55 protein-coding genes (2 of these 55 cut by a window edge) are annotated in these 56513 nt (G+C 62.7%); 29 read left to right on the plus strand and 26 right to left on the minus strand.

The features are described from left to right. Positions 1–63: the 3' portion of a GAF domain-containing protein gene (locus ASB58_RS19945; protein ID WP_147336845.1), read on the plus strand. Its footprint begins 876 nt before the window's first position; the window shows 63 of its 939 coding nt (coding positions 877–939); its start codon lies off the left edge, out of view; it ends in the stop codon at positions 61–63. A 311-nt stretch (positions 64–374) separates the two neighbouring features. Here ASB58_RS19945 and ASB58_RS15105 read toward each other — a convergent pair whose 3' ends face one another. Both ASB58_RS15105 and ASB58_RS15110 read right to left on the minus strand, forming a co-directional pair. Further along, entirely contained in the window at positions 375–1199 is an 825-nt protein-coding gene (locus tag ASB58_RS15105; protein WP_235827314.1) for an HNH endonuclease, read from the minus strand. A gap of 266 nt (positions 1200–1465) precedes the next feature. Beyond that, complete coding sequence (locus ASB58_RS15110) at positions 1466–2245, minus strand: DUF4062 domain-containing protein (RefSeq protein ID WP_202974643.1); 780 nt, start codon at positions 2243–2245, stop codon at positions 1466–1468. A 521-nt stretch (positions 2246–2766) separates the two neighbouring features. Here ASB58_RS15110 and ASB58_RS15115 point away from each other — a divergent pair. The 5 genes from ASB58_RS15115 to arsJ are packed head-to-tail and all read left to right on the plus strand — an operon-like array spanning position 2767 to position 7171. Next, on the plus strand, positions 2767–3138 hold the full coding sequence (locus ASB58_RS15115; protein WP_118131451.1) for a metalloregulator ArsR/SmtB family transcription factor: 372 nt from the start codon (positions 2767–2769) through the stop codon (positions 3136–3138). 21 nt (positions 3139–3159) lie between these two features. After that, positions 3160–3876 (plus strand): arsenical resistance protein ArsH, encoded by a 717-nt coding sequence (gene arsH, locus ASB58_RS15120; RefSeq protein ID WP_118131452.1) that lies wholly within the window; start codon positions 3160–3162, stop codon positions 3874–3876. A 9-nt stretch (positions 3877–3885) separates the two neighbouring features. Beyond that, positions 3886–4908, plus strand: a complete 1023-nt coding sequence (arsB, locus tag ASB58_RS15125) for an ACR3 family arsenite efflux transporter (RefSeq protein WP_118131453.1) — start codon at positions 3886–3888, stop codon at positions 4906–4908. 22 nt (positions 4909–4930) lie between these two features. Then, positions 4931–5935: an ArsJ-associated glyceraldehyde-3-phosphate dehydrogenase gene (locus tag ASB58_RS15130; RefSeq protein ID WP_118131454.1), complete on the plus strand. Its 1005-nt coding sequence runs from the start codon at positions 4931–4933 to the stop codon at positions 5933–5935. 12 nt (positions 5936–5947) lie between these two features. Beyond that, complete coding sequence (arsJ, locus tag ASB58_RS15135) at positions 5948–7171, plus strand: organoarsenical effux MFS transporter ArsJ (RefSeq protein ID WP_118131455.1); 1224 nt, start codon at positions 5948–5950, stop codon at positions 7169–7171. A gap of 1 nt (position 7172) precedes the next feature. Here the strand turns inward: arsJ and ASB58_RS15140 are convergent, their stop codons facing one another. The 3 genes from ASB58_RS15140 to ASB58_RS15150 form a co-directional block, all read right to left on the minus strand. Continuing rightward, positions 7173–7580, minus strand: a complete 408-nt coding sequence (locus ASB58_RS15140; protein WP_118131456.1) for a PaaI family thioesterase — start codon at positions 7578–7580, stop codon at positions 7173–7175. A 26-nt stretch (positions 7581–7606) separates the two neighbouring features. Continuing rightward, entirely contained in the window at positions 7607–8422 is an 816-nt protein-coding gene (gene thiM / locus ASB58_RS15145; RefSeq protein WP_118131457.1) for a hydroxyethylthiazole kinase, read from the minus strand. A 65-nt stretch (positions 8423–8487) separates the two neighbouring features. After that, positions 8488–9375: a LysR family transcriptional regulator gene (locus ASB58_RS15150; RefSeq protein ID WP_118131458.1), complete on the minus strand. Its 888-nt coding sequence runs from the start codon at positions 9373–9375 to the stop codon at positions 8488–8490. A 292-nt stretch (positions 9376–9667) separates the two neighbouring features. Here ASB58_RS15150 and ASB58_RS15155 point away from each other — a divergent pair, with 292 nt between their 5' ends. The 9 genes from ASB58_RS15155 to atzD are packed head-to-tail and all read left to right on the plus strand — an operon-like array spanning position 9668 to position 17636. After that, complete coding sequence (locus tag ASB58_RS15155; protein WP_118131459.1) at positions 9668–10465, plus strand: cysteine hydrolase family protein; 798 nt, start codon at positions 9668–9670, stop codon at positions 10463–10465. Between the two features lie 2 nt (positions 10466–10467). Beyond that, on the plus strand, positions 10468–11511 hold the full coding sequence (locus tag ASB58_RS15160; protein ID WP_235827315.1) for an ABC transporter substrate-binding protein: 1044 nt from the start codon (positions 10468–10470) through the stop codon (positions 11509–11511). 16 nt (positions 11512–11527) lie between these two features. Beyond that, positions 11528–12319, plus strand: coding sequence for an SDR family NAD(P)-dependent oxidoreductase (locus tag ASB58_RS15165; protein WP_118131461.1), 792 nt, complete (start codon positions 11528–11530; stop codon positions 12317–12319). Positions 12320–12328: 9 nt separating this feature from the next. Beyond that, positions 12329–13777: an allantoinase AllB gene (gene allB, locus ASB58_RS15170; protein WP_118131462.1), complete on the plus strand. Its 1449-nt coding sequence runs from the start codon at positions 12329–12331 to the stop codon at positions 13775–13777. A 59-nt stretch (positions 13778–13836) separates the two neighbouring features. After that, positions 13837–14706, plus strand: coding sequence for an ABC transporter ATP-binding protein (locus tag ASB58_RS15175; protein ID WP_118131463.1), 870 nt, complete (start codon positions 13837–13839; stop codon positions 14704–14706). Continuing rightward, on the plus strand, positions 14703–15485 hold the full coding sequence (locus ASB58_RS15180; protein WP_118131464.1) for an ABC transporter permease: 783 nt from the start codon (positions 14703–14705) through the stop codon (positions 15483–15485). The genes ASB58_RS15175 and ASB58_RS15180 overlap by 4 nt, the downstream gene beginning before the upstream one ends. Beyond that, positions 15482–16081, plus strand: a complete 600-nt coding sequence (locus tag ASB58_RS15185) for an LOG family protein (protein WP_118131465.1) — start codon at positions 15482–15484, stop codon at positions 16079–16081. Before ASB58_RS15180 ends, ASB58_RS15185 begins: the two co-directional genes overlap by 4 nt. Positions 16082–16095: 14 nt before the next feature. Next, positions 16096–16521, plus strand: a complete 426-nt coding sequence (locus ASB58_RS15190) for a DUF3830 family protein (RefSeq protein ID WP_118131466.1) — start codon at positions 16096–16098, stop codon at positions 16519–16521. A gap of 23 nt (positions 16522–16544) precedes the next feature. After that, positions 16545–17636, plus strand: a complete 1092-nt coding sequence (atzD, locus tag ASB58_RS15195; RefSeq protein ID WP_118131467.1) for a cyanuric acid amidohydrolase — start codon at positions 16545–16547, stop codon at positions 17634–17636. 62 nt (positions 17637–17698) lie between these two features. Here the strand turns inward: atzD and ASB58_RS15200 are convergent, their stop codons facing one another. The 9 genes from ASB58_RS15200 to ASB58_RS15240 are packed head-to-tail and all read right to left on the minus strand — an operon-like array spanning position 17699 to position 25839. Next, entirely contained in the window at positions 17699–18385 is a 687-nt protein-coding gene (locus ASB58_RS15200; RefSeq protein WP_118131468.1) for a GntR family transcriptional regulator, read from the minus strand. Positions 18386–18391: 6 nt separating this feature from the next. Next, complete coding sequence (hpxZ, locus tag ASB58_RS15205; RefSeq protein ID WP_118131469.1) at positions 18392–18784, minus strand: oxalurate catabolism protein HpxZ; 393 nt, start codon at positions 18782–18784, stop codon at positions 18392–18394. Further along, positions 18777–19451, minus strand: a complete 675-nt coding sequence (locus ASB58_RS15210; RefSeq protein ID WP_118131470.1) for a cysteine hydrolase family protein — start codon at positions 19449–19451, stop codon at positions 18777–18779. The genes hpxZ and ASB58_RS15210 overlap by 8 nt, the downstream gene beginning before the upstream one ends. Continuing rightward, the gene (locus ASB58_RS15215; RefSeq protein ID WP_118131471.1) at positions 19448–20989 is read right to left on the minus strand and encodes an ABC transporter ATP-binding protein; all 1542 of its coding nucleotides are present in this window, start codon (positions 20987–20989) and stop codon (positions 19448–19450) included. Before ASB58_RS15215 ends, ASB58_RS15210 begins: the two co-directional genes overlap by 4 nt. A 2-nt stretch (positions 20990–20991) precedes the next feature. Further along, positions 20992–21681, minus strand: a complete 690-nt coding sequence (biuH, locus tag ASB58_RS15220) for a biuret amidohydrolase (protein ID WP_118131472.1) — start codon at positions 21679–21681, stop codon at positions 20992–20994. A gap of 3 nt (positions 21682–21684) precedes the next feature. After that, the gene (locus ASB58_RS15225) at positions 21685–22692 is read right to left on the minus strand and encodes a formamidase (RefSeq protein ID WP_118131473.1); all 1008 of its coding nucleotides are present in this window, start codon (positions 22690–22692) and stop codon (positions 21685–21687) included. Positions 22693–22701: 9 nt separating this feature from the next. After that, on the minus strand, positions 22702–23622 hold the full coding sequence (locus tag ASB58_RS15230) for an ABC transporter permease (protein WP_118131474.1): 921 nt from the start codon (positions 23620–23622) through the stop codon (positions 22702–22704). Beyond that, complete coding sequence (locus ASB58_RS15235) at positions 23615–24721, minus strand: ABC transporter permease (protein WP_118131475.1); 1107 nt, start codon at positions 24719–24721, stop codon at positions 23615–23617. Before ASB58_RS15235 ends, ASB58_RS15230 begins: the two co-directional genes overlap by 8 nt. A gap of 8 nt (positions 24722–24729) precedes the next feature. Next, positions 24730–25839, minus strand: coding sequence for a BMP family ABC transporter substrate-binding protein (locus ASB58_RS15240; RefSeq protein ID WP_118131546.1), 1110 nt, complete (start codon positions 25837–25839; stop codon positions 24730–24732). 377 nt (positions 25840–26216) lie between these two features. On the opposite strand from ASB58_RS15240, the gene ASB58_RS15245 reads away from it, so the two are divergent. From ASB58_RS15245 to ASB58_RS15260, 4 genes are all read left to right on the plus strand, one after another. Beyond that, positions 26217–27914: a two-component system response regulator gene (locus tag ASB58_RS15245; RefSeq protein ID WP_118131476.1), complete on the plus strand. Its 1698-nt coding sequence runs from the start codon at positions 26217–26219 to the stop codon at positions 27912–27914. A 162-nt stretch (positions 27915–28076) separates the two neighbouring features. Continuing rightward, complete coding sequence (locus ASB58_RS15250) at positions 28077–32165, plus strand: PAS domain-containing hybrid sensor histidine kinase/response regulator (RefSeq protein ID WP_235827316.1); 4089 nt, start codon at positions 28077–28079, stop codon at positions 32163–32165. Between the two features lie 138 nt (positions 32166–32303). Then, positions 32304–32792, plus strand: a complete 489-nt coding sequence (locus tag ASB58_RS15255; RefSeq protein ID WP_096005520.1) for a DUF3015 domain-containing protein — start codon at positions 32304–32306, stop codon at positions 32790–32792. Positions 32793–32861: 69 nt separating this feature from the next. Further along, complete coding sequence (locus tag ASB58_RS15260; RefSeq protein ID WP_118131478.1) at positions 32862–34721, plus strand: Lnb N-terminal periplasmic domain-containing protein; 1860 nt, start codon at positions 32862–32864, stop codon at positions 34719–34721. A 27-nt stretch (positions 34722–34748) separates the two neighbouring features. Here the strand turns inward: ASB58_RS15260 and ASB58_RS15265 are convergent, their stop codons facing one another. Next, entirely contained in the window at positions 34749–35183 is a 435-nt protein-coding gene (locus ASB58_RS15265; RefSeq protein WP_096005625.1) for a nuclear transport factor 2 family protein, read from the minus strand. 35 nt (positions 35184–35218) lie between these two features. Next, positions 35219–36874 (minus strand): AMP-binding protein, encoded by a 1656-nt coding sequence (locus ASB58_RS15270; protein ID WP_118131479.1) that lies wholly within the window; start codon positions 36872–36874, stop codon positions 35219–35221. Between the two features lie 197 nt (positions 36875–37071). Between ASB58_RS15270 and ASB58_RS15275 the strand changes: the two genes are divergently transcribed. Further along, positions 37072–37701, plus strand: coding sequence for a TetR/AcrR family transcriptional regulator (locus tag ASB58_RS15275; RefSeq protein ID WP_118131480.1), 630 nt, complete (start codon positions 37072–37074; stop codon positions 37699–37701). Between the two features lie 19 nt (positions 37702–37720). Here the strand turns inward: ASB58_RS15275 and ASB58_RS15280 are convergent, their stop codons facing one another. Then, positions 37721–38683, minus strand: coding sequence for a cytochrome-c peroxidase (locus ASB58_RS15280; protein ID WP_235827320.1), 963 nt, complete (start codon positions 38681–38683; stop codon positions 37721–37723). 208 nt (positions 38684–38891) lie between these two features. Here ASB58_RS15280 and ASB58_RS15285 point away from each other — a divergent pair, with 208 nt between their 5' ends. Genes ASB58_RS15285 through ASB58_RS15300 form a run of 4 tightly spaced genes read left to right on the plus strand, consistent with a single transcriptional unit; the run spans position 38892 to position 41968 of the window. Further along, positions 38892–39428: an iron transporter gene (locus tag ASB58_RS15285; RefSeq protein WP_118131481.1), complete on the plus strand. Its 537-nt coding sequence runs from the start codon at positions 38892–38894 to the stop codon at positions 39426–39428. 2 nt (positions 39429–39430) lie between these two features. Continuing rightward, complete coding sequence (locus ASB58_RS15290; protein ID WP_096005525.1) at positions 39431–39775, plus strand: cupredoxin domain-containing protein; 345 nt, start codon at positions 39431–39433, stop codon at positions 39773–39775. Position 39776: 1 nt separating this feature from the next. Next, entirely contained in the window at positions 39777–40607 is an 831-nt protein-coding gene (locus tag ASB58_RS15295; RefSeq protein WP_118131482.1) for an FTR1 family iron permease, read from the plus strand. Further along, positions 40604–41968 (plus strand): 4Fe-4S binding protein, encoded by a 1365-nt coding sequence (locus ASB58_RS15300; RefSeq protein ID WP_118131483.1) that lies wholly within the window; start codon positions 40604–40606, stop codon positions 41966–41968. Before ASB58_RS15295 ends, ASB58_RS15300 begins: the two co-directional genes overlap by 4 nt. Before the next feature lie 379 nt (positions 41969–42347). Here the strand turns inward: ASB58_RS15300 and ASB58_RS15305 are convergent, their stop codons facing one another. The 3 genes from ASB58_RS15305 to ASB58_RS15315 are packed head-to-tail and all read right to left on the minus strand — an operon-like array spanning position 42348 to position 45319. After that, the gene (locus tag ASB58_RS15305; protein ID WP_118131484.1) at positions 42348–43067 is read right to left on the minus strand and encodes an anaerobic ribonucleoside-triphosphate reductase activating protein; all 720 of its coding nucleotides are present in this window, start codon (positions 43065–43067) and stop codon (positions 42348–42350) included. A gap of 48 nt (positions 43068–43115) precedes the next feature. Beyond that, positions 43116–43265, minus strand: coding sequence for an anaerobic ribonucleoside-triphosphate reductase (gene nrdD, locus ASB58_RS20345; protein WP_118131485.1), 150 nt, complete (start codon positions 43263–43265; stop codon positions 43116–43118). Positions 43266–43294: 29 nt separating this feature from the next. After that, a complete protein-coding gene (locus ASB58_RS15315; RefSeq protein ID WP_118131486.1) occupies positions 43295–45319 on the minus strand; it encodes a ribonucleoside triphosphate reductase in 2025 nt (674 codons plus the stop codon). A 296-nt stretch (positions 45320–45615) separates the two neighbouring features. On the opposite strand from ASB58_RS15315, the gene ASB58_RS15320 reads away from it, so the two are divergent. Continuing rightward, entirely contained in the window at positions 45616–46623 is a 1008-nt protein-coding gene (locus tag ASB58_RS15320) for a pyridoxamine 5'-phosphate oxidase family protein (protein WP_118131487.1), read from the plus strand. 443 nt (positions 46624–47066) lie between these two features. Beyond that, a complete protein-coding gene (locus ASB58_RS15325) occupies positions 47067–48212 on the plus strand; it encodes an HPP family protein (RefSeq protein WP_118131488.1) in 1146 nt (381 codons plus the stop codon). An 11-nt stretch (positions 48213–48223) separates the two neighbouring features. On the opposite strand, the gene ASB58_RS15330 is transcribed toward ASB58_RS15325, so the two are convergent. After that, positions 48224–49078: a LysR family transcriptional regulator gene (locus tag ASB58_RS15330; protein WP_118131489.1), complete on the minus strand. Its 855-nt coding sequence runs from the start codon at positions 49076–49078 to the stop codon at positions 48224–48226. A 133-nt stretch (positions 49079–49211) separates the two neighbouring features. Here ASB58_RS15330 and trhP point away from each other — a divergent pair, with 133 nt between their 5' ends. Next, positions 49212–50495 (plus strand): prephenate-dependent tRNA uridine(34) hydroxylase TrhP, encoded by a 1284-nt coding sequence (trhP, locus tag ASB58_RS15335; protein WP_118131490.1) that lies wholly within the window; start codon positions 49212–49214, stop codon positions 50493–50495. On the opposite strand, the gene ASB58_RS15340 is transcribed toward trhP, so the two are convergent. Beyond that, positions 50492–51130, minus strand: coding sequence for an isochorismatase family protein (locus ASB58_RS15340; protein WP_118131491.1), 639 nt, complete (start codon positions 51128–51130; stop codon positions 50492–50494). The two genes, trhP and ASB58_RS15340, sit on opposite strands and share 4 nt — an antisense overlap. Positions 51131–51367: 237 nt before the next feature. On the opposite strand from ASB58_RS15340, the gene ubiM reads away from it, so the two are divergent. Then, complete coding sequence (gene ubiM, locus ASB58_RS15345; protein WP_096005560.1) at positions 51368–52540, plus strand: 5-demethoxyubiquinol-8 5-hydroxylase UbiM; 1173 nt, start codon at positions 51368–51370, stop codon at positions 52538–52540. Positions 52541–52547: 7 nt separating this feature from the next. Here the strand turns inward: ubiM and ASB58_RS15350 are convergent, their stop codons facing one another. The 4 genes from ASB58_RS15350 to ASB58_RS15365 are packed head-to-tail and all read right to left on the minus strand — an operon-like array spanning position 52548 to position 55786. Then, positions 52548–53264 carry an LrgB family protein gene (locus tag ASB58_RS15350; RefSeq protein WP_118131492.1) on the minus strand — a complete coding sequence of 239 codons (717 nt, stop codon included), beginning with the start codon at positions 53262–53264 and terminating at the stop codon, positions 52548–52550. After that, positions 53257–53607 (minus strand): CidA/LrgA family protein, encoded by a 351-nt coding sequence (locus ASB58_RS15355; protein ID WP_118131493.1) that lies wholly within the window; start codon positions 53605–53607, stop codon positions 53257–53259. Before ASB58_RS15355 ends, ASB58_RS15350 begins: the two co-directional genes overlap by 8 nt. Continuing rightward, positions 53601–54119: a DUF934 domain-containing protein gene (locus tag ASB58_RS15360; RefSeq protein WP_118131494.1), complete on the minus strand. Its 519-nt coding sequence runs from the start codon at positions 54117–54119 to the stop codon at positions 53601–53603. The genes ASB58_RS15355 and ASB58_RS15360 overlap by 7 nt, the downstream gene beginning before the upstream one ends. Then, positions 54116–55786 (minus strand): nitrite reductase NirA, encoded by a 1671-nt coding sequence (locus ASB58_RS15365; protein ID WP_118131495.1) that lies wholly within the window; start codon positions 55784–55786, stop codon positions 54116–54118. The genes ASB58_RS15360 and ASB58_RS15365 overlap by 4 nt, the downstream gene beginning before the upstream one ends. Before the next feature lie 716 nt (positions 55787–56502). On the opposite strand from ASB58_RS15365, the gene ccoG reads away from it, so the two are divergent. Further along, positions 56503–56513, plus strand: partial view of a cytochrome c oxidase accessory protein CcoG gene (gene ccoG, locus ASB58_RS15370; RefSeq protein ID WP_118131496.1) — the beginning only. Its footprint extends 1372 nt past the window's final position; the window shows 11 of its 1383 coding nt (coding positions 1–11); it begins with the start codon at positions 56503–56505; the stop codon falls past the right edge of the window.

Below are 56513 nucleotides of genomic sequence, written 5' to 3' on the forward strand. Positions count from 1 at the left end.
TCAATTGCCAAAATATTGTCCATACTTGTAGATGAACTTGAGAAGTCGGAGAAAGTGAAATGAAAAACCACACCTTCGCTAACAGTGTGAAAAAAAACAGTACTGTAAAGACTTCAGAACAGCCTTCTACTCGAGAAAATTACAGCTCTATACCCATGAGCTACGAATCTGCTATAACTGACAGCCTAGAGCACTCCAAAAAATATTACATAGAATGGTTTGAAGAGGAGATGCTTAAGGGTGATGACTATTTCATAGAGGTGGTATATAAAAACAAGTGCGACGCAAAGGGGTAAAACCCAAAACACCGACAGGACACATATATTTGGTATAGCAGGAATCTACGAACATCTAAAATGATGAGCTTCGTCAAATTACATATTTAACGAGAAATTCAAACTATTTTTAATATCTAAATAGCAGAGACCTTCCTTCCTCATTAATATATGGACCGCCTTGTGACAATTAGGACAGAGCAACACGAAGTCATCAAAACACACTTTATGCGGCTCTGAGTAGGTGGAAATTGGAATTTTGTGGTGAACCTCTATGTACTCAACACCGTACCTGTCCGCGAAACATACTGCGCAAATATCACACAGCCAATCAGCTGATCTACTCTTTATTTCTTTAACAACAGTTCGATTACGCTCAGCCATAAGATGAGACACATAACTCTTACCACCTTCTTGGTAGCCTGATTCATCCTCTGCGGAAAGCGATAAGTCGACGTTGTCGCAGCCCCGCTCTAGAACGACATATTGAGCATGTAGCGCTGCAACCGAAAACTCGCCCTCATAGACCCAGCGATCATTGCGGTCAGAGAATAGAAAAATCGGGTACCCGAATTGAGGCTGATTAATAAGGACGCGATTAGCTTTTTCAGACTCATTTACGACTCCGTTTCGGGCTTTTAAAGAGTAGTTATAAGCCCTCTTTTCAGCGTCAACCCAGCCATCGTGGACATAAGCACCAGGGCGAGCTTTAACGATAACTCCGCGGCAAGAGGGAAAGCCACCTATCCAGTTAATTCCCTGCTGCGGCGTGTTGAATATGACCCCCTCTGGGCCGGACCAGAGATCGCTTCCTTCAACCTTCGATAGCTGAACAAGCCGATAAAGAACAGACTTTTTCACCTCATCGCCTACTGCAAGTCGAAAAACGTCAAGAGGAAGTCCTGCATCCATATACTTGGTCAATTATAGGACCCTCATCCTCAAGACATCCCTAACAGCAGCAAGACGCTGATCTTTTGTTGAGGGCACTACACCGAAATCATAATACGTACAAAGCCTACCGGGCATATCTTCTGGGTCATACGTGTAAGCGCCGCTGTGGAACATAAGATAAACAACATCGTCATGGTAACTATCAAAATGAAAAAGATCCGTCGCCAGTAAATAATCAATCAAACTCAGCCCTGCTGGGTCAACATCACAGAGGGCTTCAATTGCTCCTGGCTTTTCTAGAAAATCAACATCCGCCCAAGGCTCCAACTCAACATCAACTCCGAGTATATCTTGGAAAACCGCTTAAGATACGAAAAAACCTCGATCTCTTCTATGTTTTTGTCTACAGAAGAGTCCCCGGGAATAACCGAACGATACAAGCTTTTTACGAGAGCCTCTAGCTTTCCACTAGACGCCTCCAGCCCAGAAAGAAGAGCATTAGTATTTTCAAAACTAATCTTAGCATCGCGATTACGCAAAAAATCAAAGAACATTCCTGCCCATTGTTTTCTGAGGTGAGTTTCAAGATCAGCAAAACCCGAAAAACCTTCAAATGCGTTATTAACGGGAGACTGTCGAACATGATCTATAAATCTAAAAATATTCACCGCATCGGATTGCTTACTTATAGACTGATATCGAATCTCAGAAACAAATGACTGATCGATATTTTCTCGATACAAATGGTGATTTTCCAAGACAGATTTACGAATGTACGTAAAAACAGGAATATTTGCATTCCTAGCCGCTTCGTATTCAGCGTTTGTTATAGACTTATTCTTATCCCCTACGTATGCCCCACCAAAGCGACCACCAATGATTAGAATCAGCATGTCGCAGTTGGTTACTTCTTGGATACACGCGTTGTGCGTGTGGAGCTCAGGGTGATAGAACACATCACCATACTCACTCATAACGGGCTCGAAACCGAAAGAACGAATAAATTTCGCGAGCTGCTCACGGATCTCAGACAGGTCAAAGCAGGTCGAACTAACAAATATTTTTGGGACAGCCATTCTCTACCTCCATGTACGTAAAGGACTAGTGTACGTCCAAGACGCGGGGGGTGAGAACCACCAAGCACGACCAACAGAGAGTGGTCATGGTGTCGAAAAAGTGTCGCAGACATAGCGGGACATTGCGATGCAGTGCAGAGGAAGGAAGACAATAGCCTTCTGATTTCAAAGGCAAAGCGGAAAATAGAGCAGCAATGCAGCAGCAGTGCAACGGGTTCAAATCCCCCAAATCAAAATATAAAAAAGGACGCCACAAGGCGTCCTTTTTTCGCCCACGAACGTCCCCACCACATAACCTGCTGCCCCGGCGACCTGTGCCGAAGCCCCTGCTGCCCCGCCTCTAGCCTGAATCGTCCGCCCCGCCAGGCAAACCTCAACATTACATATACATTTCCGTATATTTTACGCACAACCCTTCCCTCCCCAGCTGATAAAGCCATAATCCGATTGCCACACGCCCCTTTCACGCACTATATTCGTTAAACCATATATATCTACAAGCACAGCCAGCCTATACCACCATGCTCGAACACCTAACCCCACCCACCGTCTTCAAGTGCCTGGCCGATGAGACCCGCACGCGTCTGATGCTGCTGATTGCCGCCGAGGGTGAGCTATGCGTTTGCGAGCTGACGTCGGCGCTGGAGTTGAGCCAGCCGAAGATTTCCCGCCACCTGGCGCAATTGCGCACTTGCGGGTTGCTGGCGGATCGGCGGCAGGGGCAGTGGGTGTATTACCGTTTGCACCCTCACCTGCCCGACTGGGTTATCCAACTGCTGCGCACCACGCTGGACAGTAATCGCCACTGGCTTAGCCCGGATCATCAGCGGCTGGAGCAGATGGGCGATCGTCCTGAGCGGGCGGCGCGCTGCTGCCCGCCGGCCACCTCATGAATTGCTGCAATCGGAGTCACCATGTCTCACCCTGACCTGCCTAATCTGGATATCGAGCTGGCGCCCCGCCCGGATCTGGAGCACCTGCGCAGCCCGCTGCGCGCCGCGCATGCGCCGCGCATTCTGCTGCTGCACGGCTCTGCCCGTGAGCGTTCCTACAGCCGGCTGCTGGTCGAAGAAGCCGCCCGGCTGCTCACCTACTTTGGCGCCGAGACCCGCATCTTTGATCCATCTGGCCTGCCGCTACCTGACGATGCGCCGGATACCCACCCCAAGGTGGTCGAACTGCGCGAGCTGATGCAGTGGTCCGAGGGCCAGGTATGGTGCTCGCCCGAGCGCCACGGTGCGATGACGGCGGTGTTCAAGGCGCAGATCGACTGGGTGCCGCTGAGCATCGGCGCGGTGCGTCCAACCCAGGGCAAGACGCTGGCGGTCATGCAGGTGTGTGGCGGGTCGCAGTCGTTCAATGTGGTGAACCAGCTGCGTGCGCTTGGCCGCTGGATGCGCATGTTCACCATCCCCAATCAGTCGTCGGTGCCCAAGGCCTTTCTGGAGTTTGACGAGGCCGGGCGCATGCGCCCCTCGCCCTGCTATGAGCGGGTGGTGGATGTCATGGAAGAACTGGTGAAATTCACTTTGTTGCTGCGCGAGCACAGCGACTATCTGGTGGACCGCTATTCCGAGCGGCGCGAGTCCGCCGAGCAGCTGTCAGCGCGCGTCAATCAGCAGGGCATTTGAGGAGCCAGCATGGGATTGTTTGAGCGCTGGTTGAGTGTCTGGGTGGCGCTGGCCATCGCGGCTGGCGTCGCGCTCGGCTCGCTGTTTCCGCCCCTGTTTGCCGGTGTCGCAGCGCTGGAGTTTGCCCACGTCAACCTGCTGGTGGCGGTGCTGATCTGGGTGATGATTTACCCGATGATGGTGCAGATCGACTTTGCCGCCGTGCGCGATGTCGGCAAACGTCCGCGCGGGCTGGTGCTGACGTTGACCATCAACTGGCTGATCAAGCCCTTCACCATGGCGCTGCTCGGCTGGCTGTTCTTTCGTCTGCTGTTTGCCGACTGGGTGGACCCGCAAAGCGCGGGCGAGTACATCGCCGGCATGATCCTGCTGGGCGTGGCGCCCTGTACCGCGATGGTGTTTGTCTGGAGCCAGCTGACCCGCGGCGACCCCAACTACACGCTGGTGCAGGTGTCGGTGAACGATCTGATCATGGTGTTTGCCTTTGCGCCGCTGGTCAGCCTGCTGCTGGGCGTCAGCGATATTCAGGTGCCCTGGGCGACGCTGCTGCTGTCGGTCCTGCTCTACGTGGTGCTGCCGCTGGGCGCTGGCGTACTGACCCGTCAATGGCTGCAGCGTCGGGCGCCCGAGCAGCTGCCGCAGTTGCTGCAGCGCCTCAAACCCTGGTCGATACTGGGGCTGCTGGGCACCGTGACGCTGCTGTTCGGTCTGCAGGCCGATACCCTGCTGAGCCAGCCGCTGACCATTGTGCTGATTGCCATTCCGCTGCTGGTGCAGACCTACGGCATCTTTGCGCTCGCTTATCTGGCCGCCTGGAAGCTGCGCCTGCCACACCCGATTGCAGCGCCGGCCTGCATGATCAGCACCTCCAATTTCTTTGAGCTGGCGGTCGCGGTCGCCATCTCGCTGTTCGGGCTACACTCCGGTGCGGCCCTGGCCACGGTGGTCGGCGTGCTGGTCGAGGTACCGGTCATGCTCTCGCTGGTGGCCTTTGCCAACCGCACCCGTCATTGGTTCCCAGGCACAGAGTGACCTCACAAGGCAGGAGTCCGCTATGAGTATCAAGGTAGGTATCAACGGTTTTGGTCGCATTGGTCGGCTGGCGCTGCGCGCGGCCTGGGACTGGCCGGAGCTGGAGTTTGTGCGCATCAATGACCCGGCGGGCGACGCGGCAACCCACGCCCACTTGCTCAACTTCGATTCGGTGCATGGCCGCTGGCAGAACGAAGCGAGCAGTAACGGCGAGCACTTGATCATCGGCGGCAAGGCCATTGCGGTGACAGCCAATCGCGCGCTGACCGATACCGACTGGAGCGACTGTGATCTGGTCATCGAGGCCAGCGGCAAGATGAAGACCCTCGCCAGCCTGCAGCCGTACCTGGATCAGGGCGTCAAACGGGTGGTGGCCTGCGCGCCGATCAAGGAGCCGGGGGCGCTGAATGTGGTGATGGGCGTCAACCACGACCGCTTCGACCCGCAGCAGCACCGCATTGTCACCGCCGCCTCCTGCACCACCAACTGCCTGGCGCCGGTGGTCAAGGTGATTCAGGAGGCGCTGGGCATTCGCCACGGCTCGATCACCACCATCCACGACCTGACCAACACCCAGAGTATTCTCGACCAGCCGCACAAGGACCTGCGCCGTGCCCGCGCCAGCGGCATGAGCCTGATCCCCACCACCACCGGCTCGGCCACCGCGATTGCCGAGATCTTCCCCGAGCTGCGCGGTCGCCTGAACGGCCATGCGGTGCGGGTGCCGCTGGCCAATGCCTCGCTCACCGACTGCGTCTTTGAGGTTGAACGGCCTACCAGCGTGGACGAGGTCAACGCCCTGCTCAAGCAGGCGGCCGACGGCCCGCTGCGCGGCATTCTCGGTTATGAGGAGCGCCCGCTGGTGTCCATTGATTACCGCACCGACCCGCGCTCCTCGATCATCGATGCGCTGTCGACCATGGTGATCAACCAGACCCAGGTCAAGCTCTACGCCTGGTATGACAACGAGTGGGGTTACGCCAACCGCGCCGTGGAGTTGGCGCGGCTGGTCGGCCAGTACGCCTGAGGAGTTCGTGAGATGCGCACCCTGTCCAGCCTGCCCGCTGCCGTGCGCCAGTATCTGGTGGTCACCGCCAACTACTGGGCCTTTACCCTGACCGACGGCGCGCTGCGCATGCTGGTGGTGCTGCATTTTCACAGTCTGGGCTACACGCCGCTGGAGATTGCCGCGCTCTTTCTGTTCTACGAAATATTCGGCGTGGTCACCAACCTGGTCGGCGGCTGGCTGGGCGCGCGCATCGGCCTGAACCGCACCATGAATCTGGGCTTGGCGCTGCAAGTGGTGGCGCTGCTGATGCTGACACTACCGGCCAGCGTCCTCAGCGTACCCTGTGTGATGGCGGCGCAGGCGCTGTCCGGCATCGCCAAGGACCTGAACAAGATGAGCGCCAAGAGCGCCATCAAGCTGCTGGTGCCTGAGCAACAGCAAGGCACGCTGTACAAGTGGGTGGCCATTCTCACCGGCTCCAAAAATGCCCTGAAGGGCGTCGGCTTCTTCCTCGGTGGTGCGCTGCTGGTGCTGCTCGGCTTTACCCGCGCGGTGCTGGCGATGGCCATGGCGCTGGCGGTGGTGTGGCTGATCAGTCTGCGCCTGCTGAAGCAGGACTTGGGGCGCGCCAGCGGCAAGCCCAAATTCCGGGAGCTGCTGTCCAAGAGCCGCGCCATCAACCTGCTCTCCGCAGCGCGGCTGTTTCTGTTCGGTGCCCGTGATGTGTGGTTTGTGATCGCCCTGCCGGTGTACCTGAGCAGTGCGCTAGGCTGGGACTTCTGGCTGGTCGGTGGCTTTATGGCCAGTTGGGTGATCGGCTACGGGCTGGTTCAGTCGATAGCGCCACGGCTAACCGGCCGGCAGCAAGTGCCGGGCGGGCGCAGCGCTGCCGGCTGGGCATTGCTGCTGGCCCTGCTGCCCGCTGCGATTGCCGTGGGCATGCACCTCACGCCACAGAACGCCAGCGCAGTGCTGATTGGCGGCCTGCTGCTGTTTGGTGTGGTGTTCGCCATCAACTCATCGCTGCACAGCTATCTGATTGTCAGCTACGCCAAAGGCGACGGGGTGTCGCTGGATGTCGGTTTCTACTATATGTCCAACGCCATGGGGCGGCTGATCGGCACCCTGCTGTCCGGCTGGGTTTACCAGCAATACGGCCTAGGCGCCTGCCTGTGGATCTCCAGTGCCTTTGTGCTGCTGGCCGCGTTGATTTCGCTGGGGTTGCCGCGTCAGGTGTCGTCGAGCGCAGGGTGAGTCAACGCACCGGCGGAATCGCATACGTGCCGGTGGCGTGGGCGACCGGTTCGGGCTCGCCGTCGGAATACAGCGAGACCTCGCCAATCACCATGGTCTTGCCCACTTTCAGCAGGCGGCATTCGGCGATGACGTCGCGGTCGGCACGCGGTTTACGCATAAAGTTGATGTTCAGGTTGGTGGTCACCGCCAGCGCCACCAGCCCCAAGGTGCCCAGCAACGCCACGTACAGGGCAGCGTCCGCGACTTCCATCAGCACCGGACCCGACACCGTGCCGCCCGGGCGCAGGTGCGCGCCAGTGATGGGCTTGCGGATCACCGCCATGCGCTCGCCCAGCGATTCGATATCAAAGCGGGAGTGCGGAAACTCCGCATCGAAAAACCGCTGCAACTCGTCCTTGGAAACCATGGCTACTCCGTCATCAGACTGCGGTATCAGAGCTGTTCGCTGACCGGGCAGCGCTGCAGATCACTCGGTTGCAACAGGTGCAACGCATCAAGAAAGGCTGGCAGGAAGCTGCCCGGGCCTTGGGCATGCTGCTCGGCCTTAAGACCGGCAGCCGCAAACACCTGGGCGGCGGCCACGGCGGCAGCTAGCGTCTGCCCCGGCGCAACGCCAATAAAACCGGCGAGCAGGGCACTGAGCGCGCAGCCCATGGCAGTCACCTGCGGCATCAGCGCACTGCCGCCCTCGATGCGCAGGCTGCGCTGGCCATCGGTCGCCAGGTCAACCTCACCGGTCACCAGCACCACGCAACCCTGCGCGCGCGCCAGCTGACGCGCAGCCTCGCCAGCGCTCTCTACGCTGTCGCCGCTATCCATGCCCCGGCCCTGCCCACTGGCACCGGCCAGCGCGATGATCTCCGAGGCATTGCCGCGAATGGCCGTTGGCCGCCGGGCCAAAAGCGCGGTCACCAGCTGGCGGCGAAACCCGGTTGCCGCGTGCGCCACCGGATCAAGCACCCAGGGCACCCCGGCCGCCTGAGCGCCGGCGATGGCCGCGTACATGCCTTCAGCCCACTGCGGCGAGGGCGTGCCCATATTGATACTCAAGGCTGATGCCAGAGCCGCAAACTCACCGGACTCCTCGGCGCAGTGCACCATCGCCGGCGACGCGCCGGCGGCCAGCAACACGTTGGCGGTCATGTTCATCGCCACGTAATTGGTAATGCACTGCACCAGCGGGGTCTGCTCACGCAGGCGTTGATACAAGGTCCAGCTGTCGTTCAGCTGCGTATTCTGCAGGCTCATGCCTTCTCTCCGGCCCTGACTGTCAGGCTGCACTGTACCACCGGCTCGTCCGGCAATCCGCCGACTCACGCGGCCGAGTTGCGCAGGTACTCGGCAAAGGCATACGCCACCACCGGCAACTGCCGATTCTGCAGGCAAGCCAGCACCAGATTGGCCGACGGAAAGCCACGGTCGGCAATCTCCCGACTGACCAGCTCGCCACCCACGCTGGGCACGCCAATCTGTATCTGAAAACTCAGCGCCTGCTCGTAGCGCAGGTAACCCAGCAGAAACTCGAAGCTGTTGCTCTCGATCAGCGCCCGCAGCTTGATCGAGCGCCGGGCCAGATAGGTATCCAGCAGCTGACGACCGGCAGTATCCCGGCCGGGCAGCACCACCGGATAGTCCAGGCACTGGCGCAGGCTGACCCGCCCCGGCTCCGCCGCCAGCGGATGACTGCGGTGCATTACCACGCACAGCGGTTGGGCGACATCGTGCAAGCGCTCGATGTCCGCCTCCGGCGTCAGATGAAAGATGAACGCCAGGTCAGACTCAAAGGTGCGCAGCGCATCCAGCGCTCGATGGTGATCGCCCACCTGCACCTGAAACTCCACCAGCGGATGCTGCTGCCGAAAGCCGGCGATACGTTCCGGCAGGTAGCTACCCGCGGCGGCCTGACTGACGACGATCCGCACCCGGCCGCGGCGCAGCCCCTGCAGGTCCTCGATCTCGGAGCGCACCTGCTCCAGATGCGCAGCCCGGCTGCGGATGTAATGCACAAACAGCTCGCCGGCCGCCGTCAGCCGCATGCCCCTCGGCAGACGCTCGAACAGTGGTGTACCCAGTTCGTCTTCCAGGTCCTGAATACGGCGATTCACCGCCGACGGCGCGACGTGCAGACGCTCGGCAGCCTGGCGGATCGAGCCCACTCTGGCCACCTCATCCAGATAGTGCAGAAAGCGCAGATGATTCATGTCAGCTCCTGTCATGCGGACCAGCACGGCCCCGTCGAGCACCGCAGCGGTGCAGAAACCTGCCCGCGGGCGGTGCAAAGGCCGCGCGCCCGGCGCAGCCACCGCCCCGCCACAGACGTGGCGGCGCGCGAACCCGGCGGCCAAAGCACCACCCCCTGCACGCAAGCGATTTGCCGGGGGCCAGATGGCATCCTTGCGCCAGCATATCCGTTGCCGTATCGGCAACGCAACGCACGCGAAAAGGCGACATTTGATAGTCACTCATGGCATGTGCGCTGCATCGTCTGCCAGCATGAAAAAGACTCCCGGCACTCCCGTGGCCTACGGGCCCCACCCCGACAACGCCTGGCACCAGCATTACGGTGTTACCAGCCTGCTGCGTCCAGCCCGCACGCCAACGCCGCTGCTGTTCACCAGCGACCAGGGCAACCTGGAGCTGGATATCGGCGCCAGCGCACTGGTGGTGGTGGATATGCAGAACGACTTCTGCCACCCCGAAGGCTGGTTTGCCCAAAAAGGGGCCAGCATGCAGGCAACACGGCGCCCCATCCCGCGCCTGCGGCGCCTGCTGCCGGCCTGGCGCGCTGCCGGTGGCCGGGTTATCTGGCTCAACTGGGGCATCCGCGCTGACCGGCTGAACCTGCCGCCGGTAGTGCATTTCGTCGGCAAGCGCAGCGCCAGCGGCGTGGGCTACGGCGAGCATTCGCCAATCGATCACGGCCCGGCACTGGTGCAGGGAACCTGGGGCGCGGAGGTGATCAGCGAGCTGAAGATCGAACCCGCCGATATCCATGTGTACAAGCACCGCCTCAGCGGCTTCTGGGATAACGAGCTGGACAGCATCCTACGCGCGCAGGGCATCACCAGCCTGCTGTTTGCCGGCATCAACACAGACCGCTGTGTTTTTTCGTCCCTGCAGGATGCGGCCTTTCTCGGCTACGACTGCGTTCTGCTGCGAGACGCCTGCTCAACGCCCTCCCCGGCCTATGTCAGCCGCGCCGTTCATTTTCTCGTCGCCCAGTGCCACGGCTTTGTCGCCACGGCCGCTGCGCTCAATACCGCTCTTACCTCAATGCAACAGGAGTCATGACCATGTCATCGAAAGCCCGTCGGCCACGCCAGGCCAACACCCTCACCGCCCTCAGTCTCGGACTCGGCCTGCTGGCCTCTGCCAGCGCGCAGGCCGCAACCGATATCGACCTGGTACTCAACTGGAAATACGAAGGTGCCCAGGCCTGGTTCTTCCTAGCCGAAGACAAGGGCTACTTCAAGGAGCACGACCTCAACGTCACTATCGACCAGGGTGAAGGCTCGGCCGCGTCCATTCCGAAGGTCGCCTCCGGCGTCTACGATGCCGGCTTTGGCGACACCAATGCGCTGATCCAGCTGGCCTCGACCCAGCCTGAGCGCGCGCCTGTGGGCGTCTACATGATCTACAACACCCCGCCGTTCGTCATCGCGGTGAAAAGCGACAGCCCGATCACCGAACCGCAGGATCTGGAAGGCAAGATCGTCGGCGCACCGGCCAACGACGCGGCACTGAAGCTGTTCCCGGCCTTCGCCGAGATGACCGGTATCGACCAGTCCAAGGTCACCATCAACAACATGGCGCCCAACCTGCGTGAGCAACTGCTGATGCGCGGCCAGATCGACGCCGCCTTCGGTTACATCACCACCATCAGCTTCAGCGCCAAGGGCATGGGCATCAACCCGGATGAGCAACTGCGCTTTATTCGCTACGGCGACCACGGCATGGACCTGTACTCCAACTCAATCTTCTTCTCCCAGGAGTTCATCGCCGAGCATCCAGGCGCCGTGCGTGGCTTTGTTGCCGCCATTAACCAGGCCATTCAGGACGCTGTAGCCAACCCCGAAGAAGCCATCGACGCGCTGATGCGCCGTGAACCGCTGCTCAACCGCGAAGTGGAAACCGACAAGATGCTGACCACCGTGCGCAACGACATGAGCCACCCGGAAATCGCCGACATCGGCCTGGGTGACGTCAGCGACGACCGTCTGCAAAAGAACATCGACATCGTGGTCAAGGCCAACCAGCTGGAGAACGCGCCGGCACCATCGCAGATCTTCGACCGCAGCTTCCTGCCGCCACGGGCTGACCGCCCGAGCGAACTGTGAGCAACGGGAGCTACTGATGAATCTTGATCTGCAGGACAAAGTCGTTGTCATTACCGGCCCGGCCAAAGGCATGGGCCGCGCCGTCACCCTCGCCTTCGCCCGCGAAGGCGCCCGCCTGGTGCTCGCCGGTCGCGACCTGGACGCTATCGCGCCGGTCGCCCGGGAAGTCACCGAGCTAGGCAGCGAGGTAGAAGTGGTGCCATGCGACATGACCCGCAGTGCAGACGCCGAGGCCCTTGCGGCCGCGGCACTGGACTGCTTCGGCCGCATCGACGTGCTGGTCAACGTGGCGGGCGGCTCCGGCCCGATCGGCAAGACCGGCTGGGAGACCACCCAGAGCGAGTTCGACGAGATCGTTCAGCTCAACATGACCGGCTGTTTCAACACCATGCGCGCGGTCATGCCCGCCATGATCGAACAGGGCAGCGGCAAGATCGTCAACGTTGGCGGCACCTTCGGCATGCGCGGCCGCGCCGGCCGCATGGCCTATTCCGCCTCCAAGTGGGGCCTGCGCGGTATTACCAAGAGCTTTGCGCTGGAGGCCGGCCCGCACGGTATCAACGTCAACTGCGTCGCCCCCGGCATGGTTGACGGCCCGCGCTTTCGCGACAAGGTGTGCGCCAACATGGCCGCCCAGCTGGATATCAGCCCGGAGGAAGCGGCCACCCGCCACGCCGCCGACTATGCGCTCAAGCGCGTCTCCACCGACCAGGATGTTGCCAATGCCTGCCTGTTTCTCGGCAGCGACGTTTCCCGCCAGATCACCGGCGTCGACCTCCCGGTCGATGGCGGCTGGGCCATGCTTTAGGAGAACCCTATGAACCAAGTTGACCTGCTGATCCGCGGCGCCCGCGTGGTATCAGACCACCAGATTATCGAAGCCTCGGTCGCGATTGACGGCGAGAAGATCGTCGCCGTCGGCCGCGACGAGCTAATGCCGTCGGCACGCGAAGTCGTACAGGCTGATGGCCTGTTCCTGCTGCCGGGCGCCATCGACAGCCACGTCCACTTCCGCGATCCGGGCTACGCCCATAAGGAAACCTGGAAGACCGGCTCGGCAGCTGCCGCCTGCGGTGGCGTCACTACCGTGTTCGACATGCCCAACACCAACCCGCCGACCGGCACCATCGAAGCCCTGCGCCTGAAGCAGAAAGCCGCCGAGTCGTCCTACGTTGATTACGGTATTCACGGCCTGCTGGGGGACGACACCGTCGGCCACTTGGAAGAGTTGGTCGACGCCGGCTGCACCAGCTTCAAGGCGTTTGTCGGCAATACCTTCGGCAACCTGCCGGCGCCCACCGACGGCGCGTTGCTGGAAGGCTTCGAAAAGCTGGCGCCACTGGGTATTCGTACCGTCGTACACGCGGAAAACTCGTCGATTCTCTCCCGTCGCCAGAAGCGCATGCAGGACGCCGGGCGTATCGACGCGCTGGCCCACCTTGCCGCGCGCCCGGTGGTGGCCGAGATCGAGGCCATCGGCCGTGTGCTGACCCTGGCTGAATGGACCGGCGCGCGCGTGCACATTGCCCACCACAGCGCCGCCGACTCGCTGTTTCTGATTCGTGAAGCCAAGCGCCGCGGCGTGGACGTGACCGTTGAGACCTGCCCACAGTACCTGCTGCTCAACACCGACCATAGCGACCGGCTGGGCGGCATCCTGCGCCTGAACCCGCCGATCCGCGAACCCCGGCACAACCAGCCGCTGTGGGATGCGCTGATGGACGGCACCATCGACATGATCGCCACCGACCACGCGCCGCACGCCCCGGAAGAAAAGACTCGCGAGAACATCTGGGAGTGTGATTGCGGCTTCCCCGGCATCGAGACGCAGATGGCGCTGATGCTCACCGAGGTCAACCGCGAGCGCGCCAGCCTGATGGATTACGTGCGCTGGAGTTCGGTCAGCCCGGCCAAGGCCTGGGGCATCTACGGCAAGAAAGGCGTGATCACCCCCGGAGCCGACGCGGATATCGCCATTGTCGATATGCAGCGCAGCGGCATCCTCTCGGAGAACCAGCTGCACAGCACCAGCAAGATTTCGCCCTGGCATGGCCGCCCGGTCAAGGGTTACCCGCTGCACACGCTGGTGCGCGGCAAATTCGTTATGCGCAACGGCGAACTGGTCACCGAGACCGCCGGCTGGGGGCGCTCGGTCAAAGATATCCAGCAGATGCCGACGCCGCGTCCGCAGAACACCGAACACTACACGGACGCAATCCTGAGCACGCCTGAGGGCGTGCGCCCGACTGCGGAGCCGCGGCGGTGAGCCGCTGGCCTATGACAGCCCCGGCGCTCCACGCCGAGGCCGTGCAACAGGAGCAAGCCATGACTGACACCCCATCAGCCAGTGCCCAACGTCCGATGATCGAGCTGTCCGACGTGACCGTGCGTTACGGCGGCAATGTCGTGGCGCTGGACAACACCACCCTGCGCATCGACAAGGGCGATTTTGTTGCCCTGGTCGGCCCCAGCGGCTGCGGCAAGTCCACCATTCTCAAACTGGTCGCCGGCCTGCTGGAGCCGACCGCCGGTGCCGCGATTGTCGGTGGCCGTGAAGTGGGCGCCATCGGCAGCCACGCCAAGCGCCTCGGCCTGGCCTTCCAGAACCCGACCATGCTGCCGTGGCTGAGTATTCTCGACAACGTGATGATCCCGCTGAAGATCGTCGAGCCGTTCCGCCAGGACTACCGCCGCAAGCGCAAGGGCGAGTTCCGCGAACGCGCCGAGGCGCTGCTGGAGCAGGTCGGCCTGGCCGGATTCGGCAACAAGCGCCCCTGGCAGTTGTCCGGCGGCATGCTGCAACGCGCGTCCCTGTGCCGGGCGCTGGTGCATGAGCCCGATATTCTGCTGCTCGACGAGCCCTTCGGCGCCCTCGACCAGTTCACCCGCGAAGAGCTGTGGGACACCATGCAAGACCTGTGGATCAACCGCCGCCCGACCGTGTTGCTGGTGACCCACGACCTGCGCGAGTCGGCCTATCTGGCCAGCCGCATCTGCGTCATGAGTTCACGCCCCGGCCGCATCATCGAAGACCAGCGCGTGACCTTCGCCCGGCCGCGCACCCTGGAATCCAGCTACCAGCCGGACTTCACCACCCTGGTGCAGCAATTGCGCATGAGCATCGCCGAGGCGCGCGCGCCCGGCAGCACGCAGAGCAGCGAGCCCCGCCGTCCGCTTGAAGAGGTATCCGTATGAACAAGCCCCTGCCGCGCTGGCGGCGCAACCTGCTGTCGTTCTCGGCGATGATCGGTTTCTTCCTGCTCTGGGAAGTACTCTGCCGCCTGCTCGGTGTTTCCGAGCTGGTGCTACCGGTACCCAGCCAGATCGCCGCCGTGCTGATCGACAAGATGCCGATCCTCTGGCCACACACCCAGCAGACGCTGATGACCACCCTCATCGGCTTCTTTCTCGGTGTGTTAATCGGCCTGCTGATTGGCGTGATCATCGGCTCCTCCCGGGTCGCCTACGATATCGCCTATCCATTGCTGGTCGGCTTTTCCAGCATTCCCAAGGTCGCTGTGGTACCGATCTTCGTAGTCTGGTTTGGCTCGGGCACCATCCCGGCGATTCTGACCTCGATGGTCATTGGTATCTTCCCGGTGGTGGTCAACGTGGCAACCGGTCTGGCGACCACCGAGCCGGAGCTGGAAGACGTGCTGCGCGTACTCGGCGCCAAGAAGCGCGACATTCTCTGGAACGTCGGCCTACCGCGCACCCTGCCCTATCTGTTTGCCTCGCTGAAGATCGCCCTGACCTCGGCCTTCATCGGTACCGTACTGGCGGAAACCGTGGCCTCCAACAAGGGCATCGGCAACGTGATGATGATTGCCAGCGGCAACTTCGACGTCCCCCTGGTGTTTGCCGGGCTGTTCATTCTGGCTGCCCTGGGCGTCGCCCTGTATTCCGTCTCGGCCCTGCTTGAAAACCGTTTCACCAGCTGGACCCAACGTGGCAAAGGCTCGGAGGCCGCATGAACCGCAACCCATCAATCAACAGTATTGCCGTGTTCTCCGGCTCCAACTTCGGCAGCCATGAGGACTATATCGAACACGCCAAAAAGCTCGGGCAGGCGATTGCCGAGCGCGGTCAGACCATGGTCTACGGCGGCACCACCAAGGGCCTGATGGGCGTGGTGGCCGATGCCGCCCTGGCCGCCGGCGGCGAGGTGATCGGCGTGATCACCGAACGCCTGCGTGAGCGCGGCCACCTGCATCCGGGCCTGACCCGGCACGAGGTGGTCTCCGGCATGCGTGAGCGCAAGGCACGCATGGCCGAGCTGGCCGATGCCTTTGTCGCCCTGCCCGGCGGGCTGGGCACGCTGGAAGAGCTGTTCGAGGTCGCCACCCTGACCCAGCTGGCCGAGCACCAGAAGGCGCTGGCCTGCCTCAACGTGCGCGACTTTTTTGTGCCGCTACGCGCCTTGCTGCTGCACGCTACGACTGAAGGCTTCATGAAGATCGAGCACTGCGACATGCTGATTCTTGAAGCCGACCCGCTCAAAGCGCTTGAGCAGATCGACCAATGGCAAGCCCCCACCGTCACCAAATGGATCGGCCAGCCCGGTTCCTGACCCAAGGAAACCCCATGACCCGCATCAAGATCAGCGCCGGCGGCTTCGACTTTATTGCCGAATGCCACGCCGACGCCCCCGACACCGTGGCCGCCTTTCTCAAGCTGCTGCCCTATCACCAGAAACTGATCCACGTACGCTGGAGTGGTGAAGGCGCCTGGGTGCCGCTGGGCGACTACCAGTTGAAGAACGGCGAGCAGCTTATCGGCTTCGAAAATCACACCAGCCACCCCTCGGTCGGCGACGTGCTGTTTTATCCCGGTGGTTACAGCGAGACCGAGATCATCATGGCCTACGGCGCCTGCAGCTTTTCCAGCAAGCTCGGACAACTGGCCGGCAACCACTTTCTGACCATCATCGAGGGCCGGGAAAACCTCCGCGCCCTCGGTCTGAAGACCCTCTGGGAAGGCGCCCAGGACATCAGCTTCGAACTCGACTGACACTCTCGAATAAGGTACCCATCATGAAAACGCGCGTCACCCGTCTGAGCGCCAGCGCGCCGGACGACATCTCTACCCTGGCCCAAGCCATCAGCCAAGGCCAGATCGATCCCACCCGCGTCATTGCCGTGCTTGGCAAGACCGAAGGCAATGGCTGCGTCAACGACTTCACCCGCGCCTTTGCCACCAGCACCCTGCGCCGCTTCTTTGCCCAGCAGCTGACCTTGTCCGAAGCCAAGGTCGAGGAGCGCATCGCCTTCGTCATGTCCGGCGGCACCGAAGGCGGCCTGAGTCCGCACTGGCTGGTATTCGAAGTCGACGCCAGCGAGCAGGCCGACTACAGCCTGCCGGGTCTGGCCGCTGGCGTCGCCTTTACCCGCGACTTCAAGCCGGAAGAAATTGGCCGCCTGGAGCAGGTCAATGAAACCCGCGATGCCGTGACGCGCGCGATGGCCAGCGCCGGAATCCAGCATCAAGACGACGTGCATTTTGTGCAGATCAAGTGCCCGCTGCTGACCGCCTCGCGCATCAGCGAAGCCGCCAGCCGGGGGCACACCACCGCCTGCCACGATACCTACGAATCCATGGGCTACTCGCGTGGCGCCTCGGCACTGGGCGTGGCCGTGGCCCTGGGCGATCTGATGGAAGAACAGCTCAGCAACGAGAAAATCTGCAGCGACTGGTCGCTCTACTCCACCCGTGCCAGTACGTCTGCCGGCATCGAGCTGCTGCGTAATGAAGTGCTGGTGCTGGGGAACGCCGCCGGCTGGGACCCGGCCTACCGTATCGGCCACGCAGTGATGGAAGACGCACTGGATACCGCCGCCATCGACCGCGCGCTGGCCAGCATGCCCGGCGGCGCGCAGCTGACCGTCACCGCCGATAACCTCACCGGCCTGCTGGTCAAGGCCGAGCCCTCAGCCTCCGGCGAGATTCGCGGCAACCGTCACGTGATGAGTGACGACAGCGACATCAACGGCTCGCGCCACGCGCGCTCGCTGGTTGGTGGCGTGCTGGCCGGCAGGCTGGGCGACACTCGGCTGTTCGTCTCCGGCGGTGCAGAGCATCAAGGCCCCAACGGCGGCGGCCCGCTGGCACTGATTCTGCGCGCCTGACGCAGCCCAGAAACACCAAAGCCCCGCCAGTGCGGGGCTTTCCTGTTGCTCTTGGCTGCAGCTTAATCGCCGCGGTAGGTGCGCCGCGCCGCCTCCAGCATCGACAGGCTGATCTTGTGCACTTCCTGCCGGCTGTGTTCGATGTGTGCGCGCAGTAGACGACTGGCCTCGTCGCGCCGTCGTGCAGCAATTGCCTTGAGGATATCGGCGTGTTCTTCGTAGGTCTTTTCAATGCGCTGCGCCTGATAGAAATCCAGACGCCGCACGATACGAATGCGCTCGCAGACTTCCTGATGAATGCGCGCCGCCTCGCGGTTGCCGGCCAGACGCAGCAGCTCGAAGTGAAACTGCTCATCCAGTTCGGCCATGACCTGCATGCCCGTTTGTCGCTCATCCAGCGCAACCACCCACACGCGCATCAAGGGTTCCAGCACCTGACGCACGTCTTCGGCCGCGCAAAGCCGGTCCAATGCCGCGCATTCCAGGCTGATGCGCACCTCGTAGAGTTCGTCGATACGCTCGAAATCCAGCGGCTTGACCGACCAACCGCGGCGCAGGCCGACTTCCAGGTAACCTTCGCGCTCCAGGCGGTACAGCGCATCGCGCACGGGTGTACGTGACACCTCATAGCGCTCTGCTATCTGGTTTTCACTGAAACGGTCGTGGGGCAGCAGGACGAAATCAAAGATATCTTGCTTGACCCGCTGATAGACCTGATCGGCCAGGGAAACAGCCTGCAATTGCGCCATCTGCGCTCATTCCTGAAGTGAAGACAGGTCGATACTGACATGCGCGGCGACGACCTGCCAGCGCCCGTCGATCCGCGCCCAGGTCTGCATCTGCCGGCCGACGCGAGCGGTTTCGCCGTCACGGAACTGGGTGCTGACGGTGGCGTAGTCCTCACCAAAGGTACTGACCACCGTGTTGTACAGCTCACGACCCGGCCCGACCGGCACACACACCCGCCGATAGGCAGCGATCTCCTGCGCGCCATACAGGTTCTCGGCCACGCCGTAACGCACGGTATGTTCGCTGTCCCAAAAGTAGTGATCCAGCGTTTCCATCTCGTTGACCAGCAACGCCCGCTCGTAGTCGATAAACGCCTCGGTTACCTGTTTGACGACCTCGGGCAGGTTGATATCAGTCATGACGCACTCCAAGACGTGCCTGCAGCTGCTGCAGGAGGGCAACGCGGCCCACGATACCGCCCTGAGCGGTAATCATGGCCAGCGTGGCTTGTTTAAATTCGGGGAAATAGCTTTCGGTGGCCTCGTCGATCAGCAGGCAGCGATAACCGCGATCGTTGGCCTCGCGCATGCTGGTCTGCACGCAGACCTCGGTGGTGACGCCCGCAAAGATCAGGCTGTCGATGCCCTGCTGCTGCAGACGCTCATGCAGGCCCGTGGCATAGAACATGCCCTTGCCGGGCTTATCGATCACCCACTCACCCGCCAGCGGCGCAACGGCTTCCAGAATCTGGTTGCCGGGCTCGCCGCGCACCAGAATTCGCCCCATCGGGCCGACATCACCAATCTGCATGCCCGGCGGCCCGCCAGCGCGCTTGGCCGGCGGACAGTCGGACAAGTCCGGCAGGTGCGACTCACGGGTGTGAATCACCAGCAGCCCAGCCTCACGCCCCAGCGCCAGCAGCTGCTGCACCGCCGGGATGATAGCCGCGAGCGGCGTGACATCATTGCCCAGCGCGGCGCCAAAGCCGCCGGGTTCGATAAAGTCGCGCTGCATGTCGATAACCACCAGCGCGGTGCGCTGCGGGTCGAAGCTGAAGTTATCGGGTACTGCGGTTACCTCGATCATCCTGCCACCTGCTGAGCTGCTTGTTCGGTACCCGCCATATAGCGTCCGAGCACCTGCCGTTCAGCCTCGGCCGGGACCGTCTGGTGATTGATTTCGCCATCGTGGATAACCAGGATGCGGTCCGACAGCTCCAGCAGTTCGTCCAGATCTTCACTCAGCAGCAGCACCGCCGCGCCGCGGTTGCGCGCCTCCAGCAAACGCCGGTGAATCAGTGCTACCGAGGCGAAATCCAGCCCGAATACCGGGTTGGAGACAATCAGCACAGCCACGTCCTCGGTCAGCTCCCGCGCCAGCACGGCACGCTGAACATTACCGCCGGACAGGGTGCCGATTGGCCGGTCCGGGTCATTCGGACGGACCTGAAAGCGGCTGATCAGCTCACGCGCGCGCTCACGGATCGCTTTGCGATTGATCAACCAGCCGCTGCGGCACAACGGTGCATGATCGTAGTCGCGCAGCGCGAGGTTTTCCGCCACGCTAAGGCCGGCAATGCAGGCGTTGCGCAGCGGCTCTTCGGGCAGACTGTAGACTTTTTCGCGCTGCATCTCGGCGCGACTGGCGCTGTAGGGGCGGCCGTTGACCCGCACCTCGCCGGCGCTGGCCGGTCGCTGGCCCAGCAGGGCTTCGGTCAATTCACGCTGGCCGTTACCGGAAATCCCGGCAATACCGACAATCTCGCCCGGCAAAACCGACAGTGATACCCCGCGCACCGCCAGGGTGCCGCGATCATTGGCCACCTTCAGGTTGCTGACTTCCAAACCCGGCGTGCGCTCATCCTCACGTATCACGCGCTCCAGCGCGGTGTGCTGTTCGCGGCTCTCACCCATCATCCAGGCCGATAGCTCCGCTTCATCGGTGTCGGCGACCGCCTTGCTGCCGACCAGTTGCCCACGCCGCAATACGGTTACATCGTCGGCAAAACGCATCACTTCGCCGAACTTGTGGGTAATCATCAGCACCGACAGCTCGCCGGCATAGGCCAATTGCTGCATCAGGCCGAGCACTTCTTCGGCCTCCTGCGGGGTCAGTACCGAGGTCGGCTCGTCAAGAATGATGAAACGGCGATCCAGATACAGCTGCTTGAGAATCTCCAGCTTCTGTTTTTCACCGGCCGCCAGCGAGCTGACCGCCCGCTCGATATCCAGCTTGAACGGCATGCGCGCCATAAAGGCCGTCAGCGCCGCCCTCTCCTGTTTCCAGTCGACGGCCCACGGCAGTTCACCGCGCGACAGCACCAGGTTTTCCGCCACGCTGAGCCCCGGGGCCACAGTAAAGTGCTGATAGACCATGCCGATGCCGAGTGAATGGGAGTCACGCGGGGACTGGATACTCTGCTCCTTGCCGCCCACCAGCACACTGCCCTCATCCAGCGGGCCGTAGCCAACGATCCCCTTGACCAGCGTGCTCTTGCCCGCGCCATTCTCACCCAGCAGCGCGTGTACGGTGCCGGGGCGCACACGCATGGAGACGTTGTCCAGCGCGCGAAAATTGCCGAAGACCTTGCCGGCGCCGATGGTTTCCAGACTCAGGGCACGCATGCTCAGCTCCGCTTGAGGCAGTCGATCAGCATGGCCGAATCGCCAATCGCGCCGAACACGCCGCCCTGCATCTTGACCATGCTCAAGGCCGCCAGGTGGTTGGCGTGGTCGGTCGCGCCGCAGCAGTCTTCCAGCAGGATGCACTCAAAGCCGCGGTCATTCGCCTCGCGCATGGTGGTGTGCACGCATACGTCCGTGGTGATGCCGGCCAGAATGATGTTTTCGATGCCACGGGTACGCAGGATCAACTCCAGGTCAGTGGCGCAAAACGAGCCTTTGCCGGGCTTGTCGATGATGATCTCGCCATCCAGCGGGGCCAGCTCGGGAATGATTTCCCAGCCTGGCTCACCGCGCACCAGAATGCGCCCGCAGGGGCCGGTGTCTCCGATTCCCGCGCCGATACGCTGCGAACGCCAGCGCTTGTTCGCCGGCAGATCAGACAGATCCGGGCGATGCCCTTCACGGGTGTGAATGATCCAGAAGCCCTGCTCGCGCAGCACCTCCAGCACCCGGCTGATCGGCTCGATCGGTGCGCGGGTCAGCGACAGGTCATAGCCCATCGAGTCGACATAGCCGCCCTTGCCGCAAAAATCGGTCTGCATATCGATCACGATCAACGCCGTATTTTCCGGCGTCAGGTTGCCGTTGTAGGGCCAGGGATAGGGAGCAGAGTCCAGATAGCGTTCGGTCATGGTTCAGTGCTCCTCAGCCGGTTGATAGGTGCGTTCGGGTGTGTCAAAGCCGCAGGAGGTACCGTCGGTGTGGACCACCTCGTCTTCCCAGGGCAGCCGGTATTTGCCAGCGACCAGATCGTGCATGTAGCTGTAGGGCGCATCCTGCGCGCCGCCCTTGACGGCCGTGTAGCCGCGATGGCCGAACTGATAGATGTTGTTTTCCACGCCCCAGTGAATACGCGCTTCGCGCACCAGATCCGGGCGCATTTCGCAGCTGACAATCTCGTCGGCACGGCCGCCACCCACCGCCATCGGCGTGCCGTCGAAGTCGACAAACATCGCCTCGCCCATGGAGTCGAAGGTGCCGTCTGAGCCGCACATGCACACGCTGGCGGTCTGCATCAGGTTGCAGAAGCTGTTGGCCTGGTTGGTGATCTGCCAAGAATGACGGATCGGCGCGGTGTAGCCGGCGGTGCGGATCATGATTTCCGCGCCCTTGTAAGCACATTCTCGGGCCATCTCGGGGAACATGCCGTCGTGGCAGATGATCAGCGCCAGCTTGCTGCCCTTGGGTCCGTCACAGACCGGAATCCCAAGATTACCCGGCTCCCACGGCTCGACCGGGACCCACGGATGCAGCTTGCGGTAATACAACTGAATCTCGCCCTGGTCGTTGACGATAATGCCGCTGTTGTAGGGGTTACCGTTGGGGTTGGCTTCCATGATCGAGAAGCAGCCCCAGATTGCGTTATCGACGCAGGCCTGACGCAGGGCGCTGACTTCCGGGCCATCGAGGGTGCACATGATGTCGTCGGAGGTATCCATCGACAGGCCGTGCAGCGAGTATTCCGGGAAGACGATCAGATCCATCCCGGCCACACTGCGCCGCGCCTTGCCAACCATGGCAACGACCTTCTGGGTCTGCTCCCACAGCTCGGCACGGGTATGCGGATCAGGCAAGGCCAGTTGCGCCAGGCCGATGACAACACCGTTAGGCGACTTGTTAAGACCACCAAGACCACTGGACATGGGTATCTCCTATCGAGTCAGACTGAGCTCGCCGGGGGCGCCGCTCAGGGTTTGATTGGGCCGGCAGGTGATGAACATCACTGCCAGCGTGAGCGCGTAGGGCGCAGCAGCAAACAGGTAGTAACCCGCGCTGATGCCGACCGACTGCAAGGCCGGGCCGATAGCACCGGCAGCGCCGAACAGCAGCGCCGCCCACAGGCAGCGCATGGGTTGCCAGCGGGCAAAGATCACCAGCGCAACCGCCATGATCCCCTGCCCGCTCGACAGCCCTTCGTTCCAGCTGCCCGGGTAATACAGCGACAGGTAGGCACCGCCGATACCGGCCAGAAAGCCGCCGGCTGCGGTTGCGGCGATGCGCACCAGCACCGGGCGATAGCCCAGCGCACGGGCCGATTCGGCATGGTCACCCACCAGCCGCAGCATCAGACCCCAGCGCGTACTACGCAGGCCCCAATGCAGCGCAAAGGCCAGTGCCACGCCGATAAAGAACAACACGTTGATACTGAGCGCCGAGCGCACCCGCTCGTCATCGCTCCAGTCACCCAGCCCGATGGCCACCAAAGACGGCGCCTGTGGCTGGATAAAGTTCTTGCCGAGGAAGAAGGCCAGGCCAGTGCCCAGCACCATCAGCGCGATACCCACAGCAATGTCGTTGACCCGCGGCAGCGAACAGATCGCCCCATGCAACAGCCCGAGCAGCAAACCGGTGCCGCCGGCGGCCAAGACGCCCGTCCAGGCCGAACCGCTCAGGTAAGCCACGGCGTACCCCGCCATCGCGCCACTGACCAGAATGCCTTCCAGACCCAGGTTGATGCGCCCGCTCTTCTCCGTCAGGCACTCGCCGAGGCTGACAAAAATGAACGGTGTACCGACCCGGATTGCACCGGCCAGCAGGGCCAGAAAGAAAGTCGCCAGATCAAGATCAGCCATGTTGCAACGCCTCCTGCGTCTGTTCGGCACGCTCATTCAGACGCAAGCGCCAGGCGACGATGCGCGGGGTCAAGGCTTCCCAGGCCAGCAGGCTGGTAAACAGAATCCCCTCCAGGATCAGCGTGGTGGCGTTCGGCAGGCCGAGTCGGCGCTGCAGCAGACTGCCACTGGCCTCGATGCCGCCCAGCAGGATGGCGCAGACAATGATCGCCAGCGGGTTCTGCCGTGCCGCAAAGGCGACCAGAATGCCGCTGGCACCGTAGCCGGCGATAATTGCCGCGTTGGCACTGCCCTGCACGGCGGCCACTTCAAACATCCCGGCTAGGCCGGCGCAAGCGCCGCCCAGCACACAGGTCAGAATCACCAACCGGTCAACCGGCAGACCGATCATGCGTGCGGTGCGGACGTTGCCACCGACTACCTGCAGCGAGAAACCGGTAACGCTGTTGCGCACCAATACCTGAGCAAGTAAGCAGGCGATAACCCCCACCACCAGCCCCCAGTGCACCTGAAAGGCGTCACTGATCGGGCCGATCATAACGCTGTCATCCAGCGGAATGGTCGAGGGCTTGTTAAGGCTGGCCGGGTCACGCAGCGGGCCTTCAACCAGTTGGTTGAAGATCGCGATGGCAACGTAGGAAAGCAGCAGGCTGCCGATGGTTTCATTCAGGCCGCGTTTCTGGCGCATCCAGCCGTTCAGACCGATCCAGAACCCACCGACCACCATCGCCGACAGCGCCATGCACAGCAGCAAGGGCACCACCGGCAAGCCCGGCAGCCAGAGCGGCGTTACCGCTGCGGCCAGCCCACCCAGCACCAGCGCACCTTCACCGCCGATAATGATCAAGCCGGCCCGCGCCGGCAGCGCCACGCAGAGCGCCGTCAGCATCAGCGGCGCGGCACGTTGCAGGGTGTTTTCCCAGGCGAAGGCCGAGCCGAATGCCCCTTGTACCACCAGCTGACAGGCCTGCCAGGCAGGCTTGCCCTGCACTGCCAAAAACAGCATGAACAGCACAAAGGTTGTCAGCGCAGCGAGCAGGGTTGGCAGACCGGGGAGCAACAGCCCCCCGGCCCGATAGACCGCATTTCGAGGTTTCATCAGCTACCTCAAATCTGGCCGCGCACGCCTTCGACCAGATAGTCCATGCTCTCCAGCACGACATCGGTCTGACCCAGCGCAGTGCCGGCGGCGATCACCTCATTGCCCTGATTGTCCTTCAGCGGACCGCGGAAGATGGCGTACCCACCGGCCAGCATCTCCGCCTTGACAGCGTCAGCGCGTGCCTTGGCCTCATCGCTGACCAGCGGCCCGTAGGGCGAGGTCTTGACGAAGCCTTCCTTCAGGCCGCCCCGCAGGAAGTTGATCATCGGCTCACCGGCCTGCGACGCCGCCACGTGGGCGCGGTACGGGGTTTCCCAGTTCCACTCGGCACCGGTCAGGTAGCCCTTGGGCGCCAGCGCGGATTGATCGGCGTGATAGCCACAGGTCATGGCGCCGCGTTTCTCGGCAGTCTCCACGATGACCTTGGGGCCATCGACGTGGCAGGTCAGCACGTCACAGCTTTGGTCGATCAGGCTGTTGGCCGCTTCGGCTTCCTTGATCGGCAAGGACCAGTCACCGGTAAAGATCACGGTGGTCGTAATCTCCGGGTCAACCGAGCGCGCGCCCAGGGTAAAGGCGTTGATGTTGCGCAGCACCTGCGGTACCGGCTTGGCGGCGATAAAACCGAGCTTCTTGGTCTTGCTGGCAAAGCCGGCAACCACGCCGTTCAGATACTGGCCTTCGTCGATGTAACCAAAGAAGCTGCCGGCATTGGTCGGGTGCACGCCTTCGGTCCACAGGCCGCCGCAGTGGGCGAAGTGCACATCGGGGAAGCGCTCGGCCATCTTGATGACATGGGGGTCGAAGTAACCGAAGGAGGTCGGGAAAATCAGGGTAGCGCCGTCCTGACGGATCATCGCTTCCATGGATTTCTGCACCGCAACTGTCTCGGGCACGTTCTCCTCTTCAATCACCACCACATTCGGCAGCGTCTTGATGATGGCGGCCGCCTCGGCATGCGCCTGGTTGTAGCCAAAGTCATCACGGGCGCCGACATAAATAAAACCGACAACCAGCGGATTATCGGCTGCACGAGCCACGCTGAAAGGCATGGCGGCGGTGGCGCCAATCAGGCCCATGAGTTTGAGAAGGGTACGACGATCAATGCTCGACATGGATAGCTCCTTGGTGAGTGTGCGCTGCCAGCTGCCTGCGCACCGACCACGAAGCATCTGCACGCATTTGAATACCAGCTTGTATACCAGCATGCACACCAGCAAGCATTGATCGTGCCAGCGCTCTACCACCGCGGTTGGCGGGCTGCGGCGCAGGTTATCGGCCTGCACCTGCACAGGCTTGGTGCGCGATAGAAATGACTGCACCAGATAGGGTCTGCTCGACCAAGGCATCAGCGCTCGCCAGATCGTCAGCCCGACTTCGACAGAGGGGCGTGTGTCAACTAAGGTGAAAGCCAGGGACAAAACAGTTGCGCCCGTCTTCAGGCCAGCGACACGGCGATAGGAGCGCAACGGACAAACAATGGACTCTGTGCATGCGCGAGAACGGCTTTGCTCCTGTACCAGTCATCCTGATTGTCGACGATCAGCCCACTGACACCCTGCTGCTGCAGGAGGCTGTCGCCGACCTGGGGGATATCTACACGGCCCACGACGGCGCTGCGGCGCTGGCACTCGCCAACGCCCATCACCCGGACCTGATCCTGCTGGACGTGCAGATGCCTGGCATGAGCGGCTTCCAGCTGTGCAAGACGATCAAGGCGACCCCGCGTCTGCGGGATGCCGCCATCGTGTTCGTTACCGCGCACACGCAGACCGACAACGAGCTGATGGCGCTGGAATACGGCGGCATCGACTTCATTCAGAAGCCACTCAGCCTGCCGGTGGTCCGCGCCCGAGCCAAGGCTCAACTGGCGCTGCGAGCTGAGGCCAAGCGCCTGGCCTACTACGACGAACTGACCGCCCTGCCCAACCGCACCTTGCTGGGCGACCGTGCAGAGCAGGCCCTGCACAGCGCGCGCGCCACAGACGGCAAGGCCGCACTGGTGCTGCTGGATCTGGACAACTTCAAGGGCATCAACGACTCGATCAACCACCGCATGGGCGACTGCATTCTGATCGAGCTGGCCCACCGACTGCAGTGCCATTGTCCGGCGACCGAAACCCTCAGCCGCCATGGCGGCGACGAATTCCTGCTGATGATTCCTGATCTCACCTCCTCGCAGGCGCTCGGCGAACGCGTCGACGAACTGCTGAGGGTGGTGGCGCAACCGCTGAGCATTGATGGCCACCGCCTGCAGCTGACCTGCAGTGCCGGCATCAGCGTCTACCCGGAGGACGGCGACAATCTGGATGTACTGTTCCGCCATGCAGAGGCCGCCATGTACCAGGCCAAACAGAGCGGGCGCGGCCTGTACCGCTTTTTCTCCAGGCATCTGGAGGTTGATGCCCGTGCGCGCCACCAGCTGGAGGTGCACCTGCGCGAAGCGCTCAACAGTGGAGCACTCAGCGTGTTCTACCAGCCGCGGTATGACGCCGCGCTCGGCACGGCCGATGGCATGGAGGCGCTGGTGCGCTGGCAGCGGGGCGAACGCATGGTCTCACCCGCCGACTTCATCCCCCTGGCGGAGGAAACCGGGCTGATCATCCCGCTCGGTCGTCAGGTCATGCTGCAGGCCTGCTGCGACGCCCATACCCTGATGCAGGACGGGCTGCGCATCTGCGTCGGGGTCAATATCTCTACCGTGCAGTTTCGCGATCCGTCCTTTCTCTCCATGGTCAGGGAAGCACTGCACGACACCGGCCTGCCGCCAGAGCTGCTGGAGCTGGAGATCACCGAGGGCGTGATGGCCAGAGATATCGAGCATACCCGCACGCTGCTGACCGAACTCAAGCAGATGGGCGTACGTATCGCCGTGGACGACTTTGGTACCGGTTATTCCAGCCTGGCCTACATCAAGAACCTGCCGATCGACGTACTGAAAATCGACCAGAGCTTCGTCCGCGACATGCTGAGCGACCGCAGTGATGCTGCGATTGTCGAAGCCATCGTGCAGATGGGCCACGCCCTTGAGCTGGAGCTGATCGCCGAGGGCGTCGAGTCGGCCGAGCAGGCCGAGGCACTGAAGGCACAGGGCTGCAGGCTGATGCAGGGTTACCACTATTGCCGACCGATCCCCTTCAGCCAGCTACGCCAGCAACTGCGCACCCAACACTGTCAGCAGGGACGATAACGACAATTGATAGCAACCCTCTACACACCCAGACGCGCCGCCCTGCTGGTCCTCGCGGCGGGTCTCGCCTGTACGCTGCTGGCGTGCGGGTGGGTAGCGCGCGACAACGCGCGGGAGGTTGAACAGGCGCTGCACTCGGCCACCGACCAAGCAGCCACAGTGGTGACCAAACGCATCGAGTTGTACCAGTACGGGCTGCGCGGCGCCCGGGGTGCGCTGCTGACGGGCGGAGAACACAGCATGACGCGCGAGCAATTCGCCAACTACGCGCGGACTCGAGACAAAGACAGCGAGTTTCCTGGCGCGCGCGGCTTCGGCTTTATCCGCCGCGTGCCGGTCAGCGAGCAGGCGGCCTATCTGGACCGCGCCCGTGCCGACGGCGAGCCGGACTTCAGCATCCGCCAGCTTCGGCCACACGACGGTGAGCGCTACGTCATTGAGTACATCGAGCCGCTAGCCTCCAACCGGCAGGCGGTCGGCCTGGACATTGCGTCGGAAACCAACCGCCGCAACGCCGCCCTGGCCGCACTGACCACCGGGAGCGTGCAGCTGACCGGCCCGATCACCCTGGTCCAGGCCACGGGCAAGCCCTTGCAATCGTTTCTGATCCTGATGCCCATCTACCGCACCGGCGCGACACCAGACAGCGTCGAAGCGCGGCTGCGCGAGGGCTACGGCTGGAGCTACGCGCCGCTACTGACCGAAGACGTATTGAGCAGCCTGCTGCTGAGTCTGGAAAATGACGGGTTGCAGATTCGCCTGAGCGACGTCACCGACCCCGCCACGCCGGTCAACTTCTATCAGGGCGACGAGCCCGCAGGCGGCCTGACCCAAGGCCTGCACCAGTGGAGAGAGCACGAAGTGTATGGCCGGCGCTGGCACATCGAGTTGATGGCCGGCCCCGCCTTTGTCGCCGCCCTGGACCTGCCCTCGCCCTGGCTGGTGGCCGGCGGCGGCCTGTTGGCCAGTCTGCTGCTGGCGGCGCTGACCGGCGTCGCCGGGGTGAATCGCTTCCGTCATCACCAGCTGCGGATTCAGCAGGCCCGGCTGGCAGCCATCGTCAACAGCTCCGCCGACGCCATCATAGGCCAGTCCCTGGATGGCCTTATCACCAGTTGGAACCACGGCGCCGAGCAGATGTTCGGTTACCCGGCCAGCGAGGCACTGGGACGCGACCTGATTGCAATGCTGGTTCCCACAGCCAGCGCTGAGAAGGCAGCAGCCGTCCAGCTGCGCATCGCCCGTGGTGAGCAGCTGAGCCACTACCATGCGCAGCGACGGCATCGCGATGGGCATCTGATCGACGTGTCCTGTGCCGTCTCTCCCCTGCTCGATGACCACGGCCGGGTCAGCGGTTTGTCCAGCACCCTGCGCGACATTTCTGCGCAGAAAGAGGCGGAACGGCGGACTCTGGAGCTCAACGCCAACCTCGAAAGCCAGGTCGCCGAGCGGACACGGGAGCTGCACGAAGCAAATCTGCTGCTCAACAACGTGCTGCAATCCGCCTCGGAGGTGTCGATCATCGCATCCGACACCCAAGGCGTGATTCAGGTGTTCAACAGGGGTGCGGAGAACCTGCTGGGCTACCGTGCGGAGCAGATGATCGGACAGCAGACACCCGCCATGCTGCACGACCCCGATGAGGTAGCAGCCCGCAGTCACGAACTCAGCGCAGAATACGGCGAGGCCATCGAGGGCTTCAGGGTGTTCGTTCACAAACCCGAACTGGAGGGTGCCGAGAGACGTCAATGGACCTACGTGCGAAAGGACGGCAGCCGCACCACCGTGACGCTGGTGGTGACGGCCATGCGCGACGCCGATGGCCAGCTGGTCGGTTATCTGGGGATTGCCCTGGACATGTCCGAGCTGCTGCGTCTGGGCCGCGAAACCGCAGCCGCCCTGGACCAGCTGCAGCTGGCCTCCGAGGTCGCAGGCCTCGGCATCTGGACCTGGGTACCGGACAGCGGCCAGCTGCAGTGGAACGAGCGCATGCTTGAGCTGTACGACTACACCGCCGACGACCAGACACGCGGGCTGACCTACGCCCACTGGCGCGCGCGACTGCACCCGGAGGACGCCGACCGGTTGGAGCACGGCCTGCAGCGGGCGATCCGCGGCGAGGCCGATTTCGACATGACCTTTCGGATCGTCAAGACCAGCGGCAAGGTGCTGCACATCCAGGCCAAGGCACAGGTGGAGCACGACGCCTGCGGGCAAATCGTCTCGGTGCTCGGGATCAACCGTGACATCACCGCCCAGCTGGAGCAGGAAACGCGCCTGCGTGAGGCCAAGGAGCAGGCCGATGCCGCCAACCAGGCCAAGAGTGCCTTCCTGGCCAACATGAGTCATGAAATACGCACGCCGATGAACGCCGTGCTGGGCATGCTCAAGCTGGTACAGGGCACCGGCCTGAATCCGCGCCAGCTCGACTACGTGCTCAAGGCGCTGGGCGCAGCTCACTCGCTGCTCGGCCTGCTCAACGACATCCTCGACTACTCCAAGATCGAAGCCGGCAAACTGGAGCTGGACCACCACGATTTCGAGCTGGAAATGCTGCTACGCGACCTTGCCGTGGTGCTGGCCGGCAACCAGGGCCAGAAAGATCTGGAAGTCCTGTTCGACATCGACAGCAGCCTGCCCACGGCCCTGCATGGTGACAGCCTGCGCCTGCAGCAGGTGCTGATCAACCTGTCCGGCAATGCCCTGAAGTTCACCCAGCAGGGGCAGGTCATCGTCAGTGTCAAACAGCTGAGCCGCAGCGCCGAGCAGGTGCGCCTGCGCATTGCCGTGAGCGATACCGGCATCGGCATCAGCGCGGCGCAGCAGAAGCACATCTTCGACGGTTTTACCCAGGCAGAAGCCTCGACCACCCGGCGCTTTGGCGGTACCGGACTGGGGTTGGTAATCTGCAAACGGCTGGTTGCCCTGATGGGCGGTGAGCTGCAGGTAGAGAGCCAGCCCGGCGTGGGCAGCCGTTTCTGGTTTGACCTTGAGCTCAAGATCGCCAGCCCCCGAACACTGAAGGAGCAAGCGCGCGCTGAACTGCAAGACCAGCACCTGCTGGTGGTGGACGACAACCCCACCTCGCTGGAGATGCTGACTGCAATGGTAACCGAGCTGGGCTGGCAGGCCGATCAGGCCCACAGCGGCACCGAGGCCATTGAACGCGTCAAGCGCCGGCACACTGCCTACGATGCCGTGCTGATGGACTGGCGCATGCCCGAGATGAACGGCCTGGAGGCGGCGCGCCTGATACAGCAGTCCGTCGGCGAGCACGGCCCGCAACCCACCATCATCATGGTCACGGCCCACGGCCGCGAAGTGCTGGCAGAGCAGCACAGCGCCGGCGACGCGCCCTTCGCCAGCTTTCTGACCAAGCCCATCACCGCGCGGCAGCTGGTCTCCAGCCTGATACAGGCCAACCGGCACGGCGTGGCTGAAGCGGTTGCGCCAACCGCCAATGCGCCGCAGCGGCTGCAGGGACTGCATCTGCTGGTCGTCGAAGACAACGCATTGAATCGCCAGGTGGCCAGCGAGCTGCTGGCCGGCGAAGGGGCAACCGTGGTGCTCGCCGAGGGCGGCCTTGAAGGCGTGGAGAAAGCGCTAGGTGAGCCGGGCTTTGACGTTGTGCTGTTGGACATTCAGATGCCCGATATTGACGGCCTTGAGGCCGCCCGCCGGATTCGCGCCGCCGGAACCCGCGCACGCATGCCCATTATCGCCATGACAGCCAACGCCGCAGAAACCGACCGCCAGGCCTGCCTGCAGGCCGGTATGAACGACCATGTCGGCAAACCTATCGACCTGGAGAAACTGGTCACCGTGATCCTCAGGCAGTGCAACGGCGAGGTCGCCGGGTCAGCGCCAGCAACGGCGAGCGACGCGCCTGAGATAGAAACCCCCGACGAATTACTCGACCGCTTTGGCGGCAAGCTGACGCTGCTGCGCTCGGTGCTGCTGGTGTTTCCCGATCAGACGCATAGGCTGCTCGACGACCTGCAACAGCAGGTGGACAACGCCGACATCGACGCCATCCTCTACCACCTGCATACGCTCAAGGGCAGCTCCGGCACCATGGGCGCAACCCGGCTATCGCGCCACTGCGCCGAGTTGGAGCAGGCGTTCAGAACAGACCCGCAAGCCGCCCTCAGCATGCCCGACTGGATCACGGCGCTGCGCACCGAACTGGAGCGAGCGGTTGCCCTGCTGGAAGCAGAGGTGGTCAAGCTGGAACAAACGGACGCCGACTGATCGGCCGGGACAGTACCAAACGCGCCCTTTTCAGCCAACCAGTCGACATCAAAGTGCAGCAATCAGGTCATGCAATTGCAATGAAAGCGGTGAACTTGCTAGATTCCAAGCTCCCCCCCATAAAACGGAAATTCCATCATGAAACGGATCCTGATTGGTACTGTGCTCGCTGCTGCCTCCATGAATGTCTTTGCTGTTGCACCGGGCGGCCCCGGTTGCGGTTGGGGCAACATGCTGTTTGAAGGTCAGAGCGGCCTGCCTTCCCACCTGATCGCCTCCATCACCAACGGCACCTCCGGTAACGCCACCTTCGGCATGACCTCCGGCACCAACGGCTGTGACACCAGCGGTCGTCTGGCCTACAACGGCAAGCCGATGCTGGTACTGAGCAGCATTATGAGCGAGCTGTCCGAAGACGTTGCCCGCGGTGAAGGCGAAGCCCTGACCACCTATGCCGTCGTACTGGGTATCGACGTTGAAGATCGTGACCACTTTGCTGCGGTTACCCACGCGCACTTCAGCGAGATCTTCCCGAGTGCCGACGTGACTGCCGAGCAGGTTCACGCCACCACCCTGAGCCTGATGAGCAAGGATCCGATCCTGGCCAAGTACGCAGAACAGGCATAATCAGTCGCTATGCCCCGGGGCCGGCACGTGCCGGCTCCGTTTTTCCCTCCCTCTGCTGCTACCCCTCCGATGCTCAAACGCCTGATTCCCCTGCTGCTCGGCAGCACCTGCCTTGGTGTGCACGCAGCGCCCACGGTGACCCACAATCAGCTGCAGGCTCTGGCAGCAGAGCGCCACTGGCTGAACCTGGGGCACTACCAGCCCGGTCGCTTCAGCGGGTGGCGCAGCTATGTCGATGACGACAGTTTCTTTCTGGCTGCCGATGGCGCCAGCAACCCGAGCAGTGAGCTGCAGGCCACCCTGCAAGCGCTGTACGCTCCCGTTGGAGACGATCCCAACCAGCACGCCCAGTGCCGCTATCCATCGCGCACCCGCTGGCTAAGCGAGCAGTTGCAGCTGACCGGGCTACCGACACCCAAGTGCAGCGAGTACCGAGAGTGGTATGAGGACATCAATCCGCACGCGACCGTGCTGGTGTTCCCGGATGCCTACCTGAACAGCCCCTCCTCGATGTTCGGCCACACCCTGCTGCGCATTGATTCGCCCGACACTCAGGCCAGCGGCACCAGCCTGCTGACCTACGCCCTCAACTTTGGCGCCATGGTCGAGAGCATGGACAACAGCATGCTGTACGCATGGAAAGGGCTGGCCGGCGGCTACCCGGGACAGTTTTCGCTGCTGCCCTACCGTGACAAGATCGGCGAATACAGTCGTCTGGAAAACCGCGACCTGTGGGAGTACCAGCTGGACCTGAGCCCGGAAGAAACCGCGCGTATGGTCGAGCATGTCTGGGAGCTGCGTCAGGTCATCTTTGACTACTTCTTCTTCGACGAGAACTGCTCCTATCGCCTGCTCGAGCTGCTGGAAGTCGCTCGACCCGGCTTGCGCCTGACCGAGCAGTTTCCGCTGACCGCGATCCCTGCCGATACCGTGCGCGCCGTGCGCGAGGCAGGCATGATCAGCGACGTCAACTACCGCCCCTCGCGTGAGCGCGAGCTACTGGCCCGCGCCGCACCGCTGGACGCCGACGAGCTACGCTGGGTACGTCAGCTGGCCGACGACGAGGCCGTGCTGCAGGACGACGCATACCAGGCGCTGCCGGTTGCGCGGCGCGCATTGATTCAGGAAGCCGCCTACCGTCTGGTGCGTTACGAGGCCGCCGGCCAGCAGCGCGACAGCGCCAACGCCGCGCGCAGCTACCAGATACTGCAGGCAATCAACCGCAACCCGCCGCCGGCGCTGGCCATCGAGACACCGACCTACCCGGAATATGGCCACGAGTCGCGGACTTGGCAACTCGCCGCCGGCAGCCGCGAGGGCCGCGCCTTTGCCGAATACGGCCTGCGCATGGCCTACCACGACTTGGCCGACAATCTGGCCGGCTTCCCGCTGGGCGCGCAGATCGAGCTGGGTGACATCAAGCTGCGCCAGTACGAAGGCAACCACTGGCAGCTGGAAGAATTTGGCCTGGTCAACATTCGCTCGCTGACGCCACGCAGCGCCCTGCTCAAGCCCTGGTCCTGGCAGGTTGAAGCCGGCTGGGAGCGGGTGGCCGGCGAAGACGGCCAGCGCCGTCTGGTACCGCACCTCAACGGCGGCGGCGGCTTTGCCTGGCAGCCGTGGAACAATGTACTGGGCTACAGCATGGCAACGCTGCGGCTGGAGCATCACCGCGACTTTGATGCACCGCTGAGTGCTGCGGCCGGGTTTGATGCCGGCCTGCTCTGGCGTAACCCGCTGGGTAATCTGCTGCTGGAGGCGCAGGCTGATTATTTTGACAACGGCGAGGTGCGCCGCAGCCTGAACCTGGCCCAGCAGTGGGAGCTGGGCCGCAATCTCGGCGTACGCCTGCAGGCGTCCCGGGAGTTCAGTCAGTTCAGCGCAGCGCAGACCGAGTTTGCATTGCAACTGCGCTGGTATCACTACTGACAAACGGGGCTACAGAGCCCCGCTGCTTCAGGCTTTGGCCTTGGCTGCCGCCAGATAGCTGGCCAGCCGGCTGCCCATTTCCTGGCCCAGCGCCTGCAAGCCGCTCAGCGGCCGCACCATCACCTCAAACTCGACGATCTTGCCCGCCTCGTTGAAGCGAATCATGTCGATACCCTTGAGCTGACGGCCATGCACTTCAGCACTGAATTCCAGCACCACGTTGAGGCCGTCACCGGTCGCCAACTGACGGTGATAGGTGAAGTTCTCAAACACCTGCAGCACCGTATTGAGAATGGTCGAAACCACCTCGGCGCCCGGGTACGGCGAGTGCGCCATCGGCGAGCGAAAGACGGCCTTGGCGTCCAGCAGGCTGATCAGCTCGCCCAGGTCCTTGCGCTCGACCATCTGGTGCCAATGCTCAAGGGTGGCCGCCGCGGCCGGTTGAAGTTGCAGATCTGACATGATGATTTCCTTGGTGTAAGCGGCCAGCGCGGCCGTCATTGTTCAGCGCGCAACTCAGCGCGCAGTATCTTGCCAACAGGCGACTTGGGCAGTTGCTCGCGAAACAGAATCTGCCGCGGCACCTTGTAGGCGGTCAGCCGTTCGCGGCAATGCAGGATCAGCTGCTCCGCCGACACGCCCGGACTGCGCAGGGCAACGAAGGCGCGAATCGCCTCACCGGTGCTGTCATCGGGCACCCCGACCACCGCGACCTCAGCCACATCCGGATGCTCGGCCAGCACGTCTTCCACTTCGTTTGGGTAGACGTTGAAGCCCGACACCAGAATCAGGTCCTTCTTGCGATCAACAATGCGCAGATAGCCTTGCTCGTCCATCACGGCGATGTCACCCGTGTTGAACCAGCCATCGCAGAACGCCTCTCGGTTTTCATCCGGGCGATTCAGGTAGCTGCCTACCACATGCGGGCCGCGAATCAGCAGCTCGCCCGGCTCACCCACTGTGCAGGCGTTGCCAGCGGCATCGCGAATCAGTAAATCGCAACCGGGCAGCGGCAAACCTACGGTGCCGGGGCGACAGTGCTCACCCGGCGGATTAAAGGCGACAAAGCAGCTGCTCTCGGTCAGCCCGTAGCCTTCCAGTATCTGCCCCGCGGTAGCCAGCCAGCGCGCCTGGGTGGTTGGGCGCAGGGCCGTGCCACCGGAGACCGCGGCCTTGAGCGCCGGCGGTTTGGCCAGAAACCAGGGCTCTGCCAGCAGGCCGGCAAACAAGGTGTCGACACCGGTCATCCAATGCACGGCAAACTGCTCAAACGCGGGCTGCAGATTGCTCAACGGGCGCGGATTGGGCACCAGCAGATTGCGCCCACCGCTGCGGTAGAACAGCAGGAAGTTAAAGTTGAAGGCGAAGATGTGATACAGCGGCGGCACCGTGAGAATCACATCACCCGGCGCGAAAGGCATGCCGAAACCTGTGATGTAGTCCTCGGCCATCTGCAACACCGCCTGCAGATTGGCGTGGGTCAGCACCGCGCCCTTGCTGCGCCCGGTGGTACCGCCGGTGTACTGATAGAGCGCAACCGGGTTGGCGCGATAGGCAGGCAGCGGTAGCGCCGCTCCGGCGGCCAATGCATCGACAACACGGGGCAAACCGGCCACATCCACACCCGCCTGCGCAGCAATTGCCCGCCCAACCTCCGGCGGGAAGAAGTCACCCAGGCTGGTCGTCAGCAGGGCAATACCTAACGCCTGCGCAATCGGCGCAGCGCGCTCAACGAACAGGTCACAGGCAATCAGCAAGCGCGCGCCGCTGTCAGCCAATTGATTGCGTACCTCGCGCTCGGTATACAGCGGGTTCACATTGGTCACGATCAAACCGGCCTTCCACGCGCCCAGTACCGCAACCGGGTAATGCAGACTGTTCGGCAGCTGGACTGCAACCACCTCCCCCACCTGCATCTGCTGCTCATCGATCAGCCAGGCAGCTAACTGGTCGGATAGCGCCTGTACCTGGCTGAAGGACAGATCAGCGGTCAGCCCATTGGGCAGCACCAGGGTGAAGGCCGGGCTATCGCCGTAGCGCTCAGCCAACAGCGCCGGCCATTGCGCCAGGTTGCCCTGCAGCAGATCGGGCGCCAGCTGATAGTTCTGCAGTGCGGGTGGATAGCGACGCTCCCACAAACGGCTTTCGGTCATGCACAGGCTCCTTGAAGTAAGGCGCGCCGCAAACTTATCAGCGTTAAGATAAGATCGGACGCTGCCGCGGCGGCTCTTGGTAGTCGTCTCGCTCAACAGCTGAAAGGAAAGTACGGAGCAATCTTATCAATGTCAAGATACTTGCCCGTGTTAAGATTCGGGCCTGCTCAACCTGACCGCTCGCAGAGAACCCGCTTATGGCAAAGCCCGCGAAACGCGCACGCGACACCTACCACGTCGGTAACCTGGCACCGCAGCTGCTGGCAGCAGCCCGCGCCTTGCTGGAAGAGGTAGGACCAACCAAGCTGTCGTTGCGTGCAGTATCGGAGCGCGTGGGTGTGAGCGCGACCGCGGCTTATCACCATTTCCAGAACCGCAACGAGCTGGTCGGCCAGCTTGCCGCGCAAGGGTTCTCCGAGCTGGCTGGTGCACTGCAACGCGCCTACAGCAACGGCTCCGGGCTGGACAAGCTGCGCGCCGGCAGCCTCGCGTATCTGCACTTTGCGCGCAGCAATCCGGCGCTCTATCAATTGATGTTCGGCCCTGAGTTCACCGACGATACGATGATTCCGGTCTTGCAGCGCGAACGGCTGGCCGCCTTCGGTGAGCTCAAGCGCATGGTGGCCGATACGCTCGGCCAGGAGCTGGACAGCGCGGAGGTGCGCAAGGCATCGGTCGCCGCCTGGTCCTACACCCATGGGCTGACCTCGCTGGTCATTCACGGCCTGCTGCCGGGCGCAGCCGAACACAGCGACGAGCGCTTTGTCGACCGCACCCTGCAGGGCTTTGCTGCGCTGGCTGTCAGCTGCACACCGCCAGCGCCGTAGCCCGCATCAGCGGAGCGCTCTACTCGAAGGGTTTCGGCCGTGGCGTTGCGTTGTTGGACGGCGGCAGAATCGGCAACGCAAAACTGGGTTGCTGGCCGGTCAAGGTCTTGAGGAAGGCAGTAATACTGGCAATATCCTCGTCGCCCAGCTGGCGCCCCAGCTGCAGCCGCGCCATCACGTCAACCGCCTCTTCCAGCGTCCAGTAGGCGCCATCGTGGAAGTAGGGATAGGTCAACTCGACATTACGCAGGGTCGGCACCTTGAACTTGAAGCGATCCGCGTCCTGGCCAGTCAGCCCGGCAACCCCCTCGGCCGGGTTGGCGGTTTCATAGGCGCTGATCAGCCCCATTTTCTGAAAGCTGTTGCCACCGGCAGCCGGGCCGTTATGACAGGCCACGCAACCGGTGTCCTTGAATAGCTGATAGCCGCGCAGCTCGTCCTCAGTCATCGCCTGAGTGTCACCCAGCAACCAGCGATCAAAGCGCGAGAAGGGCGTGACCAGGGTTTCCTCGAACTCGGCGATGGCATCGGTCACCTCGTCGATGGTGATCTGCTGCACACCGTAGACCCGGGCAAACGCCTCGCTGTACTGCGGAATCGAGCGCAGGGTATCGACCGCCAGGGTGTGGGTAAACGCCATCTCGCCCGGGTTGGCAATCGGTCCGGCAGCCTGCTCCTTGAGGTCTGCGGCGCGGCCGTCCCAGAACTGCGCCACGTTCAGGCTGGAGTTAAGTACCGTCGGCGAGTTGATCGGGCCCTGCTGCCAGTTGTGCCCAATGGAGGTTTGCAGGTTGTCGCTGCCGCCCATGCTCAGGTTGTGACAGGAGTTGCAGGAAATGAAACCCGAGCGCGACAGGCGCGGGTCAAAAAACAGCTGCTTGCCCAGCTCAACCTTCGCCGGGTCGGTTATCTGCGCGGGCAGAATGGGCTGGATAGGTTCGTTGTTCGGCGTCATCGCCATCGCCGGCGCGATGCCGGCCATACACAGGAGCAATACACGGATCTTCATATGCCACCTCGGCTGCCTGCCCATTAACCATATAAAGATCATGGATAAATGACGGCAACAGCTTACTGACCCAGGTCAAATACGCGATGGCTAATTCGCCGCACAATTAGCGCGAATCGTTTTCATTTTCAGCCACAGCGCTAGGCTGATCGACATTCTCTCTGTCGCCATGGAGCCCTGTATGCACCTGTTCAAACTGATTCCGTTTTGCCTGCTAACCTGCGCCGGCACCCTGCACGCCGCCGAGTATCCGATCGGCGCGCCGCAGCACTGTGGTGGCATGGAGGTGGGCGCGGTATACCTGCAACCGATTGAGATGGAGCCGGCTGGCATGATGCGTCCGGCAGCCGAGTCCGATGTACACCTGGAAGCCGACATCAGCGCCCTGGAAGACAACCGCAATGGCTTTCAGGAAGGCAGCTTTGTGCCTTACCTGCGCATTGCCTACCACCTGCAGCGTGACGACAGCGAGCAGTTGATCAGCGGCGATTTTCACGCCATGGTCGCCAGCGACGGGCCGCATTATGGCGACAACGTCAAACTGGACGGCCCGGGGCGTTATCAGCTGACCCTACAGGTATCACCACCTGACACCGGCCATGATCACAGCTTTGGCCGTCACACCGACCGCGAAACAGGGGTTGCTCCCTGGTTCCAACCCTGCGAGCTGACCTACAGTTTTGTTTACGCTGGCACCGGCAAGAAAGGCGGCTACTGAACATGGCCGGTGCCCTGCCGTTGTCCACTCCGGTAGCTGCGTTGCTGCTTTCACTTTTCGCCAATGCCGTGCTGGCCGGAGGACTACCCACGGTTGAGCTGGAAATCCGCGACGGTGCCTTTGACCCAGCGGTCATCCAAGTAGCCGCAGGGCAGCGGTTCAAGATCAACCTGCACAATCGAGGTAACGGCCCGGTGGAGTTTGAAAGCCTGGCCTTGCGGGTAGAAAAGGTGCTGGGGCCGGGCGTTAGCTCATTCGTGGTCATCCACCCTCTACGCCCCGGCCGGTACAGCTTCTTTGACGAATTTCACCTGGATATGCCCGAAGGGATAATAGAAGCACACTGACATGACACAGGCTCTGTTGATTGTATGGCGCGAAAGCGTCGAAGCACTACTGGTCATCGGGCTGCTGTATGCCTGGCTGCAACGTTTACCCGCACGCCACCGGCCCCAGGGCAAGCGAGCTCTTTGGCTTGGCGTCCTGGCGGGAACTGGACTGGCCCTGCTGTTGGCTGCCCTGATGTTACTGGCTGGTACCTCGCTAAGCGGTCCGGCGGGCGAGTGGTTTCAAGTGGCCATGGCCGTAGTGGCCAGCGCGTTGGTACTGCAAATGGTGATCTGGATGGCGGGTAGCAATGCCACGCAACAAAGCCGCAGCGCGCCCAGCCATCCGAGGGCTGTGGCTCTACTAGCAACCTTGGCGATTGCCCGTGAAGGCAGCGAGATTGCCCTGTTTCTCTATGGCGCGGCGGCCAGCAGTGGCAGTGCCGGCATGCTCACCGGCGCGCTGACCGGCTTGCTGGTTGGCGTACTCAGCTTTGCCATACTGCAACGCGGCAGTCGCTTGCTGAACTGGAGACGTTTTTTCCAGCTCAGCACTCTGTTGCTGACCCTGCTTGGCGGAGCGATGCTGATGAGTGCCGTCGACCGCGCCAGCAGCTTGCTGATGGGGCTGGAATTGCCCGCTGCTGCCTATGACTGGCTGGGCAATGCGATGTGGGACAGCAGCGCCCTGCTGGACGACAGCTCTCGTGCCGGCGCGCTGTTTGCCAGCCTGACCGGCTACCGTGCCCATCCCCCTCTGCCCGGCCTGCTTATGCTTGCAAGCTACTGGCTGCTGGCCTGGTGGGGCTGTCACGCAAGGCGTGTGCGCTACGCTGGCCAGCTATCGGTATGACTACCGCAACGTCCCGTCTGACCCTGATTGGTCACTGGCTGCGCCGTCATGCCCGTCTGATCCGCCGTCTGCAATGGCTGGTCGTGGCCGCGTATGCGACCTTGCTGGTAGTGCCGGCACTGTTGCCGCTGCCAGACAACAACGCGCACATGCTGGACAACCTGACCCTGCTGGCACAGTTCGTGTTTTGGGGTATCTGGTGGCCCTTTGTGCTGCTGTCCATCCTGCTGTTTGGCCGCCTCTGGTGCGGCCTGCTGTGCCCGGAAGGTTCACTTAGCGAGTGGGCCAGCCACTACGGGCGCGGCAAGGGCGTGCCACGCTGGGTGCGCTGGGGCGGCTGGCCAACCGTGGGTTTTCTGCTGACTACTCTGTACGGCCAGCTAATCAGTGTCTACGACTACGCCCAGGCTGCACTGCTGATTTTGGGCGGCTCCACCTTGGCAGCCATGCTGACGGGTCTGCTCTATGGTCGAGGCAAACGTGTCTGGTGTCGCCATTTGTGCCCGGTAAGTGGCGTCTTTGCCCTGCTGGCCAAGCTAGCTCCGGTGCACTACGCGGTCAACGAGACACGCTGGCAGGCAAATCCACAGCCACACCTGCCTACCCCCAACTGCGCACCGCTAATAGACATTCGGCGCATGCGCAGCGCTTCGGCCTGCCACGCCTGCGGACGCTGTAGTGGGCAACGCAGCGCAGTGCAACTTGTTGCCCGTTCGGCCAATAGCGAGGTAGTGGAGCTCGGTGCGGATGGCAAACACCGCTGGGATGTGCGCCTTCTGTTGTACGGCGTCATCGGTCTGGCGCTGGGTGCCTTTCAGTGGACCCTTAGCCCCTGGTTTATCCAGCTCAAGCAAGGCCTGGCTGAATGGCTTGTCAATCACGACGTTTTCTGGCCCCTGCAGTCCGGCGCCCCCTGGTGGCTGTTGACGCATTACCCACAGGTCAACGACACCTTCAGCTGGCTCGACGGATTCAGCATTTGTCTATACCTGGGCGGTACAGCACTGATGCTGGGCGGTTTACTCCAGGCTCTGCTGTTTGGCGCGGCTCGGCTAAGCGGCTGCGCCCGCCCTTTCGCCGAACAACTGGCGCTGTGCCTGATTCCCATCGGGGCTGCCGGCCTGTTTCTTGGCCTCTCCTCTACCACCGTCAAGCTGCTGCGCTACGAAGGGTTACTACTCAGTTGGGTGCCTTATGCCCGAGCCATGCTTCTGCTGGGCGCATTGCTCTGGAGTCTGTGGCTCGGCTGGCGCGTCTGCAAACCGCTACCGGCACGGCACCGACCGGTTCCACTGCTGACGCTGATACTGAGCAACGCAGCCCTGGGCTACCTCTGGTACTTGCAGTTCTGGATATGGTGAGCAAAAGCGCACGAAAGCCCTCCCCTGCAAACACCTGTCATTGCCATACGGCTGCCCGAAGCAGCCTGACCGTACCGTGTGCCGAAGGCAAGAGTGGCTGCCAGCAGTACACTGCTCGACTATCCAGCCAGGTTCTGGCGTTTATCGCTGCCAGGGTCAAATACTCTGCCGCCAAGTTGACCGACGAAATGTGCTCAAACGGCGCAACGGCATGGGACTGAACATGAATGTCCAGCAACACCACTTCTGTGCTCCCCAAAGTGCAGACTGAGCAGCCAAACAGGCCAAGCTCACCAGAGACGGCGCACGGGATCATGGCCAACAACAGACGCGCAGCAGCAAGGCAGTGCAGGGTCCAAAGGCTTAGGGCGTTATACGTTCAGGCCTCGCGCAGCTCGAAGCGCTCAAATAGCCCGTGTAGCTGCAGCCACAAGCTGGCCGCCTCGGGCGGGGCAGTACTTAGCCCCAGCGTCGGGTCCAGCATGCGCGCGGGCCGCGCCAACTGAACGGTAAAGCGGCGTACACCCTGCCGTGCCAGTCGATACGCCAGGCGCAGTACGGCGCCGCTGTCGAACAGTTGCCAGTGCACGGTGGTGCGGCATTCATATTCAACACCGCTATCGTGCAGCAGTCGCAGGCTTTGCCAGTTGGCCTGACCGCTGCGCGGCGTCCCGGTGATCAGCTCGACCTGATCCTCCAGCCCCTTGACGTCAAACCCCACCCAGTCACACCAGGGCAGCACGCGCGCCAGCGCGGCAGGCTTGATGCCGGCGCTGTGCAAGCCCACCTTGAAGCCGAGCGCTCGTACCGCCTGCATGGCCTCCGGCAAGGCCGGCTGCAGGGTGGCTTCGCCGCCACTGAAGACCACCGCATCCAGCAGCCCCTGACGCTGCTGCAAGAAGCGCAGGACGCTGCGCCAGTCATGCGGCGTCTTACCGCGCGCAGCGATCAGCTCAGGGTTGTGACAATACCGGCAACGCCAGGCACAGCCCTGACAGAACAACACACAGGACAGATGATCGGGGTAATCCAGGGTAGTCATGGGTAACAGGCCGCCAATGCGCAAGCTATCGGCGGCCTGAGCAGAACAGGCTTTCATGGGCTTTCCCGTAGCGCATCCGACCCGCGGGCCGGATGCGACGCTTGCTCAGCGCGGCTCGCTGAAGTGTTGGCGTTCGCGATGCTCGGACTGCTTGCCCGGGTTGAAGGCTGACACCGGACGGTGGTAACCCATGACGCGGGTCCAGACTTCGCAACGCTGACGTTGCTCGGTGGGCAGGGTGTTGCATTTGCTCATGATGTTGCTCCTTGCTGTGGGTAACGGGATCAAGCGTCGCTGCAGGCGCCGCAACAGGTACTGGCCTGCTGTTGCAGCAGCGCCTCGTCGCAACGCGGACAAAATTCGTGCTCGCCGGCCAGATAGCCGTGCACCGGGCAGATCGAAAAGGTCGGCGTGATGGTCAGATACGGCAGGCGAAAGCGCGACAGCGCGGCGCGAACCAGTTGCCGGCAGGCAGCCGCTGATGAAATGCGTTCGCCCATGTACAGGTGCAATACGGTGCCGCCGGTGTATTTGCACTGGGCCGCGTCTTGCAGCGACAGCGCCTCGAAGGGGTCATCGGTAAAGCCTACCGGCAGCTGCGAGGAGTTGGTGTAGTAGGGCGCGTCGGCGCAGCCGGCCTGCAGGATACCGGGATAACGCTTTAGATCTTCCTTGGCAAAGCGGTAGGTGGTGCCTTCTGCCGGGGTGGCCTCCAGGTTGTAGAGATGGCCGCTGCGCTCCTGGTAGTCGACCAGTCGTGCGCGCACATGATCCAGCACCTGCAACGCCAACGCGGCACCCGCTTCGGTATGCATGCCCTCGCGGTCGCCGGTGAAATTGCGCAGCATCTCGTGCAGCCCGTTAACACCAATGGTGGAAAAGTGATTGCGCAGCGTGCCCAGGTAACGCTTGGTGTAGGGATACAGCCCGGCGTCCATATGGTGCTGAATGACCTTGCGCTTGACCTCCAGACTCTCAAAAGCCAGATCCAGCAAGCCGTCCAGACGCGCCAGCAGACCCGGCAGATCACCGGCGTGGGTGTGCCCCAGGCGCGCGCAGTTGATGGTCACTACCCCCAGCGAGCCGGTCTGCTCAGCCGAGCCGAACAGGCCGTTGCCGCGCTTGAGCAACTCGCGCACATCCAGCTGCAGTCGGCAGCACATGGAGCGCACCTGGTTGGGCTGCATGTCGGAATTGAGGAAGTTCTGGAAATATGGCAGCCCGTAGCGCGCAGTCATCTCGAACAGCCGCGTGGCGTTGTCGCTGTCCCAAGGGAAATCATGGGTGATGTTGTAGGTCGGGATCGGAAAGGTGAACACCCGCCCCCGAGCATCGCCGGCCATCATCACATCGATATAGGCGCGGTTGATCAGGTCCATCTCGTGCTGCAGGTCGCCATAGCAGAAGAGCATTTCCTCACCACCAATCACCGGCACCTGCTCACGCAGATCCTGCGGACAGACCCAGTCGAAGGTCAGATTGGTGAACGGCGTCTGGGTGCCCCAGCGCGAGGGCACATTCAGGTTGTAGATAAACTCCTGCAATAGCTGACGCACCTGCGGGTAGCTCAGGCCGTCCTGACGCACAAAGGGGGCCAGATAGGTATCAAAGGAGCTGAACGCCTGCGCGCCGGCCCATTCGTTCTGCAGCGTACCCAGAAAGTTGACCATCTGCCCGAGCGCGCTGGACAGGTGCTTCGGCGGGCCGGCTTCGATACGTCCCGGCACGCCGTTGAAGCCTTCATGCAGCAAGGTACGGAGCGACCAGCCAGCGCAGTATCCGGCCAGCATGTCGAGGTCATGAATATGCAGATCGGCCTCGCGGTGAGCCGCGCCAATCTCCGGGCTATACACCTCGTCCAGCCAGTAATTGGCAACCACCTTGCCTGACACATTGAGAATCAGGCCGCCAAGGGAATAGCCCTGATTGGCGTTGGCCTGCACACGCCAGTCTTCACGGCGCAAATACTCATTCATCGAGGCAGCCACATCCACCAGGCTGCGCCGCTCCCGCCGCAACCGTCCGTGGCGTTCGCGATAGACAATATAGGCGCGAGCGGTGGGGTAGTAACCGGCCTCCATCAACACGCGCTCGACACAGTCCTGAATCTGCTCCACCGTCAATTCCGGCCCTTCGGGCAACAGCGGCATGACCGCGCGGGTGAGGATATGCGCCTGTGCGACGCCCAGCTCCCCGGTGGCCGCACCAGCACGTTCGATGGCCCGCTCGATCTTGCCTGAATCAAAGGCTACCCGACTGCCATCGCGCTTGTTCAGCCACCGTGGCCAGCTCTGCGTCCGCATATCCATTCACGCCTCCAAGACACACCATGTAGTAGAAAAACAAAAAAAAAACACAACATGGGCGCATTCTGCCGATACAAATGGCGGTGACATCTTGATCGAGATCAATTGACGGCAGGTTTTTTCCGCCCCCCGCAGACGCCACTCAACGACCGATCACCCTGCAGCCCAGAGCGGGCGGGGGATGGACTGCACAGCAGCCGAACAATAAAAATGAGTCGCATTAACGCCTTGCGCTTGCGCCAGGCGTTATCCACACTGAGCCTCCTTGGCATCACACAATCGCCCGCACAGGAGGTGACATGAGCGACGCGTTAACCACGCCCGAGCAGGTTCAGGCTGTTGTCGGCCAATTGAATGCACCGCGCGATCTGAAGGTCATCGACCATTTGGACAGCCATGCCCAGCGCTGGATCGGCCTGTCCCCCCTCGTGTGCCTGACCCTGAGTCAGGACACCGACATCAGCGTTACGCTGGGAGGCGGGCCGCAAGGCTTTGTACAGATACCCGACGCTCACCACCTGCTGTTGCCGCTGGCATTGCTGGATGACAGCGCGGCGGTACGCTCCGGTGCGTCCTTTGGCGCGCTGCTGCTGGTGTCAGGCATGAACGAAACCCTGCGCATCAACGGCACGGTGCTGGCGATCGAGGACGACATGGCTCGGCTGCAGGTAGCCGAGTGCTTCCTGCACTGCGCCAAGGCGCTGATGCGGTCGGACTTCTGGCAACCGGCCAGCAGCCCGAACACGCCAACCCAGCCATCGGCCTTTCTGGCCGCCAGCCGCTTTATGACGCTGGCGACCCAGGCCGCTGACGGCAGCGCCGACCTCAGCCCCAAGGGCGATCCCGCAGGCGCACTGCTAAAGGCGAGCGAGCAGCATGTCTGCTTTGCCGACCGCCCCGGCAATCGCCGCATCGACAGCTTTCGCAATATCGTTTCGCAACCGCGGATCGCCCTGCTGGCAATGATCCCCGGCTGCTTGCAGGTCGTGGAGGCGCGCGGCACGGCTGAACTGAGCACCAGCGACAACCTGCGCGCCGCCTTCCGAGTACGGGAAGCAACCCCCAAGCTGGTCACCCGCATGAGCGTCGACAGCATCGCCCTGCGCCACAGTCCGGCCCTGGCCCGGGCTCGCCTCTGGCCGGTCGTCGGTGCACCCGCGGGGCTGAACGGGGCAGATATCTTCAAGGCGCATATCCAGCTCAACCGCAGCGGCGGTGAAGCCGGGGACAAGGTCCGCGCGGCCATCGCCGTTCCCGGCGCACTGGAGCACGGGCTGAGTGAGGACTACAAGCACAACCTCTACTGAGCCGGCTGGCAGGGCATCTCCGGCGTTGGCACCAGGGCTACCAGGCGGTCAGCGGTGCGGCCTCGCCCCGTCAGCCCTGAGAGCGGAGAAATAAATTCAAATAAATCTAACTTTAAGGCAATTATTATTGATTATTCTTAAATGCAAGATGGCGGCACACTAACCCTGCTCACCTCTCGAGCCAACACCTGCGTTAGAGCCGCCATGATCCTCACTGCCAACCTTGCGCCCTGCCTCCGCGCTTCTCCCTTCGGACCTCGCGATACGGGTGTCTTGGCTCAGCGGCGTATTCCGGCATGACGCTGCTGCTCCTGCTGCTCACCCTGCTGCTGTGGTGCGGCATCTGCTGCTGCCTGTGGCGCTTTGTCGATGCACCACCCGACGCCCCCGAGCGCAAGACACACTGACCGCCCTGCCCCTCTTCATCTGCAACAAGCGATACCATGACCGACACCAGCAATCTGCCTGCCAGCCAGCCCCCTCAACGCCTCACGCTACTCGGCGCGCGGCAACTCAACAGCCGTCCGCGCGAATGGCTGCGCGCCACCTGCGGCGCGGCCATTGGGCTATTTGTCAGCGTCTGGGTATGCCAGCTGATGTTTGGCGCCGCCGTGGCCACCCTGCTGATCGGCCCGGTAGGCGCCTCGGCCATTCTGCTGTTTTCCGTGCCCTCCGGCGCACTGGCCCAGCCCTGGTCGATCTGTGGTGGTTACCTGGTATCCGCCGTGGTAGCGACGCTGGTCGCGCAGCTCGGCGGCCACAGTCTGGAAATGGCCGCACTGGCGGTCGCCCTGTCGCTGATAGCCATGTTTGCCCTGCGCTGCCTGCACCCACCGGGCGGTGCCGTGGCGCTGTGCGTGGTGCTGGCCGGGCCGGCGCTGCAGGCCTTGGGCGAAAAAGCCGTGCTGCCGGTGATGCTCAACGCCCTCTCGCTGCTGGCCATTGCCCTGCTCTACAACAATCTGACCGGCGTACGATATCCCAAGCGACCGCAACCGCAGGTCGACCTGCATCACACCAGCGACAGCATGCCAGAGATGCGCGTAGGCTTTACCGATGCGGATCTGGACGCCGCGCTGGATGACTTTGGCGGTTTTGTCGACCTGACCCGCGAAGACCTGACGCAGCTGGTGCGCAAGGTCGAGGATGCCGCCCGGCGTCGCAGCCTGGGGGGCATCCAGGTGGCCGACATCATGTCCCGCGACCTGCGCTGCGCTGCGCCCGAGACGCGGGTGCGCGAGGCGCTGGATCTGTTGCACGCTCACCGCCTGCGGGTGTTGCCGGTGCTCGACGCCGAGCGGCAACTGGTGGGCATCGTCAGCCTGACTGACCTGGCCAACTTTGTCGGCCGCAGCGGCAGTTTCCGCCTGCTGCGCCGGGGCGGCGGCGACAAGTCACCGCTGAGCGACGTGATGACCTCGCCCGTCATCGCGGTGTCGCCGCAACTGCCTATCAGTGAGCTGACTCCCATGCTGTCGAGCCAGGGCCTGCACTGTCTGCCGGTAGTCGATGAGGAAAAGCTGGTCGGCATGGTCACCCAGACCGACCTGATTGCGGCGCTGCAACGCAGCATGGTGCTGGGCGCCTGACCCGCAGCGGATCAGTCCCAGCGCTGTGACCAGTCATGGCTGTCCGTCGCGGCCTGACGCAGTAGCGTGATCGCCTGCTGCAGTACCGCACTGTCACGCTCGCGAGAGTAGACCAGCCAGGTCGGGAAGCTGAATTCCGGTGCCCGGGGCACCCGCTGCAGCTGTCCACTGTCCAGATAGCTCTGCACCACCCGGGTACGAAAATAACCACTGCCGCCGCAGCTGAGCAGGTACTGCAGGGCCATCGGCCCCAGATTGAAGGTCAGTTCAGCCTTGGCCTTGTCCGGCAGGGCGCGATCATGCTGCTGGCGAAAGGCGTCCCCCCAGTCGATGTAGATATAGGGCTCGGGCTGGCTCGGCAGACATACCTGAATCAGCTTCTCTTCCAACAGCTCCTCGACCTGCAGCCCCGGCCAGTAACTCGGCTGAAACACCAGCGCAGCATCCAGCGTGCCCTGCTCCAGCCGGCGCTGCAGCAACGCGCCCTCGCCCACCTCGGCACGCACCGCTTGAGCACCCAGCTCCGTGCGCAGCAAGCGCACCCAATGCAGCATCAGCGGGTTATAGAGACTGGTTTCGCAGCCCAGATGCAGCACATTGTCGATACCGCTGGCCAACGGCAAATCCCGCTGCGCTGCCTCCCAGGTCTGCACCAGCTGATTGGCGTAGGTGACAAACAGCTCGCCATCGGCCGTCAGTCGCGCGCCGCCCCGGTTGCGCACAAACAGGCGGCAGTTGAGCTGCGACTCCAGGCTCTGAATACGCGCCGTCACCGCCGCCTGAGTGACGTGCAACTGCTCGGAGGCTGCAATCAGGCTGCCGCTGCGGACAACTTCAAGAAAGGTTCTGGCGAGGCTGATATCCATAAGTCGGGCTCATCCCAAGGAAGCCGGCATTGTGCGTCATCCACCGGCAGCGGCCAAGGGAAGCCCTGATCTCGGTCAATACGTCAGACAGACGAAGCCACTAAGCTGCGACCTTTTTTCGCAGGTCCCGATCATGCCCAATGCCCCCGAACTGCTGGCCCCCGCCGGCACCCTCAAGGCCATGCGCTACGCCTTCGCCTATGGCGCCGACGCGGTGTACGCCGGTCAGCCGCGCTACAGCCTGCGCGTGCGCGAGAACGACTTTCACAACCCGGAAGTCATGGCCGAGGGCATCAAGGAAGCCCACGCACTCGGAAAAAAGTTCTATCTGGCCAGCAATATTGCAGCGCACAACAGCAAGGTCGCTACCTACCTGCGCGACCTGGAACCCGTGGTCGCCATGGGGCCGGATGCGCTGATCATGTCGGACCCAGGGCTGATCATGCTGGTGCGCGAGCGCTGGCCGGAGCTGCCGGTACACCTCTCGGTGCAGGCCAACGCGGTGAACTGGGCGACGGTCAAGTTCTGGCAGCAGCTGGGGCTGGAGCGCATCATTCTGTCGCGCGAGCTGTCACTGGAGGAGGTTGAAGAGATCCGTCAGCGCTGCCCGGATGTCGGCCTGGAAGTGTTTGTCCACGGCGCCCTGTGCATCGCCTACTCCGGCCGCTGCCTGCTGTCCGGCTACTTCAACCACCGCGACGCCAACCAGGGCGCCTGCACCAACGCCTGCCGCTGGCAATATGACGTAAAACCCGCGGTCGAAACTGCCGAAGGCAATATCGAGCCGGTTGCACAGCCGGTGCAGATCATCACCCAGCACGACAAACCCGACGAGCCGATGGCCATTGAGGAAGATGAGCACGGCACCTACATCATGAACTCCAAAGACCTGCGCGCAGTGCAGCACGTCGAACGCTTCGTGCAGATGGGTGTGGACTCACTGAAGATCGAGGGACGCACCAAATCGCATTTCTATGTTGCCCGCACGGTGCAGGTCTACCGCCAGGCGATCGACGACGCGGTCGCCGGACGCCCGTTCAATCTGGGCCTGATGGACGACCTGGAAAGCCTCGCCAACCGTGGCTACACCGAAGGCTTCTACCGCCGTCACCCACCCGGGGTGTATCAGAACTACGAACAGGGCGCCTCGCGCATGAGCCGTCACCAGTTCGTCGGTGAACTGGCCGGGGAAGATCGCGACTGGATCGAGATCGAGGTGAAAAACCGCTTTGCCATCGGCGACCAGCTGGAGCTGATGACCCCACAGGGCAACCACAGTCTTGTACTGGAAACCCTGCAGGATCGTAACGGCAACGCCATTGAGGTGGCGCCGGGCAACGGCCACCGGGTGCGTATTCCGCGCCCGCCGCTGGCCGATATGCAGTACGCGTTGCTGATGCGCTGGCTGGCGGCTTAAGCGGCTGTCAGGCGGCTAATGACATCCGCTGTCGTCGTTACCTCGCCAAACTCATAGGCAATGGTGCTGAGCGAGATACGTTGAATCTCCTCGGCACTGATGGCGCCGAAGCCCAGATCCGGGTAGTCCATCGCCGCGTTGGCGTCGCTCAGGGCGATCACCTTGTATTCCCGATGCACGCCGTCGCGGATGGTGGTTTCGCAGCAGACGTTGGTCACCGTGCCGCAGATGATGATGGTGTCCACGTCGCGGGCGCGCAGCACGGTGTCCAGATCGGTGCCGTGAAAGCCGCTGTAGAACAGCTTGTCGATGACCACGTCACCCGGCTGCGGCGCCAGCGCGTCGATGACCTCTACATTCGGCTCGCTGCGAGCCAGAATCTCGTCCACGTTGGGGTACAGATCGCGCATACGGCCGGTATCACTGCCGTCGCCACGCACGATGTGACGCAGGTAAATCACCGGCACATCGACGCCACGGGCGGCATCGACCAGTGCCTGAATGGGCTGAATGATCTTGGCGGTGTTCGGCACGTAGAGAGCGCCGTCCGGCTCGCAGAAGACCTTCTGCATATCGACGACGATCACCGCGGTGCGGCGCGGATTGAGGTCCCAGCGGACCAGGGGCTTGCTCATAGGGGCATCCTCTTGACGGAGGTAAGGGAACAGCGCGGCATTGAATACAGCAAATTTTGTACCTTTTGGTCTGTTTCAGCCCTAAAAGGTCCGGCCGACGCGGCATCGACACGGCTCGCACCGCGCAGCACACTCATCACCGCCTGCACCGACTCGGGGCAACCACTGACCCAGGACAATTAAACAGGGCAGCAAAGTGTCTAGACTGCGTTCTCCATCCTCGAAGGAGCGACTGTCATGCACTGCGATATCGCCATCATCGGCGCTGGCCCCAGCGGCCTGTGTCTGGCCCGGTCACTGGCCGACAGCGGCCTTGCGGTCACGCTGATCGAGCGTCAGCCCGAGTCTGCGCTGGCTGCCCCCGCCTTTGACGGCCGCGAGATCGCCCTGACCCACGCCTCGCGCAGGTTACTGCAGCAGCTGGATATCTGGGACCGTTTGCCCGCCGACGATGTCGCATTGCTGCGCGACGCCCAGGTGTTCAACGGCCCCTCGCCGTTCGCCCTGCAGATCCAGGCGCGCCACGCCGGCAGCGATCACCTCGGCCACCTGGTCGCCAATCGCGCCATCCGCCAGGCCGCCTGGGACAGCCTACAGGCCGCCGGCACTGCCACCGTGCGCGCCGGCACCCGCTTGCGCCACCTGCGCCAGCATAGCGGCGGCATTGAGCTGGCGCTGGATGACAGCAGCACGCTGGAGTGCAGCCTGCTGGTGGCCGCAGACAGCCGCTTTTCCGAGACCCGACGCCTGCTGGGCATCGGTGCGCAGATGAAGGACTTCGGTAAAAGTATGCTGGTCTGCCGCATGCAGCACGACGCCGACCACCAGCAGGTCGCCTGGGAATGGTTTGGCTACGGTCAGACCCTGGCGCTGCTGCCACTCAATGGTCGTCAATCCTCGGTGGTGGTCACCCTGCCGCCTCGGGATATCGAGCGGCTGCAGCAGATGAGCGCCACCGAGTTTGCTACCGAAATGGAACACCGTTTTGCCGACCGACTCGGTGGCATGACGCTGGTCAGCGAGCGGCATGTCTATCCGCTGGTGGGTGCCTACGCCAGCCACCTGACCGCACATCGCAGCGCCCTGATCGGCGACGCCGCCGTCGGCATGCACCCGGTCACCGCGCATGGTTTCAACTTCGGCCTGGGCAGTGTGCAGCGCCTGAGTACGCTGCTGCTCGACGCCCATAGGCGCAACCGCGATATCGGCTCCATTGCCCTGCTGAACCGCTATGAGCGCCAGCAGCGCCTGGCCACCTGGCCGCTCTACCAGGCCACCAACCTGCTGGTTGGCTGCTACACCAATGACCGCCTGCCCATGCGCCTGTTGCGCGGCGCGGCCCTGCGCGCGGCGCAGCAGCTCAACCCGCTCAAACGCGGCATCGCGCGCCACCTGACCGCCGGCAGCTGAGGGCCGGTCAGCCGCTGATCAGCTGCCATCCCAGCACCGCGGCAGGCAGCAGCAAGGCGGTCAGCACCCCCAGCGCGCCCATCGCCAGCGCAGAAAAGGCCGCACATTCATCGCCCTCCTCCAGCGCCCGGGCCGTGCCCACCGCATGCGCATTCATGCCGTAGGCCATGCCCCGCGCCGCCGGGTGATTGACCCCGGCGAGCATCAGCAACGGCGGCAACATGACGGTGCCCAATACACCGGTCAACATCACCAGCACCGCGGCCAGCGCCGCCAGCCCGCCCAGTTGCTCGGCCAGCGGCATGGCAATCGGCATGGTCACCGACTTGGTCGCCAGGGTCATCAGCACCGACAGGTCTGCCCCCAGTAACCAGGCGGCGAGCAAGGTCAAGGCCACGCTGGCGCTCCCACCGACCAGCAGTGTCACCAGCACCGGCCAGAGATTGGCGCGAATACGCCGCAGATTCCGATACAGGGGCACCGCCAGCGCGACCGTGGTGGGCCCGAGCAACCAGGCGATGGGCACAACAGCTTCACGGTAGGCGGCATAATCCAGCTGCAACAGGCGGATACCGGCAATGATCAGCAGCATGGTGATCAATACCGGCTGCAGCACCAGCCAGCCGGTGCGCCGGTAAAGCCAGAGTGCAAACACAAAAGCCGCCAGCGTCAGCGCGATGGCGGTCAGTGGCGCATGGACCACCTGCAGCAGCGCGTCAGTCATCTTCACGCCTCCCGTTCATCAGCCGTTGCATCAGCACGCCGCACAGCGGAATACACAGCAGCAGCGACACGACCAACCCCGCGCCAATCGCAGGCAGTTGCGCCAGCAGCACATCACCGCCGAGCAGAATACCGGTCGCCGGAATCGCCAGCATCAGCGGCAGATAGCCGAGCAATGCCGCGCTCGCCTGCTCCAGCCACTCAGGAATCCGGCCCAGCAGCACCAGCAACGCCAACAGCAGCAGCAAACCGATGACCGGCGCGGGCAGCATCGGCAACCAGACAGCCTGCAGCAACGCACCAACCGCCTGCATCACCACCAGCAACAGCAGCCCCTTCAGCATTCGCTGCTCCGTCGACGAAACAGCGGCCGCGGCTCAATCGCCGAGCGCCCATAGAGCACGCTCATGCCGCTCAGCCCCTTGATGGCATCCTCGACAGATTTGTCTTCGCGCACGGCAAAGGCATCAAAGCCGCACTGGCGCATGTGGCTGAGCTGATCACGCAGCACATCCCCCACCGCGCGTAGTTCGCCGGTCCAGCCGATGCGGGTGCGGAGCAGGTAAGCCTGGCTGTAGCCACGGCCGTCGCGAAAGCTCGGGAACAGCACGGCAATCAGCGGCAGTACCGCCAGATAGGGTTGCAGCCGCTCGGCCTCGTCATCGGGTTGCAGGCAGACCGCGTCGGCGCTGGATTCAAGGCCGCTCAGCACCGCCTCGGACTGAGATTGCAGCCAGCCGTCCAGACTGAGAATCCGGGGACCATCGGCGGGCTCCTCACCGGTCAGCGCCAGCGTCCACAGGTCCTCATTCACCCGTTCAGGCCCATGCTCGGTGAGCCGTATCAGATTGTTCATGCGCGCACCTCCTGCGCCGGATACACACGCGCCTTGAACGGGGCGAGGCCGATACGCGCGACGGTATCGACAAAGCGCTCCGTGCCCTGCCGCTGCTCGCGGTACACCTCGGCCAGTTGGGCAATCACCTCGGGCACGTCCTCGGCGCTGAAGGCCGGACCGATCACCTTGCCCAACGCGCTCTGCTTGCCCTGCGCCCCACCGATGGTGAGCTGATACCACTCGCTGCCGTTTTTATCGACGCCAAGAATGCCGATATTGCCAATGTGATGATGACCACAGGCGTTCATGCAGCCGGAAATGTTCAGGCTGATCTCGCCCAGATCCTGCAGCAGCTCGGGGTCGGCAAAGCGCTGCTGAATGGCCTGCGCCACCGGAATGGACTTGGCGTTGGCCAGCGAACAGTAATCGCCGCCGGGGCAGGCAATCACGTCGGTCAGCAGGCCGATATTGGGTGTCGCCAGGCCGAACTCGCAGGCCTGCTGCCAGAGCGCGTACAGGTCTGCCTTGGCGACATCCGGCAGCACCAGATTCTGTTCGTGGGCGACCCGAATCTCGCCGAAGCCAAAGCGCTCGGCCATCAGCGCCACCTGCTCCATCTGCTCGGCAGTCACGTCACCGGGCGGCATGTCGGCGCCGGGCTTGGTCGACAGCGTGACCGACACGTAGCCCGGTCGCTTGTGTGCATGGGTGTTGCGCTGCACCCAGCGGGCAAACCCGGCGTCGCGCGCCAGCGCGCTGCCAAATTCCAGGTCCACCGCTGGCTGTGGCGGGTAGCTCGGCGGCTGAAAGCTGGCGGCAACGCGCTCATACTCATCGCGGGTCAGCTCGGCGGGGCCATCCTTGATGTGCTGCCACTCGGCCTCGACCTCGCGGGCAAAAGCGTCTATGCCGAGCGCCTTGACCAGAATCTTGATGCGCGCCTTGTACTTGTTGTCCCGGCGGCCGTGGCGGTTATAAACCCGCAGCACCGCCTCGACATAGGACAACAGGTGCTGCCAGGGCAGCGCCCGACGGATCGGCTGCGACAGAATCGGCGTACGCCCCAGGCCGCCGCCGACCATGACGTCGAACAGCATCTCGCCCGCGGCATCCCGGTACAGATAGAGCCCGATGTCGTGCATCATCACCGCCGCACGGTCTTCGCTGGCCGAGCACAGAGCGATCTTGAATTTGCGCGGCAGGTAGAGAAACTCCGGATTGATCGTCGACCACTGGCGCAGAATCTCGGCCAGCGGCCGCGGGTCGAGCACCTCATCGGCAGCCACCCCGGCAAAGGCGTCGGTGCTGATATTGCGCACACAGTTACCGGAGGTCTGAATCGCATGCATGTCGACCGCCGCCAGCCGGGCCAGAATGTCACCCACCTGCTCCAGCTCGATCCAGTTGAACTGAATATTCTGACGCGTGGTGAAGTGGCCGTAGCCGCGGTCAAAGTCGCGGGCGACGCCCGCCAGCGCACGCAGCTGATCGGCCGACAGCGTGCCGTAGGGAATCGCCACCCGCAGCATGTAGGCATGCCGTTGCAGATACAGGCCGTTCTGCAGGCGCAGCGGCAAAAACTCCTCCTCGCTCAGTTCGCCGCTCAGCCGCCGGCTGATCTGATCACGAAACTGGGCCACCCGCTCGGCAACCAGCGCCCGGTCATACTCATCGTAGTGGTACATGCTCACCTCTCGGCAGGCGGCAGTTCCCGCCAGCAGCGGGCCTCCCGCACAGTATCATCAAGGCGGCCACTATGCGGATGCAGCTGAGCCCATACCAGCCTCAGATCCTGCTAAAAAAACCGTATCAGTGGTACTGAAAGCGCTGTTTTTCCTAAAGCGCAAGGCAACACCGCATGCGGTTGCAGTGCGGCTGTTGACCAAATACTTGAAGGATTGAGTGTGCACTGGGTTTCGTCCCCTTTACGCGGGCGAGTAGCGCAGGTTTGGCGGGAAGAAGAGCGGCAGCCTGTCTGAGGCTCGCAGAGCCGAGTTCTGCCGATCCCCGTCAAACCGAGCCACACAGCGAACTCGAAGGGCCGCGTAGCCGGGTGCCCCTTGGCTCGCCGTGAAGGCGAAAGGCTGATTCAGAAGCAGCCCGCGGGCCCTCGCCTGATGAAAGTCGGCAGGCAAACGAGAGACGCCTAAAGTTAGCCTTAGACCTTTTTGAGTCCTCACAAAGCCTGCCGTCAGCGCCCATGAAAAGCATACGCGGACACGCCTTTGGCTTAGTCCGCACTACGGCTTCGTGCATGCGCAGAGAAGGCAAACACGCTGCGCCGGCCAACGGCACGGACCGCTCCATCTGATATGGTTTTTTGCGTCCAATCTGAATCTGTTACCAGATCAGCTATCCCCGCATCATCGCCACAGCCTGAAAATCCAAGAGCCGTGATGCCATGACCAGCCA

It is taken from the genome of Pseudomonas abyssi (assembly GCF_003444685.1).
In the GTDB taxonomy this organism is placed as follows: domain Bacteria; phylum Pseudomonadota; class Gammaproteobacteria; order Pseudomonadales; family Pseudomonadaceae; genus Halopseudomonas; species Halopseudomonas abyssi.

Bases quoted from the DNA above. Each gene is read 5' to 3' on its own strand.
- ASB58_RS15110 (WP_202974643.1), bottom strand. From the start codon at position 2,245: ATGGCTGTCCCAAAAATATTTGTTAGTTCGACCTGCTTTGACCTGTCT.
- ASB58_RS15115 (WP_118131451.1), top strand. From the start codon at position 2,767: ATGCTCGAACACCTAACCCCACCCACCGTCTTCAAGTGCCTGGCCGAT.
- arsH (WP_118131452.1), top strand. From the start codon at position 3,160: ATGTCTCACCCTGACCTGCCTAATCTGGATATCGAGCTGGCGCCCCGC.
- arsB (WP_118131453.1), top strand. From the start codon at position 3,886: ATGGGATTGTTTGAGCGCTGGTTGAGTGTCTGGGTGGCGCTGGCCATC.
- ASB58_RS15130 (WP_118131454.1), top strand. From the start codon at position 4,931: ATGAGTATCAAGGTAGGTATCAACGGTTTTGGTCGCATTGGTCGGCTG.
- arsJ (WP_118131455.1), top strand. From the start codon at position 5,948: ATGCGCACCCTGTCCAGCCTGCCCGCTGCCGTGCGCCAGTATCTGGTG.
- ASB58_RS15140 (WP_118131456.1), bottom strand. From the start codon at position 7,580: ATGGTTTCCAAGGACGAGTTGCAGCGGTTTTTCGATGCGGAGTTTCCG.
- thiM (WP_118131457.1), bottom strand. From the start codon at position 8,422: ATGAGCCTGCAGAATACGCAGCTGAACGACAGCTGGACCTTGTATCAA.
- ASB58_RS15150 (WP_118131458.1), bottom strand. From the start codon at position 9,375: ATGAATCATCTGCGCTTTCTGCACTATCTGGATGAGGTGGCCAGAGTG.
- ASB58_RS15155 (WP_118131459.1), top strand. From the start codon at position 9,668: ATGAAAAAGACTCCCGGCACTCCCGTGGCCTACGGGCCCCACCCCGAC.
- ASB58_RS15160 (WP_235827315.1), top strand. From the start codon at position 10,468: ATGTCATCGAAAGCCCGTCGGCCACGCCAGGCCAACACCCTCACCGCC.
- ASB58_RS15165 (WP_118131461.1), top strand. From the start codon at position 11,528: ATGAATCTTGATCTGCAGGACAAAGTCGTTGTCATTACCGGCCCGGCC.
- allB (WP_118131462.1), top strand. From the start codon at position 12,329: ATGAACCAAGTTGACCTGCTGATCCGCGGCGCCCGCGTGGTATCAGAC.
- ASB58_RS15175 (WP_118131463.1), top strand. From the start codon at position 13,837: ATGACTGACACCCCATCAGCCAGTGCCCAACGTCCGATGATCGAGCTG.
- ASB58_RS15180 (WP_118131464.1), top strand. From the start codon at position 14,703: ATGAACAAGCCCCTGCCGCGCTGGCGGCGCAACCTGCTGTCGTTCTCG.
- ASB58_RS15185 (WP_118131465.1), top strand. From the start codon at position 15,482: ATGAACCGCAACCCATCAATCAACAGTATTGCCGTGTTCTCCGGCTCC.
- ASB58_RS15190 (WP_118131466.1), top strand. From the start codon at position 16,096: ATGACCCGCATCAAGATCAGCGCCGGCGGCTTCGACTTTATTGCCGAA.
- atzD (WP_118131467.1), top strand. From the start codon at position 16,545: ATGAAAACGCGCGTCACCCGTCTGAGCGCCAGCGCGCCGGACGACATC.
- ASB58_RS15200 (WP_118131468.1), bottom strand. From the start codon at position 18,385: ATGGCGCAATTGCAGGCTGTTTCCCTGGCCGATCAGGTCTATCAGCGG.
- hpxZ (WP_118131469.1), bottom strand. From the start codon at position 18,784: ATGACTGATATCAACCTGCCCGAGGTCGTCAAACAGGTAACCGAGGCG.
- ASB58_RS15210 (WP_118131470.1), bottom strand. From the start codon at position 19,451: ATGATCGAGGTAACCGCAGTACCCGATAACTTCAGCTTCGACCCGCAG.
- ASB58_RS15215 (WP_118131471.1), bottom strand. From the start codon at position 20,989: ATGCGTGCCCTGAGTCTGGAAACCATCGGCGCCGGCAAGGTCTTCGGC.
- biuH (WP_118131472.1), bottom strand. From the start codon at position 21,681: ATGACCGAACGCTATCTGGACTCTGCTCCCTATCCCTGGCCCTACAAC.
- ASB58_RS15225 (WP_118131473.1), bottom strand. From the start codon at position 22,692: ATGTCCAGTGGTCTTGGTGGTCTTAACAAGTCGCCTAACGGTGTTGTC.
- ASB58_RS15230 (WP_118131474.1), bottom strand. From the start codon at position 23,622: ATGGCTGATCTTGATCTGGCGACTTTCTTTCTGGCCCTGCTGGCCGGT.
- ASB58_RS15235 (WP_118131475.1), bottom strand. From the start codon at position 24,721: ATGAAACCTCGAAATGCGGTCTATCGGGCCGGGGGGCTGTTGCTCCCC.
- ASB58_RS15240 (WP_118131546.1), bottom strand. From the start codon at position 25,839: ATGTCGAGCATTGATCGTCGTACCCTTCTCAAACTCATGGGCCTGATT.
- ASB58_RS15245 (WP_118131476.1), top strand. From the start codon at position 26,217: ATGCGCGAGAACGGCTTTGCTCCTGTACCAGTCATCCTGATTGTCGAC.
- ASB58_RS15255 (WP_096005520.1), top strand. From the start codon at position 32,304: ATGAAACGGATCCTGATTGGTACTGTGCTCGCTGCTGCCTCCATGAAT.
- ASB58_RS15260 (WP_118131478.1), top strand. From the start codon at position 32,862: ATGCTCAAACGCCTGATTCCCCTGCTGCTCGGCAGCACCTGCCTTGGT.
- ASB58_RS15265 (WP_096005625.1), bottom strand. From the start codon at position 35,183: ATGTCAGATCTGCAACTTCAACCGGCCGCGGCGGCCACCCTTGAGCAT.
- ASB58_RS15270 (WP_118131479.1), bottom strand. From the start codon at position 36,874: ATGACCGAAAGCCGTTTGTGGGAGCGTCGCTATCCACCCGCACTGCAG.
- ASB58_RS15275 (WP_118131480.1), top strand. From the start codon at position 37,072: ATGGCAAAGCCCGCGAAACGCGCACGCGACACCTACCACGTCGGTAAC.
- ASB58_RS15280 (WP_235827320.1), bottom strand. From the start codon at position 38,683: ATGGCCGGCATCGCGCCGGCGATGGCGATGACGCCGAACAACGAACCT.
- ASB58_RS15285 (WP_118131481.1), top strand. From the start codon at position 38,892: ATGCACCTGTTCAAACTGATTCCGTTTTGCCTGCTAACCTGCGCCGGC.
- ASB58_RS15290 (WP_096005525.1), top strand. From the start codon at position 39,431: ATGGCCGGTGCCCTGCCGTTGTCCACTCCGGTAGCTGCGTTGCTGCTT.
- ASB58_RS15295 (WP_118131482.1), top strand. From the start codon at position 39,777: ATGACACAGGCTCTGTTGATTGTATGGCGCGAAAGCGTCGAAGCACTA.
- ASB58_RS15300 (WP_118131483.1), top strand. From the start codon at position 40,604: ATGACTACCGCAACGTCCCGTCTGACCCTGATTGGTCACTGGCTGCGC.
- ASB58_RS15305 (WP_118131484.1), bottom strand. From the start codon at position 43,067: ATGAAAGCCTGTTCTGCTCAGGCCGCCGATAGCTTGCGCATTGGCGGC.
- nrdD (WP_118131485.1), bottom strand. From the start codon at position 43,265: ATGAGCAAATGCAACACCCTGCCCACCGAGCAACGTCAGCGTTGCGAA.
- ASB58_RS15315 (WP_118131486.1), bottom strand. From the start codon at position 45,319: ATGGATATGCGGACGCAGAGCTGGCCACGGTGGCTGAACAAGCGCGAT.
- ASB58_RS15320 (WP_118131487.1), top strand. From the start codon at position 45,616: ATGAGCGACGCGTTAACCACGCCCGAGCAGGTTCAGGCTGTTGTCGGC.
- ASB58_RS15325 (WP_118131488.1), top strand. From the start codon at position 47,067: ATGACCGACACCAGCAATCTGCCTGCCAGCCAGCCCCCTCAACGCCTC.
- ASB58_RS15330 (WP_118131489.1), bottom strand. From the start codon at position 49,078: ATGGATATCAGCCTCGCCAGAACCTTTCTTGAAGTTGTCCGCAGCGGC.
- trhP (WP_118131490.1), top strand. From the start codon at position 49,212: ATGCCCAATGCCCCCGAACTGCTGGCCCCCGCCGGCACCCTCAAGGCC.
- ASB58_RS15340 (WP_118131491.1), bottom strand. From the start codon at position 51,130: ATGAGCAAGCCCCTGGTCCGCTGGGACCTCAATCCGCGCCGCACCGCG.
- ubiM (WP_096005560.1), top strand. From the start codon at position 51,368: ATGCACTGCGATATCGCCATCATCGGCGCTGGCCCCAGCGGCCTGTGT.
- ASB58_RS15350 (WP_118131492.1), bottom strand. From the start codon at position 53,264: ATGACTGACGCGCTGCTGCAGGTGGTCCATGCGCCACTGACCGCCATC.
- ASB58_RS15355 (WP_118131493.1), bottom strand. From the start codon at position 53,607: ATGCTGAAGGGGCTGCTGTTGCTGGTGGTGATGCAGGCGGTTGGTGCG.
- ASB58_RS15360 (WP_118131494.1), bottom strand. From the start codon at position 54,119: ATGAACAATCTGATACGGCTCACCGAGCATGGGCCTGAACGGGTGAAT.
- ASB58_RS15365 (WP_118131495.1), bottom strand. From the start codon at position 55,786: ATGTACCACTACGATGAGTATGACCGGGCGCTGGTTGCCGAGCGGGTG.